General features: G+C 66.3%; 49 protein-coding genes, 1 tRNA gene and 1 pseudogene (1 of these 51 running past the window's edge). 22 read left to right on the forward strand and 29 right to left on the reverse strand.

The annotated features are described in order from the left end of the window. Positions 1 to 148 precede the first annotated feature (148 nt). From AC1DEZ_RS17750 to cpdR, 7 genes and pseudogenes are all read right to left on the reverse strand, one after another. Positions 149 to 634 (reverse strand): annotated as a pseudogene (locus AC1DEZ_RS17750) (transposase); the annotation flags it as partial. Between the two features lie 82 nt (positions 635 to 716). Beyond that, positions 717 to 1,103: an IS630 transposase-related protein gene (locus AC1DEZ_RS17755; RefSeq protein ID WP_476780215.1), complete on the reverse strand. Its 387-nt coding sequence runs from the start codon at positions 1,101 to 1,103 to the stop codon at positions 717 to 719. Positions 1,104 to 1,187: 84 nt separating this feature from the next. After that, a complete protein-coding gene (locus AC1DEZ_RS17760) occupies positions 1,188 to 1,976 on the reverse strand; it encodes an ABC transporter permease (RefSeq protein WP_476780216.1) in 789 nt (262 codons plus the stop codon). Positions 1,977 to 2,459: 483 nt separating this feature from the next. Next, positions 2,460 to 3,197: a hypothetical protein gene (locus AC1DEZ_RS17765; RefSeq protein WP_476780217.1), complete on the reverse strand. Its 738-nt coding sequence runs from the start codon at positions 3,195 to 3,197 to the stop codon at positions 2,460 to 2,462. Between the two features lie 10 nt (positions 3,198 to 3,207). After that, positions 3,208 to 4,212: a tyrosine-type recombinase/integrase gene (locus AC1DEZ_RS17770; RefSeq protein WP_476780218.1), complete on the reverse strand. Its 1,005-nt coding sequence runs from the start codon at positions 4,210 to 4,212 to the stop codon at positions 3,208 to 3,210. 747 nt (positions 4,213 to 4,959) lie between these two features. Then, a tRNA-Val gene (locus AC1DEZ_RS17775) sits at positions 4,960 to 5,034 on the reverse strand. 267 nt (positions 5,035 to 5,301) lie between these two features. After that, positions 5,302 to 5,661 carry a cell cycle two-component system response regulator CpdR gene (gene cpdR / locus AC1DEZ_RS17780; RefSeq protein WP_476780219.1) on the reverse strand — a complete coding sequence of 120 codons (360 nt, stop codon included), beginning with the start codon at positions 5,659 to 5,661 and terminating at the stop codon, positions 5,302 to 5,304. A 224-nt stretch (positions 5,662 to 5,885) separates the two neighbouring features. On the opposite strand from cpdR, the gene AC1DEZ_RS17785 reads away from it, so the two are divergent. Continuing rightward, on the forward strand, positions 5,886 to 6,806 hold the full coding sequence (locus AC1DEZ_RS17785; RefSeq protein WP_476780220.1) for an N-formylglutamate amidohydrolase: 921 nt from the start codon (positions 5,886 to 5,888) through the stop codon (positions 6,804 to 6,806). 313 nt (positions 6,807 to 7,119) lie between these two features. Beyond that, on the forward strand, positions 7,120 to 7,902 hold the full coding sequence (hisN, locus tag AC1DEZ_RS17790; protein WP_476780221.1) for a histidinol-phosphatase: 783 nt from the start codon (positions 7,120 to 7,122) through the stop codon (positions 7,900 to 7,902). On the opposite strand, the gene AC1DEZ_RS17795 is transcribed toward hisN, so the two are convergent. After that, complete coding sequence (locus tag AC1DEZ_RS17795) at positions 7,807 to 8,862, reverse strand: alpha/beta fold hydrolase (protein ID WP_476780222.1); 1,056 nt, start codon at positions 8,860 to 8,862, stop codon at positions 7,807 to 7,809. The genes hisN and AC1DEZ_RS17795 overlap by 96 nt on opposite strands. 210 nt (positions 8,863 to 9,072) lie before the next feature. Between AC1DEZ_RS17795 and AC1DEZ_RS17800 the strand changes: the two genes are divergently transcribed. Continuing rightward, positions 9,073 to 9,546 (forward strand): Hsp20 family protein, encoded by a 474-nt coding sequence (locus tag AC1DEZ_RS17800; RefSeq protein WP_476780223.1) that lies wholly within the window; start codon positions 9,073 to 9,075, stop codon positions 9,544 to 9,546. 94 nt (positions 9,547 to 9,640) lie between these two features. On the opposite strand, the gene AC1DEZ_RS17805 is transcribed toward AC1DEZ_RS17800, so the two are convergent. Then, complete coding sequence (locus AC1DEZ_RS17805) at positions 9,641 to 10,603, reverse strand: hypothetical protein (RefSeq protein ID WP_476780224.1); 963 nt, start codon at positions 10,601 to 10,603, stop codon at positions 9,641 to 9,643. 93 nt (positions 10,604 to 10,696) lie between these two features. Beyond that, a complete protein-coding gene (locus AC1DEZ_RS17810) occupies positions 10,697 to 11,752 on the reverse strand; it encodes a threonine aldolase family protein (RefSeq protein ID WP_476780225.1) in 1,056 nt (351 codons plus the stop codon). A gap of 611 nt (positions 11,753 to 12,363) precedes the next feature. On the opposite strand from AC1DEZ_RS17810, the gene gltB reads away from it, so the two are divergent. The 3 genes from gltB to AC1DEZ_RS17825 all read left to right on the forward strand — a co-directional run bounded on the left by gltB (position 12,364) and on the right by AC1DEZ_RS17825 (position 19,881). After that, the gene (gene gltB / locus AC1DEZ_RS17815) at positions 12,364 to 17,052 is read left to right on the forward strand and encodes a glutamate synthase large subunit (protein WP_476780226.1); all 4,689 of its coding nucleotides are present in this window, start codon (positions 12,364 to 12,366) and stop codon (positions 17,050 to 17,052) included. Positions 17,053 to 17,145: 93 nt separating this feature from the next. After that, complete coding sequence (locus AC1DEZ_RS17820; protein WP_476780227.1) at positions 17,146 to 18,570, forward strand: glutamate synthase subunit beta; 1,425 nt, start codon at positions 17,146 to 17,148, stop codon at positions 18,568 to 18,570. A 291-nt stretch (positions 18,571 to 18,861) separates the two neighbouring features. Beyond that, a complete protein-coding gene (locus tag AC1DEZ_RS17825) occupies positions 18,862 to 19,881 on the forward strand; it encodes a helix-turn-helix domain-containing protein (RefSeq protein ID WP_441510438.1) in 1,020 nt (339 codons plus the stop codon). A 33-nt stretch (positions 19,882 to 19,914) separates the two neighbouring features. Here the strand turns inward: AC1DEZ_RS17825 and AC1DEZ_RS17830 are convergent, their stop codons facing one another. Together AC1DEZ_RS17830 and AC1DEZ_RS17835 are read right to left on the reverse strand one after the other, a co-directional pair. Beyond that, the gene (locus AC1DEZ_RS17830; protein WP_441510437.1) at positions 19,915 to 20,124 is read right to left on the reverse strand and encodes a hypothetical protein; all 210 of its coding nucleotides are present in this window, start codon (positions 20,122 to 20,124) and stop codon (positions 19,915 to 19,917) included. 174 nt (positions 20,125 to 20,298) lie between these two features. Continuing rightward, the gene (locus tag AC1DEZ_RS17835) at positions 20,299 to 20,631 is read right to left on the reverse strand and encodes a YciI family protein (protein ID WP_476780228.1); all 333 of its coding nucleotides are present in this window, start codon (positions 20,629 to 20,631) and stop codon (positions 20,299 to 20,301) included. A 330-nt stretch (positions 20,632 to 20,961) separates the two neighbouring features. Here AC1DEZ_RS17835 and AC1DEZ_RS17840 point away from each other — a divergent pair, with 330 nt between their 5' ends. Next, positions 20,962 to 22,476 (forward strand): ATP-binding cassette domain-containing protein, encoded by a 1,515-nt coding sequence (locus AC1DEZ_RS17840; protein WP_476780229.1) that lies wholly within the window; start codon positions 20,962 to 20,964, stop codon positions 22,474 to 22,476. A 2-nt stretch (positions 22,477 to 22,478) separates the two neighbouring features. On the opposite strand, the gene AC1DEZ_RS17845 is transcribed toward AC1DEZ_RS17840, so the two are convergent. Together AC1DEZ_RS17845 and AC1DEZ_RS17850 are read right to left on the reverse strand one after the other, a co-directional pair. After that, the gene (locus tag AC1DEZ_RS17845; protein ID WP_476780230.1) at positions 22,479 to 23,675 is read right to left on the reverse strand and encodes an SGNH/GDSL hydrolase family protein; all 1,197 of its coding nucleotides are present in this window, start codon (positions 23,673 to 23,675) and stop codon (positions 22,479 to 22,481) included. 59 nt (positions 23,676 to 23,734) lie between these two features. After that, positions 23,735 to 24,967: a lytic murein transglycosylase gene (locus tag AC1DEZ_RS17850; protein ID WP_476780231.1), complete on the reverse strand. Its 1,233-nt coding sequence runs from the start codon at positions 24,965 to 24,967 to the stop codon at positions 23,735 to 23,737. Between the two features lie 339 nt (positions 24,968 to 25,306). Between AC1DEZ_RS17850 and rnk the strand changes: the two genes are divergently transcribed. Then, a complete protein-coding gene (rnk, locus tag AC1DEZ_RS17855; RefSeq protein ID WP_476780232.1) occupies positions 25,307 to 25,714 on the forward strand; it encodes a nucleoside diphosphate kinase regulator in 408 nt (135 codons plus the stop codon). 182 nt (positions 25,715 to 25,896) lie between these two features. On the opposite strand, the gene galE is transcribed toward rnk, so the two are convergent. After that, positions 25,897 to 26,889: a UDP-glucose 4-epimerase GalE gene (gene galE / locus AC1DEZ_RS17860; protein ID WP_476780233.1), complete on the reverse strand. Its 993-nt coding sequence runs from the start codon at positions 26,887 to 26,889 to the stop codon at positions 25,897 to 25,899. A 171-nt stretch (positions 26,890 to 27,060) separates the two neighbouring features. Between galE and galU the strand changes: the two genes are divergently transcribed. From galU to grxD, 6 genes are all read left to right on the forward strand, one after another. Further along, complete coding sequence (gene galU / locus AC1DEZ_RS17865) at positions 27,061 to 27,939, forward strand: UTP--glucose-1-phosphate uridylyltransferase GalU (protein ID WP_441510430.1); 879 nt, start codon at positions 27,061 to 27,063, stop codon at positions 27,937 to 27,939. A gap of 170 nt (positions 27,940 to 28,109) precedes the next feature. After that, positions 28,110 to 28,994 carry a methyltransferase domain-containing protein gene (locus AC1DEZ_RS17870; protein WP_476780234.1) on the forward strand — a complete coding sequence of 295 codons (885 nt, stop codon included), beginning with the start codon at positions 28,110 to 28,112 and terminating at the stop codon, positions 28,992 to 28,994. A gap of 133 nt (positions 28,995 to 29,127) precedes the next feature. Next, on the forward strand, positions 29,128 to 29,565 hold the full coding sequence (locus tag AC1DEZ_RS17875; protein ID WP_476780235.1) for an acyl-CoA thioesterase: 438 nt from the start codon (positions 29,128 to 29,130) through the stop codon (positions 29,563 to 29,565). 94 nt (positions 29,566 to 29,659) lie between these two features. Further along, a complete protein-coding gene (gene purL / locus AC1DEZ_RS17880; RefSeq protein WP_476780236.1) occupies positions 29,660 to 31,870 on the forward strand; it encodes a phosphoribosylformylglycinamidine synthase subunit PurL in 2,211 nt (736 codons plus the stop codon). A gap of 12 nt (positions 31,871 to 31,882) precedes the next feature. Continuing rightward, a complete protein-coding gene (locus AC1DEZ_RS17885) occupies positions 31,883 to 32,119 on the forward strand; it encodes a BolA/IbaG family iron-sulfur metabolism protein (RefSeq protein WP_476780237.1) in 237 nt (78 codons plus the stop codon). A gap of 46 nt (positions 32,120 to 32,165) precedes the next feature. Next, a complete protein-coding gene (gene grxD / locus AC1DEZ_RS17890) occupies positions 32,166 to 32,501 on the forward strand; it encodes a Grx4 family monothiol glutaredoxin (protein ID WP_441510425.1) in 336 nt (111 codons plus the stop codon). Between the two features lie 44 nt (positions 32,502 to 32,545). Here the strand turns inward: grxD and AC1DEZ_RS17895 are convergent, their stop codons facing one another. The 4 genes from AC1DEZ_RS17895 to tlpA form a co-directional block, all read right to left on the reverse strand. Continuing rightward, positions 32,546 to 32,794: a DUF1272 domain-containing protein gene (locus AC1DEZ_RS17895; RefSeq protein WP_476780238.1), complete on the reverse strand. Its 249-nt coding sequence runs from the start codon at positions 32,792 to 32,794 to the stop codon at positions 32,546 to 32,548. 239 nt (positions 32,795 to 33,033) lie between these two features. Beyond that, positions 33,034 to 34,764, reverse strand: a complete 1,731-nt coding sequence (locus AC1DEZ_RS17900) for a carbamoyltransferase family protein (RefSeq protein WP_476780368.1) — start codon at positions 34,762 to 34,764, stop codon at positions 33,034 to 33,036. A 78-nt stretch (positions 34,765 to 34,842) separates the two neighbouring features. After that, positions 34,843 to 35,829, reverse strand: coding sequence for a hypothetical protein (locus AC1DEZ_RS17905; protein WP_476780239.1), 987 nt, complete (start codon positions 35,827 to 35,829; stop codon positions 34,843 to 34,845). Between the two features lie 93 nt (positions 35,830 to 35,922). Then, complete coding sequence (tlpA, locus tag AC1DEZ_RS17910) at positions 35,923 to 36,552, reverse strand: thiol:disulfide interchange protein TlpA (protein ID WP_476780240.1); 630 nt, start codon at positions 36,550 to 36,552, stop codon at positions 35,923 to 35,925. Between the two features lie 27 nt (positions 36,553 to 36,579). On the opposite strand from tlpA, the gene argH reads away from it, so the two are divergent. The 4 genes from argH (at position 36,580) to AC1DEZ_RS17930 (ending at position 42,780) form a co-directional block, all read left to right on the forward strand. Then, on the forward strand, positions 36,580 to 37,962 hold the full coding sequence (argH, locus tag AC1DEZ_RS17915) for an argininosuccinate lyase (protein ID WP_476780241.1): 1,383 nt from the start codon (positions 36,580 to 36,582) through the stop codon (positions 37,960 to 37,962). Positions 37,963 to 38,113: 151 nt separating this feature from the next. After that, entirely contained in the window at positions 38,114 to 38,377 is a 264-nt protein-coding gene (gene lptM / locus AC1DEZ_RS17920; RefSeq protein WP_476780242.1) for an LPS translocon maturation chaperone LptM, read from the forward strand. Positions 38,378 to 38,522: 145 nt separating this feature from the next. Further along, entirely contained in the window at positions 38,523 to 39,806 is a 1,284-nt protein-coding gene (gene lysA, locus AC1DEZ_RS17925) for a diaminopimelate decarboxylase (protein WP_476780243.1), read from the forward strand. 223 nt (positions 39,807 to 40,029) lie between these two features. Beyond that, positions 40,030 to 42,780: a TIGR02302 family protein gene (locus AC1DEZ_RS17930; RefSeq protein ID WP_476780244.1), complete on the forward strand. Its 2,751-nt coding sequence runs from the start codon at positions 40,030 to 40,032 to the stop codon at positions 42,778 to 42,780. 124 nt (positions 42,781 to 42,904) lie between these two features. Here the strand turns inward: AC1DEZ_RS17930 and yddG are convergent, their stop codons facing one another. Beyond that, positions 42,905 to 43,762 (reverse strand): aromatic amino acid exporter YddG, encoded by an 858-nt coding sequence (gene yddG / locus AC1DEZ_RS17935; RefSeq protein ID WP_476780245.1) that lies wholly within the window; start codon positions 43,760 to 43,762, stop codon positions 42,905 to 42,907. A 380-nt stretch (positions 43,763 to 44,142) separates the two neighbouring features. On the opposite strand from yddG, the gene AC1DEZ_RS17940 reads away from it, so the two are divergent. Both AC1DEZ_RS17940 and AC1DEZ_RS17945 read left to right on the forward strand, forming a co-directional pair. After that, positions 44,143 to 45,345: an MFS transporter gene (locus AC1DEZ_RS17940; protein ID WP_476780246.1), complete on the forward strand. Its 1,203-nt coding sequence runs from the start codon at positions 44,143 to 44,145 to the stop codon at positions 45,343 to 45,345. Positions 45,346 to 45,480: 135 nt separating this feature from the next. Beyond that, positions 45,481 to 46,719, forward strand: coding sequence for an MFS transporter (locus AC1DEZ_RS17945; RefSeq protein ID WP_476780247.1), 1,239 nt, complete (start codon positions 45,481 to 45,483; stop codon positions 46,717 to 46,719). Between the two features lie 70 nt (positions 46,720 to 46,789). Here AC1DEZ_RS17945 and phbB read toward each other — a convergent pair whose 3' ends face one another. Genes phbB through AC1DEZ_RS17960 form a run of 3 tightly spaced genes read right to left on the reverse strand, consistent with a single transcriptional unit; the run spans position 46,790 to position 48,966 of the window. Next, positions 46,790 to 47,515, reverse strand: coding sequence for an acetoacetyl-CoA reductase (gene phbB / locus AC1DEZ_RS17950; RefSeq protein ID WP_441510711.1), 726 nt, complete (start codon positions 47,513 to 47,515; stop codon positions 46,790 to 46,792). Positions 47,516 to 47,558: 43 nt separating this feature from the next. Further along, positions 47,559 to 47,774 (reverse strand): DUF1737 domain-containing protein, encoded by a 216-nt coding sequence (locus AC1DEZ_RS17955; protein ID WP_476780248.1) that lies wholly within the window; start codon positions 47,772 to 47,774, stop codon positions 47,559 to 47,561. A 13-nt stretch (positions 47,775 to 47,787) separates the two neighbouring features. Then, positions 47,788 to 48,966 (reverse strand): acetyl-CoA C-acetyltransferase, encoded by a 1,179-nt coding sequence (locus AC1DEZ_RS17960; RefSeq protein WP_476780249.1) that lies wholly within the window; start codon positions 48,964 to 48,966, stop codon positions 47,788 to 47,790. A gap of 306 nt (positions 48,967 to 49,272) precedes the next feature. Here AC1DEZ_RS17960 and phaR point away from each other — a divergent pair, with 306 nt between their 5' ends. Next, positions 49,273 to 49,875, forward strand: a complete 603-nt coding sequence (gene phaR, locus AC1DEZ_RS17965) for a polyhydroxyalkanoate synthesis repressor PhaR (RefSeq protein ID WP_441510412.1) — start codon at positions 49,273 to 49,275, stop codon at positions 49,873 to 49,875. Between the two features lie 278 nt (positions 49,876 to 50,153). Here the strand turns inward: phaR and AC1DEZ_RS17970 are convergent, their stop codons facing one another. The 5 genes from AC1DEZ_RS17970 to mtgA all read right to left on the reverse strand — a co-directional run bounded on the left by AC1DEZ_RS17970 (position 50,154) and on the right by mtgA (position 54,367). Next, the gene (locus tag AC1DEZ_RS17970) at positions 50,154 to 50,597 is read right to left on the reverse strand and encodes a DUF2721 domain-containing protein (RefSeq protein ID WP_441510411.1); all 444 of its coding nucleotides are present in this window, start codon (positions 50,595 to 50,597) and stop codon (positions 50,154 to 50,156) included. A 49-nt stretch (positions 50,598 to 50,646) separates the two neighbouring features. Further along, entirely contained in the window at positions 50,647 to 50,976 is a 330-nt protein-coding gene (locus AC1DEZ_RS17975) for a hypothetical protein (protein ID WP_441510410.1), read from the reverse strand. A 223-nt stretch (positions 50,977 to 51,199) separates the two neighbouring features. Next, a complete protein-coding gene (locus tag AC1DEZ_RS17980) occupies positions 51,200 to 52,894 on the reverse strand; it encodes an EAL domain-containing protein (RefSeq protein WP_476780250.1) in 1,695 nt (564 codons plus the stop codon). Between the two features lie 468 nt (positions 52,895 to 53,362). Beyond that, positions 53,363 to 53,548 carry a 50S ribosomal protein L32 gene (gene rpmF / locus AC1DEZ_RS17985; RefSeq protein WP_054143317.1) on the reverse strand — a complete coding sequence of 62 codons (186 nt, stop codon included), beginning with the start codon at positions 53,546 to 53,548 and terminating at the stop codon, positions 53,363 to 53,365. A gap of 150 nt (positions 53,549 to 53,698) precedes the next feature. Continuing rightward, positions 53,699 to 54,367: a monofunctional biosynthetic peptidoglycan transglycosylase gene (gene mtgA, locus AC1DEZ_RS17990; protein ID WP_476780251.1), complete on the reverse strand. Its 669-nt coding sequence runs from the start codon at positions 54,365 to 54,367 to the stop codon at positions 53,699 to 53,701. 126 nt (positions 54,368 to 54,493) lie between these two features. Between mtgA and AC1DEZ_RS17995 the strand changes: the two genes are divergently transcribed. Continuing rightward, entirely contained in the window at positions 54,494 to 55,441 is a 948-nt protein-coding gene (locus tag AC1DEZ_RS17995; RefSeq protein ID WP_476780252.1) for a polyprenyl synthetase family protein, read from the forward strand. A 120-nt stretch (positions 55,442 to 55,561) separates the two neighbouring features. Here the strand turns inward: AC1DEZ_RS17995 and AC1DEZ_RS18000 are convergent, their stop codons facing one another. Beyond that, on the reverse strand, positions 55,562 to 56,570 hold the 3' portion of the coding sequence (locus tag AC1DEZ_RS18000) for a histidine kinase (protein ID WP_476780253.1). 227 nt of this gene lie beyond the right edge of the window; the window shows 1,009 of its 1,236 coding nt (coding positions 228-1,236); its start codon lies beyond the right edge, outside the window — the gene reads right to left on this strand; its stop codon occupies positions 55,562 to 55,564.

The raw sequence follows: 56,570 nt of genomic DNA on the forward strand, positions 1-56,570 counted from the left end.
CGCCCAGCGCGACGGATGCTCGGCCTCATGATCCAGCACCATCCGCACCGCGCGCCCACGCACCTCAGGCGAGAACTTGTTCGTCGTCTTGCTCGTCATCGCTCCACCTTCTCAGGAGTTGGAGCCTCCGACAAACCCGGCGCGGTTCAGGATAGACCGGCTCCAGCAGCCGCGCCTGCCAGGCGGCGATTTCCTCCAGCACCGCTTCGGTCACGGCGCTGATGAGATCGGGCGAGACTTCGATGCCGTAGAGCTCGCGCAGATGCCCGACGATCTCGAGTGCGCTCATGCCGCGGGCGTACATCGAGATGATCTTGTCGTCGACGCCGGGAAAGCGGCGCTGGTACTTGGCGATGAGTTGTGGATCGAAGCTCGCCTGTCGATCGCGCGGGATCTCCAGCTCGATCCGGCCGGTCTCGGTCGTCACCGCTTTGCGGCCGTAGCCATTACGGCTGTTGCCGGCCTCATCGCTCGCCAGATGATGATCCATCTCGGCGTTCAGAGCCCGCTCGGCCAAGGCCTTCTTCAAATCGTCGAGCAGCCCGTTGGCGTCGAATGCAGTCTTGGGATCGGCGCCAGCCAGCAGCTGGTCGAGAAGCGCGTCAGGAATGCGGGGAGCTTTGCGTCGTGCCATCGAGAACCTCCTTCGGGTTCATTATGGCCGCCCGCACACGGAAATCCTGACAGTCCCGCGCGTGATCCAGAGATGGCGCTGCTCAGCAATGTCCGCGCGTGCGCATTCCGATGCCATCAGCCCTTTTCTTATATGTGAAGCCCAGCCGGCACAGGAAGCGCGACAGAACCGCCGGCGCCGCGCCGACACCCGTCGCCGCGACCAGCCGGGCGGCCAGCTCGGGCATCGTGATGTCGAGCGTCGCCTCGACCTGCGCCACCAGGAAGGCGCCGTGCGTATCCAACCTGCTGCCGGCCGGGCGCCCCTGGCGTGCGGGACGCAGCGTCTTCAGCTTGCTCGCCCGCTGAAGCAGCTCGACCGCAAAACTCTCGCTCACACCGAAATGGCGCGCCGCCGCACGGCGCGAATGACCCGCCTCAACGAAGCCTGCAACCCGTTCACGAAGATCGTTCGAATAGTTGCGACCCATGATCCACCTCCGAAAACGGTGAATCACAAAGCAGCATTAAAGGGAATCCCAACGATTTCGATTTCAGGTCCGATGCTCTAGTCATCAGGCCTCGACGTGATTTTTGACGCGTTCGAAGACGAAGCATCCCAGGCCAGCCATTGCCAATGCGCAGGAGAAGCCAAAGAACGGATCAGAGTAGGTCCTTATCTCAGGGCCGAAGAAGCCAGCTCGAATCATCTCGTAGGAGTGAAGCATTGGAATAAATAATGCATACTCCCTCGTGGCGTCGGGCAGCCAGCCGGCCATGTAGAAGCATCCACAAAATGGAAGCAGGAAGTACTGGAGCGGCTGGTTGACCTTCTCGATCAGGTCTGTCGTCTCGGAGAGCGCTGCTGTTAGGATGCCCATCCCTGTCCCGAGCGACCCCATCATAAGCCAACCCAAAATGACTGCACCCCAGTCATGCGGCGCTTCGATTAGTCCGACAGCATATAAGATTGCCAAGACAACCAAACCGGCCCCGGAAACGGAAATGAATTCAAGAAACAGCTTGGACATCATCGCATCGAAAAGAGATAAGTGACGAAATATCGTCAAGAATTTGAAGTTTCTAAGACAATTGACGGCGTACCCGGTTTGATGGCGCCACAGCGTGAGGGGTACATAACCAGTCAGGACAAACGCGACTATGTTCACGCCATGGTCGCTCTGCCCCTTCGTGAATGACCAGATGGCCATAACACCGACACATAAGATCATCGGCTCCACGATGGTCCACATGAAGCCGATATTCTCTCTGCCGTAGCGACCAATCACGAAGCGGGTGATTAGCGCTTGATAGACGCGCTGCTTCGCTTCGATCGCATTGCGCGTAACGTCAAAAATGGGCAAGAATGATCCTGATAGTAGCTGCATGCTTACACGAGGGCTAGCACTTCAGCGGTTCTCCATCCACCCCCTAAGTTTGCTGCACATTCACCTCTGGCGACTCTGCTCCGATGCCGCAGCATATTGCCCGCTTGGCCACGCGCACGCTTTGCGGCCGGCGGCCGTGCGGTACAGTGTTTGGCGTCTCGACGAGGTTGTTGTTAGCATTGCCGTAAAGAACCGCTTCTTCTGGCACGCGGCCAGTGTGTTCGGGACGAAATGCTGCAAAAGAAGGCGCTATACCAAGCCGCCTGTTGGGCCGATCGGGTGGCGCTGGATTCCGCGAGACGTGAGCGTTCGGCAAAGCCGATGGAAAACGTATTCAACGCTGCGCGGGACTTGGGAGGTTATGTCGGAGTAGATCCAGAAGCATTTTGTTGAGCAATTGGTTGCTGGCGGGCTGAGAATCTTGGCGCACGACCTGCTTGGCAACCCTGGCCTCGGCATCTATCGGCGCTTCGTTCCGACACCAAAGCCGAAAGGCTCGTTCGCTTCTGCTTCGAGGTCCCGGGGTTTCATCTGTTCCTTGAACGCCCGGACCGAAAGATGCCGCCGTTTCGTCTGCAACACGGGCTCACCCCGCCGAAGGCGCTGATCGAGGGTGCATACGGCCCAGCCGTGCCAGGAACACTGAAGTGCAATATAGGACTTGGTCGTGCCATAGCTGGCCTGCAGGCCCTTCAATGCCTTGCGGTTGCTGACACAAAGGTGCCTTCGACCACTCTTGTGTGCTTCCTCAAAAAGAGGGGCGCAGAAGATGTCGACAACCGCGCCGCCGGCTTCGTCGAGGTCCAACCGGGCACCGAAAACCGAGTTCGCACTGGCCCAGGTCTCGACCCAGGCCAGCGCCTCGCGGAAGAGCGCGACGTTGCGGGGATTGTCCATGGCGTGAAGCGACCCTGTTTCCTCCACCCATGCTGGGGAAACGCCCACGAGCAGATGCAGCCCGAGGGCCGCACGCTTACGGATATGGGCGCCGTGCTCGTGTAGATGCAGGCGCAGGTTGGAGCGGTAGTCGCGCCCGTCCTCAAATTGCGGCGTGTTGGGTGGTTGCCACACGAGCGCCGTTCCGGCGATCGCATCGGAGCGAATCTCGCTTCGCCCATCGAGACGCCTGGCATGGCGGCTCATCGCGGTCAGGTAGTTGGCATTCTTGATCGGGGCGGCGCGAACGAAGGCAAACATGTCTGTCGCCTCAGCCTTCGCGGTCACGCTTTTCGATCGTGATGAGGCGCTGCAGGTAGGCTTTGACGGCTTCCGGCGGCGTCAGCAGCGGCGTCTTTGCCAGAGCCGCGATCTCCCCGACGAATTTCTCGACCCCCTTCCTTGCATCGATCATGTAGGTTGGCGCGAAAGGCGAATAGATCAGGGTGGTCTTGTTGTTCTGGGGCGGCCTGACATGGCCGAGCCAAACGCTGATCTGCCCGGGATCGATGCCCTCGCGTGTCATGAAGCGGCCAAGGCTGTGGCGGACCGAATAGCTGTTGATGTCATCAGGCAGGCCGGCGCGGGCGATGGCGCGCCTAACCCCAGTCTTGATGCTGGCAACCGGTTTCTCGCGCCAGGGGATAAGGCGTCCCTGTGGAAGCAAAGCCAACCATGGCTGCAACGCCGGCTGGATGGGCAGGATCGGTCGATACTTGTCTGTCTGGACACGGCCCTTTGGGCTGAGGTCGATCAACGAATGCTCGCGATCGATCTGGCCGTCTTCAAGTTCGAGAACCGACGATTGGCGCCCCGCGGTGGCGAACAGCAAAGCCCAGTACAGCTGGAGATGCGGCTCGTTGGTGGCATCGTACAGTTTGGCCAGGGCCGCGGTACCGCAGGGGTCGCCCTTGGGCTCGGCCGCGCGCACGTGGTTGGCGGTCCGAAACTCCGGAATCTTCGGAGTGTCTTTCTCGGAAAGCTGCTTATTGTCGCCTGCGCGCTTGATGGCGGATCTCAGCGTCGAAAGCCGTCGGCTGACCGTGCTGATCTTGGCGCCTTTTGCGACCCAGTCTTCGCGCAGTGCCTCAAAATCCCGGAGGGTCAGCGCAGCCACGCGCTTGCTGGCGATGGCGGATGCGCAGATCAGATCAATATGGATCGTCTCGGCCTCGACTGAGGCCAGGCCCTTCACATAATCCCGGTGTTCATCGAGGACATCGACCACGGTCCGGACGGGCTTTGTTGCCAGTGCAGCACTGGGGTCGCCCGCCATCCCCCAATTCGCTGATCTGCCTGACGCGGTCGGTCGCGTCGCTGTTCACCTTGGTTTTCAGGCTGCGGCGCCTGGTCTGCCGAACGTCCGAATCGTACCAGGCGATGTAGAAGATCCCGTTCTGATGTCGAACGAGCGCGTACGCGCCGAAGTTTTCGATAGTGGTGTAGATTGTGGGCATAGCGTCTCCACGCGGCCAGGGATGATGGTCGGAACGTCGGCTATCTGCTTGGGCGGGAGAGGGACTTGGCCGAGGCTCGGCTAGGCGGCAGGCAATTCGTCGCTTAGCTCGGACGGCTTCGGCGGGTTGCTAGGGCCATGCTTCATGAAGGGCGTGACTTCATCCTGGACGACAAGCAGGCCCCCGGGGATCGGCATCGTTTGAAGAGTGCCGTTGCGAGCCAGGCGCGTAACCGTTGCCTTAGAGACGCGCAGGGGGCCTGCGACCTTTCTGGCCGTCATGACACGGCAGGTCGGGGTAGCTGATACGATTCGTCATGGCTGATTCTTGTTACGTCACTAATAACAAGACGGGCGCGCCTTTTCGTGCCTGGAGGGGATGATGGAAATCGCCCGCATTGAGTGGGGGCCACCCGCGCTGCAGCATGCTCGCCTCAGCTCGTGTCTGCGCTGAAAAAACGTCTGCGTGCAAACCGCGTGCAAAGCGGCATTTTGACCGAAGATTCAGAGGCCAAATCAAAAACCCCGAAAACCGCTTTTCTAAAGCGATTTCCGGGGCTTGGAAAATGGTGGGCGCGACAGGGATCGAACCTGTGACCCCTACGATGTCAACGTAGTGCTCTCCCGCTGAGCTACGCGCCCGTTCGCCGCTGAAAGCGACTTTCGGTAGCGTGTCCGGGCCGTGTCGGCCGCGATCACGCTGCGAGGTGAGGGGGCTATAGCGGCTCGCTTCGCAGCTTGCAAGGCGTTTGCCGCATAAATTCTACGAGGCTGTTGGCATCTCCGACTGCGGGGGTCGACTGGCGGCGCATTCCGCGCTTCCGGGGCTCACATACAAGCGTATGCTGCGCTCCGGTTCTCGAAAAACACCGCCATTCGGCACGCCGCAGCACGGTGCCAAACAGCTTCTTAAGCCGCCAACAGCTTCTCGACTTCGTGGACGAGCTCGCGCAGATGGAAGGGCTTGGAGAGCACCTTCGCGTCCTTCGGCGTCTGCGAATCAGGGTTGAGCGCGACCGCGGCGAAGCCGGTGATGAACATCACCTTGATGTCGGGATCGAGCTCGGTGGCGCGGCGCGCCAGCTCGATGCCGTCCATCTCCGGCATGACGATGTCGGTGAGCAGCAGCTCGAACGGCTCCTCGCGGAGACGATTATAGGCCGACAGGCCATTGTCGAAGGAAGCGACGTCATAGCCTGCATTCTGCAGGGCCTTGACCAGGAAGCGACGCATATCGTTGTCGTCTTCCGCGAGCAGTATCTTCGTCATGGGCCTGTTCTGTCCGTCCTGAGGCCTGCGTTTCGATGCGTCTGGCGTACGGGACGTCCGCCGGGCCTTGGAAAGGGCCTGCGTACTCGCCTGTCCGCGCAGTGGGAACCATACAGGCCTATAAGGCGCCATCATGGTAAACAACGGGTGAATCCGAGCATGGATTTCCACCGCTTCACGACATCGCTTCAACCGGCCGGGTTTGTGTGCTTCTCTCGTGGGACATGAGCGCGTTCTCCGCCCCTTTCCCGCCAGACCCCGACGACGTCGTCGCCGAGATCGAACGGCCGTTCAGCCTGTATCAGCCGGCACTTCAGGTCGTGCCGGTGGTGGTCGACGTGCCGCATGCGGGACGGCGCTATCCGCGTGGCTTCGTCGATGCGGCCCGACTGCCGCTGCGCAGCCTCCGGCGCTCGGAGGACGCTTTTGTCGACCGCCTGTTCGGGCAGAGCGTCGCGCTGGGCGCGCCTTTGCTGGTGGCGGAGTTCCCCCGCGCCTATCTCGACGTCAACCGCGAGCCCTATGAGCTCGATCCGCGCATGTTCGAGGGCCGGGTACCGCCCTTCGCCAATACGCGCTCGATGCGGGTTGCCGGCGGGCTTGGCACCATTCCCCGCATCGTCGGCGACGCGCAGGAGATCTATTTCGGGCGCATCCCGATCGCGGAGGGGCTCGCGCGAATCGACGGGCTTTACCGGCCCTATCACGCTGGCTTGCGCGGGCTCGTTCAGCGCACCCAGGGGGCGTTCGGCACCTGCATCCTGGTCGACGCGCATTCGATGCCATCAGCCGGGCTCGACCGGGACGGGCTGTCGAAGTCCGATATCATCCTGGGCGATCGCTTCGGTACGAGCGCGGCGGGCTATATCATCGACATCGCCGAACAGGCCTTCACGCGGCTCGGCTTCAGCGTCTCCCGCAACCGTCCCTATGCCGGCGGCTTCATCACCGAGCATTACGGCGCGCCGGCTGCGGGGGTCCATGCCCTGCAGATCGAGGTCAACCGGGCGCTTTACATGAACGAAGCGACGCTGGAGCCGCATGTGGGCTTCACGGCAGTCGAGCAGGCGATCGCGAGCGCGATGGCCGATTGCTTCGCGCGCTGGAGCGGCTGGCTCGACGACTGGCGCGAGGCTGCCGAATAAGGCTGTCGACGATCGGAACCAGAGCCGGCAGACAAGAAAAAAGGGCCGCACACTTGCGTGGCGGCCCAAGTCTAGGGAGGAAACGCCCAAGGAGGGCAATGAAGGTTTGAGGTCATCTCCCCTTCGCAGTGCACAATATGAGAGTGCGCTGCAAAACACAAGCGAAATTGACCAAAATCGCAGGCGTCATGCGCGTGTCGCATGACGGCGTGCTAATTTTCGGGTTTTTCGTGGAATTTTGGCGATCGAGCCTGTTTCGGAACTCGTATTCTACGGCATTGATGCTGCAGAGCAGCAAATTGGAGACCGGTTCATGAGCGCAGTCGATTTCGGCTCTTTCGTCGCGGAGCTGGCGACGCAGTCGGGGCGGGCGATCCTGCCGTTCTTCCGCGCGCATCATGCGACCGAGGACAAGTCGCAGGGCGGCGTGTTCGACCCGGTAACGGAGGCCGACCGCGCCGGCGAATCGGTGATGCGCCATATGATCAAGCGGCAGTTTCCGGCTCATGGGGTGCTCGGCGAGGAATTCGGCAGTGAGAACACCGAAGCCGACTATGTCTGGGTGCTCGATCCGATCGACGGCACGCGGGCCTTCATTTCCGGCATCCCGGTCTGGGGCACGCTGATCGGCCTGACGCGCAAGGGCGTGCCGGTCTACGGCATGATGCATCAGCCCTTTTCCGGTGAACGCTATTCCGGCGACGGGCGCGAGGCGCGCTATGAGGGGCCGGGCGGGCCGCGGAAGCTGCGGACGCGGGCGACCGCCGATCTCGCTGCCGCAACGCTGATGACGACCTCGCCGGGGCTGTTCAAAGGCGAGGAGGCGAAGGCTTTCGGCCGTGTCGAGAAGCAGGTCCGGCTCTCGCGCTATGGCTGCGACTGCTACGCCTATTGCATGCTAGCGGCAGGCCATGTCGATCTCGTCATCGAGAGCGGCCTCAAGCCCTATGACATCGTCGCTCTGATCCCGATCATCGAAGGAGCCGGCGGCGTGGTCACCTCATGGGATGGCGGCAGCGCCGCCGGGGGCGGACGCGTCCTCGCCGCCGGCAGCAAGGCGCTGCATGAGGTCGCCCTCGCGCGGCTCGCCGGCTGAGGCGGCCGCAGTCTGGTCCTCGCCGGGAATGAAGGCGTCGAAGGCGGCCCAGAACTGGGCGCGGATCGCGTCGTTCTCCATGAGGATTTCGTGTCGCGCCGTCGGCAGGACCAGCGCGGAGCCGGTCTTGAGGCGCGCGGCGAAACGCTCGATTGCAGGTGTCGAGACCACCGGGTCCTGCCCGGCGGCGATGATCAGCGTCGGCACCTTCACCTCCAGCGCGGCCGAGGGGGCGTTGAGACGGGCCATCAGGCGAAAGGCCGTGCGGACCCAGGCGATGGTCGGGTCGCCGACGCTGAGATGGCGTGCCTCGGCCGAGAGCGCGCTGTTGCGGGCGTAGCGGACGGCATCGCTCGTCAGCCGGTTGCCCTCGAAGGGTTTCGTCGCGATGGCCGTATCGCCGCCGCCCGGCACGAAGGCGCGGCCCAAACCCAGCCAATAGAGAAGGCTCGCGAGGCGGCTGGCCCGGGCCGGGTGCGCGATCATGGTGAGGCCGAGCATGGGGGCGAGCGCCACCATGCGCGACACCGGCAGGGCGTCATGACGGGCGGCGTCGAGGCAGAGCGCTGCCCCCATCGAGTGCGCGAGGACGAAATAGGGCGGCGGGAACTTTGCCTGCATCTGCGCCATCACAAGAGCGAGATCGGCTTCGTAGTGCTTGAGACGGCCGACATGGCCCTTGCGTTCGCGCCGGACGAAACGCTGCGAGCCGCCCTGGCCGCGCCAGTCGAAGCTCAGCACATGGAAGCCTCTACGGCGTAGCTCCGAGATGGTTTCGCTGTAGCGCTCGATGAACTCGGCCCGGCCTTGCACGACGACGATCGTGCCGCGCGCTGGCTTGACCGTGGGGCGCCAGCTGGCGAAGCGCAAATTGGCGCCGTCATTGGTCTTGGCAAACCAGACCTTGCTGTGGCCCGGCACGGGATAGCCGATATGGGCAAAAAGAACGGCCTCGGCCATTGGCTCTCTCCGCATCGCGACCGCCCGCCCTCATCGGTCGCCGAACTGCTTCCGAGCTTTGCTTATGCCCGTCGGCGGGGGCTCTTGAAAAGCGGGAAAGCCAACCCAGATCATGGATGCGCAGGCCGGAACCGGCTGCGCAGACCTAAACCAGGCCCGCGCTCAGGCGAGGCGGGCTGACTAAATTGTCGCTTCTTCGGAGGACATATCATGCGTCAATTCGATCTCTCCCCTCTCTATCGCTCGACTGTCGGTTTCGACCGCCTGTTCAATCTCCTCGATCAGGCGACGAGCAGCGACGCCGCGCCGGGCTATCCGCCCTACAATATCGAGCGGACTGCCGAGAACGGCTATCGCATCACCATTGCGGTTGCGGGCTTCGGCGAGGCTGACCTCGCCATCGAGGCCAAGGAAAATGCCTTGACCGTCAAGGGCGAGAAGCAGGTTTCCAGCGGCGCCGAGAAGCGCGAAGTTCTGCATCAGGGCATCGCCGCCCGCGCCTTCGAGCGCCGCTTCCAGCTTGCCGACTACGTACAGGTGACCGGAGCCAGCCTTGAGAACGGCCTGCTCCATATCGACCTCGTGCGCGAGATTCCCGAGGCCAAGAAGCCGCGCCAGATTCCGATCGGTGCCAGTTCGGCCAAGGTTCTCGAAGCCAAGATCGAGACCGCCAAAGCCGCGTAATCCAATCGGTCCATTGGGCTGAAAGAGAAAGGCTCCCGGAAACGGGAGCCTTTTTTGCTAGATCGCCGCGCATCTTCCGATGCGATGGTGCCTGTCAGTTCAGCGGAACCACGGGAGCGATCGGCGTCTCCGGCCTGGGCGTGGATGGCGATGGATCGATCTGCTGCACGGGCGGGATCGACGGCACTTGGGTGGCCGGCGCTGCGGTCGTCAGCGGTGGTTTGCGTTCCGCCTCGTCGGTTCCGCGCACATCGCTGGGATTGACGAGCTTGGGCTTGTCGGCACCGGTCTCGGGGTTGGTCGCGCCCGGCGAAGGCTCCGCCGGTTTCGCTGGCTGCGGCGGAGAGGATGTCGCGGGCGCGCTGGCCTCTAAGGGTGGTTTCTCGGTAGGCTTCGCAGATTCCGGCACGGGTGGCGCAGCGGGCGAGGGCGGTGAGGCCGTGGCCGGAGCGTTCGCTTCGATCGGGGCCGTTTCAGCGGGCTTAACGGGCTCGGAGGCGGGTGGTGCGGCCGGCGATGGCGGAGCGGACGTCGCCGGTGCGCTGGCTTCTGCCGGCGGCTTCAGCTCGGCCGGTCGTTCGGGCGGCTGGGGCACGAGACGCGGGCGCGGTGCCGCCTGCTCCTGATGCGGGTCAATGCGGGCGACATTCGGCGCGGGCACGGCCTGGCCGCGCAGTGGGATGCGGCGGATCAGCTCGCCGGCATAGGCATCGAGAACCAGGCGCAGGCGCTGGCCGCCAGCCGTAACGCCATCGACAACATAGGTGTCGTCCCGGCGGATCGAGCGATCGATTCTGACAAGGCCGTAGTTGCGGGCGGCGATGCGGCTGACCGTATTGGGGGATACAGGTGCCGGCGCACGCGGAACCACCGCCGGCGGGCGGGGCGCGTAACCGTAGTCGTAGCGATAGCCGTAGCCATAGGCCGGATAGGGGTCGTACCCGTCGTCGTAATAGTAGTATTGGGCCCCGGCGGCTCCCATCGTGCCGGCCAGAGCGCCGGCCACGACCAAGCCCATCAGCGCGATGCGCCCCGGCGCCGTCGAACGATTTGCCATGCCACCCTTCCTTAACGACTGCTTTCGTGGCGGGCAGTCTTGTTAGGGATTGCGGCAGGCATGGGGTTGGAAACGGGGCTGAAATGCGCCGTTTCAGCCGGCGATGGCAGCGACCAGGCGCTCGACATGCTCCGGCTCGGTTGCAAAGGACAGGACGAAGCGGCCGACGATCTCACCGTCCTGAAGCGGCGCCTCTGGAGGCAGCGAGCGAGCCGACCAGTCATAATAGCCGACGCCGGCCGCCTTCAGCCGCTCCTGCACGGCCGGGGGCAGCACGATGAAGACCTCGTTCGCCTGGCAGGGCCAGGCCAGACGCGCCGCGCTGCCCTGCGCGACGGAATCCGCCAGGCGCCTGGCCTGGGCGTTGGCATGGCGGGCGAGGTCGAGCCAGTGACCGTCGGCGAGCAGCCCCTCGAACTGGGCGCCGAGGAAGCGGCCCTTTGACAGGGTCTGGCCGGCGCGCTTGCGGCGCCACTTCATCTCCTCGGCATGGCCGGGGTCGAAGAAGATGACGGCCTCGGCCGCGAGCGCGCCGTTCTTGGTGCCGCCGAAGGAGAGCACGTCGACGCCGGCCTTCCAGGTGACCTCCGCGGGCGTGCAGCCGAGCGTGACCAGTGCATTGGCGAAGCGCGCGCCGTCCATATGCAGCTTGAGACCGCGTGGCGTGACCGCGTCCTTGAGTGCCCGCACCTCGGCGGGCGTATAGATCGTGCCGCATTCGGTCGCCTGCGTAATCGTCAGCGCCTGCGCCTGCACCTGATGGAAATCGCCGTCGCGCAGATGCGAGAGCGCCTTCGTCACGGTTTCCGGTTTCAGTTTGGCGCCGGTGCCGGGCAAGTCGACGAGCTTGGCGCCGTCGCTGAAGAATTCGGGGGCGCCGCATTCGTCCTCGACGACATGGGCCTCCTCATGGGTGAGGACGGCGCCCCAGGGCCGCACGATGCTGGCCAGAGCGAGCGCATTCGCCGCCGTGCCGGTGAGAACGAGGAAGACCGAGACCTCGTGCTCGAAGATCTCCGCAAAACGCTCCTCGACGCGGCGCGTCCAGTCGTCCTTGCCATAGGGCGAGGCGTTGCCCTCGTTGGCGGCGGCGAGGGCGGCCATGACGCGGGGGCTGGCGGCGGCGGTGTTGTCGCTGAAGAAATGCATGGCCGAGGGTTAGGCGGATGGCGGTGTTCTGCCAAGCGAGCGTTGGGAAAGGGGGGCTTGCGCGCGGCGCCGGGCCGAAACCTCGCCCCATGCCCAAAAACAAGAAGCGTGCTGCCGGAGTTAGGCTTTCGTCTCGGAAATGTCTGGCGCGGATTCAATTTTGCAATAAAATTTCGCCGCGGTGCAAAATCGACGCTTGTGCGTAGATTGGAATTCTGGCAAGTTCATCTCGATAGGACAGTGTTGCTGTCCCATTTTTCACCGCGCCGACCGAAAGCCGATGCAAGCTGGAGGTCGCGCCGTCGCAATGGAGCGGAGCATGACGAGAGGCCGGGCTAACGACGCCAAAGCCGACCGTACATGCGCCGTCCGTAAAACGACGGCCTGAAGACAGGCGCGAGCGGGCGAGAGCCGCCCGAAGCGCCTGCGGAGGACGCGGGCGCGGTGGAAACAAAGCGCAAGCAAGCCTCTCACAAGACGACGGCCGAGCCGCCTTGGCCCCATCCTTGCTGCCGACAGGTCGGCGCCGGGGCCGGAGCGGAAGGGATTGTGGACTGACGGGTCTGCCCGCAGGCGGCGCGCCAGCGGGTTCTGAGAAGCGGGGTTTGACGATGAGCGTGACCAGCAAGTCGAGCGGCGCAGAGGGCTTCGAGCGTTTTCCGGCCGTGCGCGACCCGGCAATGCCGACGCATCAGGGCCTGTACGATCCCCGCAACGAAAAAGACTCCTGCGGCGTCGGCTTCATCGCCGACATGAAGAACCGCAAGAGCCACGCCATCGTCCAGCAGGGCCTGCAGATCCTGCACAATCTCGACCATCGCGGCGCCGTCGGCGCCGATCCGAAGCTCGGCGACGGCTGCGGCATCCTGGTGCAGATCCCGCATCGCTTCTTCAAGGAAGAGACGGCGAAGCTCGGCATCGATCTGCCGGAGCCCGGCTTCTACGCCATCGGCCAGTTCTTCATGCCGCGCGATCCGGCGATCCGCGCGCTCTGCGAGGAGATCATCTCCCAGACCGTCGAGGAGGAAGGCCTGAAGTTCCTCGGCTGGCGCGATGTGCCGGTCGATAACGCCGACCTCGGCAAGGCCGTGCTGGAGACCGAGCCGGTGCATCGCCAGCTCTTCGTCGGCCGTCCCGACGACATCGCGGACGAAGACGAGTTCGAGCGGCAGGTCTATGTCCTCAGGAAGTCGGTCTCGAACAAGGTCTACAAGCATCAGGAACGCCGGACGGCGGAATATTATCCCGTCTCGATGTCCTGCCGCACCATCGTCTACAAGGGCATGGTGCTGGTGAACCAGCTCGGCTCCTACTTCAAGGATCTGCAGGACGAGCGCTTCGACAGCGCCATCGCGCTGGTCCATCAGCGCTTCGCGACCAACACCTTCCCGTCCTGGCGCCTCGCCCATCCCTACCGGATGGTCGCCCATAACGGCGAGATCAACACGCTGCGCGGCAACGTCAACTGGATGGCGGCGCGGCAGGCGAGCGTCGATTCCGACCTGTTCGGTTCGGATATCTCGAAGCTCTGGCCGATCTCCTATGAAGGCCAGTCCGACACCGCCTGCTTCGACAACGCGCTCGAATTCCTGGTGCAGGGCGGCTATTCGCTCGCCCATGCCATGATGATGCTCGTGCCGGAGGCATGGAACGGCAACCCTCTGATGAACGAGGAGCGGCGCGCCTTCTACGAATACCACGCCGCGCTGATGGAGCCCTGGGACGGGCCGGCGGCGATCGCCTTCACCGATGGCCGCCAGATCGGCGCGACGCTGGACCGCAACGGCCTTCGCCCCGCTCGCTATCTCGTCACCGATGACGGGCTCGTCGTGCTTGCCTCGGAATTCGGCGTGCTGCCGATCCCGGAAGAAAAGATCGTCGAGAAGTGGCGCCTCCAGCCGGGCAAGATGCTGCTGATCGACCTGGAGCAGGGCCGCATCATCGGCGACGACGAGATCAAGACGTCCTTGTGCCTCGCCAACCCCTACAAGGACTGGCTGAAGCGCACGCAGATCGTGCTGGAGGATCTGCCGCCGGTCGAGGCGCGGGCCTCGCGCACCGACGTGCCGCTGCTCGATCGCCAGCAATCCTTCGGCTACACCACCGAGGATGTCCGCCTGCTGATGGCGCCGATGGCGGTGACCGGGCAGGAAGCCGTGGGTTCGATGGGCACGGACACGCCGATCTCGGCGCTCTCGCTCAAGTCGAAGCTGCTCTACACCTATTTCAAGCAGAACTTCGCGCAGGTGACGAACCCGCCGATCGACCCGATCCGCGAGGAGCTGGTGATGAGTCTGCTCTCCTTCATCGGGCCGCGGCCGAACATCCTCGACCTCGAAGGCACCTCGCGGCGCAAGCGGCTGGAAGTTCGTACCCCGATCCTGACCAATGACGATCTCGAGAAGATCCGCTGCATCGGCCATTACGAGGATCGTTTCGACACCAAGACGATCGACTTCACCTACCCGGCGCGCGAGGGCGCGGCCGGCATGGAAGGCGCGCTGGAGCGGCTCTGCGAGCGTGCCGAGGCTGCGGTGCATGGCGGTTACAACATCATCATCCTGTCCGATCGGCAGGTCGGGCCGGACCGTATCCCGATCCCGGCGCTGCTGGCGACGGCGGCGGTGCACCATCACCTGATCCGCAAGGGCCTGCGCACTTCGGTCGGCCTCGTCGTCGAGTCGGGCGAGCCGCGCGAGATCCATCACTTCTGCTGCCTCGCCGGCTACGGCGCCGAGGCGATCAATCCCTATCTCGCCTTCGACACCCTGCTCGATCAGCATGAGCAGGGCGCCTTCCCGGAGGAGGTCGACGCCGACGAGGTGGTGAAGCGCTATATCAAGTCGGTCGGCAAGGGCGTGCTGAAGGTGATGTCCAAGATGGGCATCTCGACCTACCAGTCCTATTGCGGCGCCCAGATCTTCGATGCGGTCGGCCTGAAGACCGCTTTCGTCGACAAGTTCTTCTTCGGGACGGGCACCGCGATCGAGGGTGTCGGCCTCGACGAGATTTCGGAAGAGAGCCTGCGCCGCCACCGCGACGCCTTCGGCGACTCGCCGCTCTACCGCAACAGCCTCGATATCGGCGGGGAGTACATGTACCGCGTCCGCGGCGAGGACCATGTCTGGAAGCCGGACGTCGTCGCCTCGCTGCAGCATGCGGTGCGCCTCAACGCGCAGGATCGCTACGAGGAGTTCGCCCGTCAGGTGAACGACGACGCGCAGCGGCTCAGCACCATCCGCGGCCTGTTCAAGGTCAAGATGGCCGAGGATGACGGGCGGGCGCCGGTGCCGCTGGAGAGCGTCGAATCCGCTGCCGATATCGTGAAGCGCTTCGCCACCGGCGCGATGTCCTTCGGCTCGATCTCGCGCGAGGCGCATGAGACCCTCGCCATCGCGATGAACCAGATCGGCGGCAAGTCGAACACCGGCGAGGGCGGCGAGGAATCGATCCGCTTCAAGCCGATGCCGGACGGCCGCTCGAAGCGCTCGGCGATCAAGCAGATCGCGTCCGGCCGCTTTGGCGTCACTACCGAATATCTCGTCAACTCCGACGTGATGCAGATCAAGGTGGCTCAAGGAGCCAAGCCCGGCGAGGGTGGCCAGCTGCCCGGCCACAAGGTCGATGCCAAGATCGCGCGGACCCGGCATTCGACGCCGGGCGTCGGCCTGATCTCGCCGCCGCCACATCACGACATCTACTCGATCGAGGATCTCGCCCAGCTGATCTTCGACTTGAAGAATGTGAATCCTGCGGCCGATGTCTCGGTGAAGCTGGTGTCGGAGATCGGCGTCGGCACGGTGGCCGCCGGTGTCGCCAAGTCGCGCGCCGACCATATCACCATCTCCGGCTTCGAGGGCGGCACGGGCGCGAGCCCGCTGACCTCGCTGAAGCATGCCGGCTCGCCCTGGGAGATCGGCCTCGCCGAGACGCAGCAGACGCTGGTGCTGAACCAGCTGCGCGGGCGCGTGGCGCTGCAAGTCGACGGCGGATTGCGGACGGGGCGGGACGTCATTATCGGCGCGCTGCTCGGCGCCGACGAGTTCGGCTTCTCGACCGCGCCGCTGATCGCGGCCGGCTGCATCATGATGCGCAAGTGCCATCTCAACACCTGTCCGGTCGGCGTCGCGACGCAGGACCCGGTGCTGCGCAAGCGCTTCAAGGGCCTGCCCGAGCATGTGGTGAACTACTTCTTCTTCGTGGCCGAGGATGTTCGCCGGATCATGGCGGAGATGGGCTTCACGAAGATCGAGGAACTCGTCGGCCGCTCCGATCTGCTCGACAAGCAGGACGCCATCGCGCACTGGAAGGCGAAGGGGCTCGACTTCAGCAAGCTCTTCCACAAGGTCGATCTGCCGGAGGTGGCGATCCGCCATGTCGAGCTGCAGAAGCACCCGATCGACACGGTGCTGGACCGCAGGCTGATCAAGGCGGCGGAAGGCGCGATCGAGACCGGCACGCCGGTCGTGATCGAGGAGAGCATCTGCAACGTCGACCGCTCGACCGGTGCGATGCTGTCCGGCGCGGTGGCGAAGAAGTACGGCCATGCCGGCCTGCCCGATGACACCATCACGGTGAAGCTGAAGGGCACCTCCGGCCAGAGCTTCGCCGCCTTCCTCGCGGCGGGCGTTACCGCCGAGCTGACCGGCCAGGCCAACGACTATGTCGGCAAGGGCCTCTCCGGCGGCAAGCTGATCGTCAGGCCCGACCCGGCGGCCAGGGCCGTGCCGGAGCGCTCGATCATCGTCGGCAACACCGTGCTCTACGGCGCGATCGCGGGCGAGGCCTATTTCCGCGGCGTCGCCGGCGAGCGCTTCGCAGTGCGCAACTCCGGCGCCATCGCAGTGGTGGAAGGCACCGGCGACCATGGCTGCGAATACATGACCGGCGGCGTCGTCGCGGTCATCGGCCAGACCGGCCGCAACTTCGCGGCCGGCATGTCCGGCGGTATCGCCTATGTGCTGGACGAGGACGGCACCTTCAAGTCGCGCTGCAACCTCTCGATGGTCGATCTCGAACCGGTCGAGGAGGAAGAGGAGCTGATGGAGCGGCTGCACCATCATGGCGGCGATCTCGAGCATAAGGGCCGCATCGACATGACCAACATGTCCGGCCATGACGAGGAGCGCCTGATGCAGATGCTGACGAACCACGCCAACTACACCGGTTCGCAGCGGGCCCGCACGATCCTCGACAATTGGGCGGATTACCGCACCAAATTCGTCAAGGTGATGCCGGTCGAATACCGCCGCGCGCTGCGCGAGATGGAGCAGGCCCGCACCTTGCAGGCTGCCGAATAAGGCACGGAACCTCCGGGGCCGTCAGGCCCCGGTCACGCGATCAGGTTAAGGCACGCGCGCGGGAAATCCCGGGCACACGGCGAGAGAAACGGCATGGGCAAGGTCACAGGCTTTCTCGAATTCGACCGGCAGGAGCAGAAGTATCAGCTCGCCGGCGACCGCATCCGGCATTTCCGCGAGTTCACGCTCCCGCTGGAGGAGCGCGATATCAAGAAGCAGGCGGCGCGCTGCATGGATTGCGGCATCCCGTTCTGCCATGGTCCGACTGGCTGCCCGGTCCATAACCAGATCCCGGACTGGAACGAGCTGGTCTATTCCGGCGGCTGGGAGGATGCGCTGCGTAACCTCCACTCCACCAATAATTTCCCGGAGTTCACCGGGCGCATCTGCCCCGCGCCTTGCGAGGAAGCCTGCACGCTCAACCTCGAGAACATGCCGGTGACGATCAAGACGATCGAGCAGGCGATCGCCGACAAGGGCTGGGAAGAGGGCTGGATCGCGCCGGAAATTCCGGCCAAGCGCACGGGCAAGCGCATCGCCATCGTCGGCTCCGGCCCGGCCGGCATGGCGGCGGCGCAGCAGCTCGCCCGCGTCGGCCACGACGTCCATCTCTACGAGCGCGAGGCCAAGGCCGGCGGCCTGCTGCGCTACGGCATCCCCGATTTCAAGATGGAGAAGGGGCATATCGACCGCCGGGTGAAGCAGATGGAGGCGGAGGGCGTCACCTTCCACTACAACGCCCATGTCGGCGTGACCCTGCCCTTCGCGACGCTCGTCGCCGAGCACGACGCGGTGCTGATGACGGGCGGTGCGGAAGCGCCGCGCGACCCCGGCCTGCCGGACACGAACCTTGCCGGCGTGCATTACGCGATGCCCTACCTCACCCAGCAGAACAAGCGCATCGGCGGCGAGGACATCTCGAACGAGGCACCGATCCTGGCGGCCGGGAAGCACGTCGTGGTTGTCGGCGGCGGCGACACGGCCTCCGACTGCGTCGGCACTGCCTTCCGGCAAGGCGCGCTCTCGGTGACGCAGCTCGACATCCGGCCGATGGCGCCGGAGATCGAGGACAAGCTCACCGTCTGGCCGTACTGGCCGACGAAGTTCCGCACGTCGTCCTCGCAGGCCGAGGGCGCCGAGCGCGAATTCCAGGCGGCGACGCTCGGGCTCGAAGGCCGCAACGGCCGGCTGACTGGTGTGAAATGCGCCCGCGTCGACGAGAAGCGCAAGCCCACCCCCGGCACCGAATTCGTGCTCCAGGCCGATCTTTGCTTCCTCGCCATCGGCTTCGCGGGATCGCTGATCGAAGGCATGATCGCCCAGTCAGGCGCGGCGGTGGACAAGCGCGCCAACGTCGTCGCCAATGACCGCGACTACAAGACCAGCACCGACAAGGTCTTCGTCGCAGGCGACATGCGCCGCGGCCAGTCGCTCGTGGTCTGGGCGATCCGCGAGGGCCGTCAGGCAGCGCATGCCATCGACAAGGAGCTGATGGGCGCGACGATCCTGCCGGTGTGAGGGCATCGCCCTCCGGCACGATCGCGAGCCAATCGCTGTCCGGCAGCCCGGTCGGCCGATATGCCGGCCCGTGCGCTGTGCTTTTTCCACCAGAGACAAGAAGGCAGTGGGGTGAGGTCCTTTAGCCGGATTTTCAGCCGGTCGACGCGTGGAATTGTTGTGAATTCATTGATACGGGCGATATTCGCCTAGAGAAGCGGCAGGGTCTGCCGTTGCACCGAATTAATACTTGACCTGAGAGCCGAGGTGGAGTGCAAGCGCGCTTGTGTCCTTTCGTTGTCGCTTGGTCAGATGACGCCGGTTATTTTCACAACGGTCGGCCTGCCCCAAGCGAAGCAGCTGGATGCTTGGCGCGGGTGGTTCGACGCCGTCTTCGATGTCGAGGTCGACGATCCTCAGGCGGGCTTTTCCGCGACCAGCGAAACCTGGAACTTCGGCGGTTTCGGCCTGAGCCGGGTCCGGGCGCCGAAACTGCGGGCGTTCCGCACGGCCGATCTCGTCCGGCGCAACCCCATCGACCACTGGAACATCACGATCGGCCACGCGCGGACGTTGGGCGAGGCGGGGCGCCTGCGCTCGATCGACGTGCCCGCCGATACGCCCTTCGTGGCGTCGCTGGGGCGCGAGCTCGTCAGCTTCCGCGAGGCGGACGACCGGCTGCAGCTCTATCTGCCGCGCGATACTTTTCCGGAGGTGACCGCCGTTCTGGAAGGGGTCGAGGGCAGGCCGATCAGCGACGCAATGGGCAAGCTGCTCGCGGAATTCATCACGCTGCTGGCGCGCAACGTGTCAAGCTTCTCCGATGCGGATCTGCCCGCCCTGCAGACCACCGTCCGCGGCATGCTGCTCGCCTGCATCGCGCCGTCGTCGGATCACAGTTTTCTTGGTGCCGTTCCTGTTGCGGTGGCCCGCAAGGAGATCGTCAGGCGCATCGTGGATCTCAATCTGCACTGCAGCACTCTCGGGCCGGATCTCCTGTGCCGGGAGGCTGGCATGTCCCGCTCCCAGCTCTATCGCCTGCTCGAAAGCGAGGGCGGCGTGAGGAACTATATCCAGCGGCGGCGCTTGAAGCAGTGCTACGCAGAGCTGTCGAGCGGCACCAATTTCCGCTCGATCGCCGCGATCGCGGAGGGGCTGGGCTTTCCCGATCCGTCGAGCTTCAGCCGCTCCTTCAAGAAGGAGTTCGGCCTGACGCCGAAGGATGTGATGTGTGCGACGCTGTCGGGCATTCCCGCAAGCGCCGTCCATGGGGGCAGATCCGAGGCCGAATTGAACCTGCGCGACCTTCTTGCGCAGATCGCGCGAGGCTAGACGCCTGGTCCAAGTCGGGCGGCGGCGGCGGCTTCAGCCGCGTCCTCGCTGCCGGTCGAGTGCTCCCTGCAGTTGCTCGACGCGAATGGCCAGCGCTTCCTTGGTCAGGTTGATTCCTTCGGGCGCCCCGTCGATCGACAAAAGGACGCCTCGCTCGGCCATGTCGAGCTGCTCTTGAGCGAGCTCCAGGTGCTTCTTCAAGACTTGTGTGACGCGGTCCTTGGCCGCCTGGTCCGTATCCATTGCGCCCTCGCTCGTTCGTTCGCGATGCGGCGACGATCGCATAGCCGAGGCGACGAGCCAAATCGTCCGGAACCTTGCCGCCAGCATGCAGCCGGCAGCCGCCTTCTCCCAATCGCCGGAGCAGGCCCTGGACGGTCGCCTCCCATGCCGGTGGGCGCGGAGGCTCCCGTAGCCCTAACCCGGTTGCTCCAGCGGCCAGATCTCGACGACCCCGTGTGCGACGGCACAGGGAACCCGAGAAACCAGATCGATGGCCTCGGCGAGATCGGCAGCCTCGATGATGGCGAAACCGGCCACGGGCAGCTGTGACGACATGAAGGCACCGGTCTGCGTCCGGACCCCGGAGGCATCGGGGTTGCGAACCTGTACCGCTTGCCCGGCAATGCCGATCACGGCACCGCGTTCGAGGAGCGCCGCATCCTGGGCGTGGGCTGCGTCACGGAGGGCCGGGGCCGTGCGGTCATAGCCTGCCCGGTCGCCATAGCCGATCGTCACGAATCTGGGCATCGTCTGGCCTCCTCTCACGGGCGATCAATCCATTGCAGACGCGGCGGTTCCGTCGGCGCCGCACCGGGCGCGTCGCGATGACCAGCGTCGCGATGGCGACCGTTATGCCGTGGACGCAGTGTTCATCCGGGCCGGCGCCGCTATGGTGGCAGCCATGGAATCGAAACAGACGGCGAAGCTGGCGCTGAGCCAGGGCTTCCATTTCCGCACCCGAGGACCTGTTTCCGCCCCGCGCTTCATCTCGCGGGGCTGACCGGGAACGCATCGCCGTCTCATCGTCAGCCCTTTTCGGCGCGTTTGTTCGCGCCTGCCTGACTTCATGAGATTCCGATGTCCCTGATCGCCATCAAAGATTTTTCGCTCGTCCGCAGCGCCCAGCTTTTCGCCGGGCTCAACCTCTCCGTCGCCAAGGGTGACCGCCTCGGTCTCGTCGCCGCCAATGGGCGCGGGAAATCCTCGCTGCTGCGTATCCTGGCCGGCCAGGAAGAGGCCACGGACGGGACGCTGACCCGTGCCCGCGGTCTCGTCACCGCCTTCGCGCCGCAAGACCCGCACGGGCGCCTCCTGCCGATGAGCTTCTACGAGGCGGTACGCGATGCGCTCGACGCCGAGGCCGCCGAAACCGAAAGCTGGCGGGTCGACGTGCTGCTGGACGACCTCATGGTTGACGAGGGGCTGCGCGGCCGTGCCGTCGCCAGCCTGTCGGGCGGCTGGCAGCGCACGATGCTGCTGGCGCGCGCCGCGGTGGTCGAACCAGATCTGCTGCTGCTGGACGAGCCGACCAACCATCTCGATCTCGAGCGCATCGGCGTGCTGCAACGCTTCCTCGCCGCCCTGCCGCGGGATTGCGCCGTCGTCGCCGCGAGCCATGATCGCGCCTTTCTCGACGATGTCAGCACCCGCACGCTCTTCCTGCGTCCGGCGGAGAGCGCCGATTTCGCCTTGCCCTATTCGCGCGCATTGCAGGCGCTGGAGGAGCGCGACGCGGCGCGGGGGCGGCAGTTCGATAACGACATGCGCAAGGTCAGGGCGCTCAGGCAGCAGGCGGCCAAGCTCAAGAACATCGGCATCAACTCCGGCTCGGACCTGCTGGTGGTCAAGACCAAGCAATTGTCGGAGCGTGCCGACAGGCTGGAGGAGAGTGCCAGGCCGGCGCATAAGGAGCGCTCGGCCGGGGCGATCCGGCTCGTCAACAGCGGCACGCATGCCAAGGCGCTGGTGGCGATCAAGGATACGGGGATCGCCACTCCCGAGGGCAGGCCGCTCTTCCGCACCGGGCAGCTCTGGATCGAGAACGGGGATCGCATCGCGCTGCTCGGCGCGAACGGCAGCGGCAAGACGCGCTTCGTCACGCGGCTGCGGGCGGCCCTCGACGGCTCGGATGCGGAGATCCGCGCTGCCGCGAGCCTGAAGCCTGGCTTCTCCGATCAGGCGCTCTCGCAACTCGATGTCTGGCCGACGCCCTGGGCGGCCGTCAAAGGCGCGAGCGATGTCGGCGACCAGCTGGCGCGGACGCTGCTCGCCGGGGCCGGCATCGCCAGCGAGGCCCAGGGCGCGCCGCTCGCCCGTCTGTCGGGAGGGCAGAGGGCGCGGCTCGCCATGCTGCTTTTGCGCCTCGCCCAGCCGAATTTCTACCTGCTGGACGAGCCGACTAACCATCTCGATATCGAAGGGCAGGACATGCTGGAGCGCGAACTCACCGAGCATGGCGCGGCCTGCCTGCTCGTCAGCCATGACCGCGCCTTCGTCCGCGCCGTGGCGACTCGGATCTGGGTGATCACCGGCAAGCGGCTCATCGAGGTCGATGATCCCGATCCGGTGTTCGACCGGCTGATGGCGGGCTGAGCTCAGCGCGGCCAGCGATAATCGTCGAGGCGGCCAGGGACCGGATCGGGCGCGATGCCCTGGCCGAATACGCGCTCGAGCTGCAGCTCGGCCTCGCCGCGCCCGCGCGCCTCGGTGACCGAGGCGAGCAGCGGCTGCCCGGATGTCGGGGCCTGCCCGGTCAGCGGCTGGATGGGCCCCGCCAGCGGGCGCGCCTGCAGGGCCGGGGGCAGGCCGATCGTCGGCACGCCGGCGACCATCTGATCGATCAGGCGCTCGACGCCGCCGGGCTGCAGCTCGGGGGTCGAGGGCGCGCCCGTCTCGGGCGAGACGGGCAGGGCGATCACGCTGTTCTGCGGCGCGGCCTCGATGATGCGGCGGATGACCAGGTCGACGAAATGCGCGGCCTTGCGGGCGCCGGCGGCAGTGAAATGGATGCCGTCACCGAGGCGCAGCCGCGTCAGCTGCCCGGAAACGTCGGGACCCGTCGCGGTGTAGCGGTTCTCGGCATCGACGAAGCCGCCCCACAGATCGACATATTGCCCGCCGGCCTTCTCGACGCGCTGGCGGTAAAGCTCGTTGAACGAGACGAAATCAGCCGAGAGCCGGCCGTTCTGCACGGGTGGCGCTCCGACCCAGATCAAGGGAATGCGGCGGGCCGCGAAGGCGTCGGCGATCAGGTCGATGCGGTCCCGATAGAGTTCGAGCCAGCGCGGGCTCAGGGGGTCATGGACGGTTTCGCCCTCGCGGATCGGCTGCCGGTCGTTGAGGCCGACCAGCATGACGCCCAGAGTGATCTTCTGGTCACTGGCCAGGATATCGGAAACCGCCTTCGGCCAGTCGTAGAAGTCGGTCCGGACGAGGCCCGAATCCGGCTTTGACTTGTGGAGAACCTCGGTATCCGGGCGGTCGTTCAGGGCCTCGTCAAGGCCGTTGGCCAGGAGGTTTGCGAGCGAATCTCCCATCACCACGATGTGGCTGTTGACATCGACCTTGGGAATGACCGGGTCGTCGCGGACGACGACGGGGGCCTCGCGACGGCGGATGACGGGCGCGACACGCTGGCGTGGCTGCGGCGCCGCGCGCTGCTGGGCGGCCGGCAACTGCCAAAAGAGCTGAAAGAGGTTGCGCTGTTGCTGCTGGGCAAGGGAAACCGGCCCGCCCGTGATCAGGAGCAGGCAGGCGGCAGTCAGAACCAGGGCGAGCGAACGCAGACGCATCTGCCTATCCGATCCAGCGGCCCCTATGCCCCGCACTATAGGGCGCAGCGGCCCGAAAGTCAGCGCTTGCCACGCATCCGGACCAGCAGGGCCGGGGTCGGATAGCCGTCCGGGATCTCGCCGGCGCTGATCTGGTACTGGCGCACGGCCTCGCGCGTGCCGGTGCCGATGCGCCCGTCGGCATCGTGGTTGTAGTAGCCGAGCGCCTTCAACCGGTGCTGCAAATCCTTGGTGCCGGCCATGTCGAGCCGGGCGGCCTTGACCGGCCAGTCGGCCTGGATCGCGGGGCGGCCCATGATCCTGTCGCCGAGATGCCCGACGGCGAGCGCATAGGCGTCGGAGGAATTGTACTTCTTGATGACGTCGAAATTGGCGGTGAGCAGCATCACCGGGCCGCTATGCCCGGCCGGGTAGAACAAGCGGCCTTCGCCCGAGGAGGGCAGCGCGCGTCCATCGGCCCGGCGCACCCCGGCGGAACGGAAGGAGGAGAAGCTGCCCTTGTCGAGGCGATGGTCGAAGCCATCAGGGAGCGTCACCTCCATGCCCCAGGGCAGGCCCGGCACCCAGCCATAGCTCTTGAGGTAGTTGGCGGTGGAGGCGATGGCGTCGCTGGACGAATTCCAGATGTCGGCGTGGCCGTTGCCGGTCCAGTCGACGGCGTATTTCATGTAGCTCGACGGCATGAACTGGGTGTGGCCCATCGCGCCGGCCCAGGAGCCGCGCAATTCGTCGCGCTCCGCATAGCCCTTCTCGATCAACTCGAGGGCGGTGAGCAACTCATCGCGGAAGAAGTCGCCGCGATAGCGGATCGAGGCGAGGGTAGCGAGCGAGCGGATGACGTCCTTGCCGCCCTTGAAGGAGCCGTAATTCGTCTCCATGCCCCAGACGCCGAGGACGACCTCCTTGGGTACGCCGTAGCGGGCTTCGACCTGCGCGAGGACGGTGGCGTTCTCCGCTGCTGCGTCGCGGCCGCGCTGGATGCGGGCGCCGCCGACGGCATTCTCCAGATAACTCCAGATCGGGGCGCTGAACTCGGCCTGCTTCTTGGTCAGGGCAATGATGGAGGCGTCCGGCGTCACGCCGCGGAAGGCGAGGTCGAAGGTCGCGCGCGAAATGCCGCGTCCTTGAGCCTGCGGCCAGAGTCGCTGCAGGAAGATGTCGAAGGAGGCGCTGGCCGGCGTCGCCTGCGCATTGCGGGCATGGGCGCCGGAAACATTGATCGAGCCGGTGGTCTGCGCCAGCGCAGGCGCCAGGCTGATCAAGGCCGAAGCTGCGACGACGGACAGGCGCATGGACACTCCCTGCGGATGCTGGATGGAAACACCATCACAGCGCCTGAACAAGATTAACCGCAGGTTAAGCCGACCGCGGCAGCGACGCCACCTCTCTGATTTGACAAGCCCGGGGGATTGGCGGATTCTGGCGGGATGTATAGCGCCTCACCCTTCCGCCGCGGTCTGCACCGCTCGGGCAACGTCATCGCGGGCTTCTAGCCCCGAGTCTGTCGCGCTTGGCGCCTCCGGCTCGGGGGCGCTCCCTCAATTCCGTTCACCTGCGAGTTCGCCCCTTTGATGCTGCGCGGTATTGGTCCGTCGGCAGGCGCTCGCCTTTTCGATGAAAGACCCGTCCTCATGACTGCCAAGCGTCCCGCCATCACCGTTACGGCCGCGGACCATGCCATGCTGAGCCGCATCGCGGCCGGCGCGGCCAACACCATGCCGGAGCTCGCCGCCGAGCTGAGCCATGAACTCGACCGTGCCCGCATCCTGCCGGAGGGGCGGGTTTCGGTCGATCACGCCCGGATCGGCAGCGTGATCGTCTATCGCGACGAGAGCACCAAGCGGGAAAGCACCATCACGCTGGTCTGGCCGCAGGACGCCGATATCGAGAAGAACCGCATCTCGGTGATGACGCCGATCGGCGTCGCGCTGATCGGCATGGCCGCCGAGCGCTCGATCGACTGGACGACGCGCTCGGGCGATGTGAAGCGCCTGACCGTGCTCGAAGTGCGCGAGCCGGCCGAGGAAGACCCCGCCTGAGGGCACCAGATCGAAGGCTGTCCGGAATCCGGCGGCCCTCATCCTGAGGAGCGCTTCGCAGAAGCGCGTCTCAAAGGACGTTCCCGAAGTCCCTGGAGCCTCCTGGAGCATCCTTCAAGACGCCATTCCCAAGGGAATGGCTCCTCGGGATGAAGGCTCGGGGTGTACTGGGGAGGGGTTGCTCAGCTCGAGGCGTTCCGCGTCCTGAGCTTCTCCTCCCAGGCCAACGCCTGGCCGACGATCTCCTCGAGGTCGTCATGCTCCGGCCGCCAGCCGAGCTCGACCTGGATACGGTCGGCACGAGCGACCAGCGAAGCTGGGTCGCCCGCGCGGCGATCGGCGAGGGTCACGGGGAAATCGATCCCTGAGACCTTCTTCACGACTTCGACGACCTCCTTCACCGAATAGCCCCGGCCATAGCCGCAGTTCAGCGTCAGGCTCTCCTTGCCGGCGCGCAGATGGTCGAGCGCGGCAAGATGGGCCCGGGCGAGATCGGTGACGTGGATGTAGTCGCGCACGCAGGTGCCGTCCGGCGTCGCATAGTCGGTGCCGAAGACGGTGAGGCCATCGCGCTGGCCGAGCGCGGCCTGACTCGCGACCTTGATGAGATGCGTGGCGTTCGGCGAGGACTGGCCGGAGCGGAGCTTCGGGTCGGCGCCGGCGACGTTGAAATAGCGCAGCGCGACGTAGGTGAAGCCGTGCGCCTTCGCCGCATCCTGCAGCATCCACTCGCTCATCAGCTTGGAGCGGCCATAGGGGTTGATCGGGTTGAGCGCGATCTCTTCCGGCACCGGCGAGACCGGGGGCTCGCCATAGACCGCAGCCGTGGAGGAGAAGATGACGTGCTTGACGCCGCCGCGGACGGCACTTTCGATCAATGCTCGGGTTTTCACAGTATTATTGAAATAATAACCAAGCGGATCGCTGACCGATTCCGGGACGACGATGCGTGCCGCGAAATGCGCCAGCGCCGTCACGCCATGCTCGGCGATCAGCTTCTCGACCAGCTCCTGATCGCCGATATCGCCTTGAACGAATGTCGCTTCCGGCGGAACGGCCCACCAGAAGCCGGTCGACAGGTTGTCGAGCACGACGACGCGCTCGCCCCGATCGAGGAGTTCGAGGACCATATGGCTGCCAATGTAGCCAGCCCCGCCGGAAACCAATATCGCCATTGCGTCTCTTGCCTCATCTTTGTCATGACGCCGCACTATCGAATGTCCGTTGACGGGTTCTCAAGGCCTGTCAACTATAAGCACAGATGGCTGGCAACAATGACAGTTGTGCGGCTGTTTCCGATCACTGCCCTGCCTTTGGCAAAGGCCGCCGTGCCCAATGGATTTTTCATGACGAAACGCATCCGCAAGGCCGTTCTCCCCGTCGCCGGCCTCGGCACCCGCTTTCTGCCCGCCACAAAGGCGATCCCCAAGGAGATGCTGACCATCGTCGATCGTCCGGTCGTGCAGCATGTCGTGGACGAGGCGCGCGCCGCCGGCATCGAGCACTTCATCTTCGTCACCGGCCGCAACAAGGCGGTGATCGAGGATCATTTCGACATGGCCTATGAGCTCGACGACACGCTGGCCAAGCGCAACAAGGTGAAGGAGCTGGAGGCTCTGAAGGCCGATCTGCCGGCCGCCGGCGCCACCAGCTTCACCCGCCAGCAGGCGCCGCTCGGTCTCGGTCACGCCGTCTGGTGCGCGCGCGAGCTCGTCGGCGAGGAGCCCTTCGCGCTGCTGCTACCGGACATGCTGCATTACAGCGCCGGCAAGGGCTGCCTCGCCGAGATGATCGAAGCCTATGACGAGCATGGCGGCAACCACATTGCCGTGGCGCCGGTGCCCGACGACCAGACCCATCAATACGGCATCGTCGGCGTCGAGGACGCCAAGGCCAAGGTCTCGAAGATCACCGGCATGGTGGAGAAACCGCCGAAGGGCACCGCGCCCTCGAACCTGCACATCTCCGGCCGCTACATCCTACAACCGACGATCTTCAACCTTCTGGCCAACCAGGAGAAGGGCGCCGGCGGCGAGATCCAGCTCACCGATTCCATGATCGCGCTCTCGCGGCAGGAGCCGTTCTATGCGGTGCGCTTCGATGGCGACATCTACGATGCCGGCTCGAAGATCGGCTTCCTCGCGGCGAATGTCGCCTATGCGCTCGATCGGGGCGATCTCGGCCCGCAGCTGCGCGCCGAGATCGAGAAGCTGCTCGATCGCTGAGCGGAGCACGACCCGTTCAACTCGGCCCTCGTCCTGAGGAGCCATTCCGAATAGGAATGGCGTCTCGAAGGACGGTCCAGAAAGCTCGGGAGAGGGCTGGAGCATCCTTCGAGACGCAGCCTTTGGCTGCTCCTCAGGATGAGGGCTTGTGTCTTGCTGACGGTGCAAAGTTGAGTGATCAAAGTCTCGTCTTCGACCGCGCGCTCGGCCGTTCGCGGCTCAGGCGCGCGCTCGCACAGGACTATCCGGATTTCCTGCTGCGACGCGCGGCTGATGATCTGGAGGAGCGGCTCGGGGCCGTTCTGCGCGAGTTTGCCGTGGCGGCCGATCTCGGCACGCCACTACCGCTCGTTGCGCCCGTCCTCGCCGGCAAGGCGGGGCGGCTGCTGCGGATGGCGGAGGCCGAGGGGACGGCGGCCGATCTGATCGGCGATCTCGAACGCCTGCCTTTCGCCGCCGGTTCTCTCGATCTTGCCGTCTCGCTGCTGGCGCTGCACGGCGTCAACGACCTGCCCGGCGCACTCATCCAGATCAAGCGGGCGCTGCGGCCAGACGGACTGTTCATGGCCTGCATGCTCGGCGGGCGCTCCCTGCAGGAATTGCGGCAGGCGCTGCTCGAAGCCGAAAGCGATACGACGGGCGGGGTCAGCCCACGCGTCGCGCCCTTCGCCGATCTGCGCGATCTCGGCGGGCTCCTCCAGCGTGCCGGCTTCGCCCTGCCCGTGATCGACAGCGAGATCGTCACGGTGCGCTATCGCGACGCCTTCGGACTGTTCCGCGATCTGCGGGCCATGGGCTGGGCCAATGCGCTCGTCGCGCGGCGCAGGGCGCCGCTGCGGCGCGAGACGCTGCTGCGCGCCGCCACGCTCTATGCCGAACGCTTCGCCGATGCCGACGGGCGGCTGCCGGCGACCTTCGAGTTCGTCTGGCTCTCCGGCTGGGCACCGCATGAGAGCCAGCAGAAGCCGCTGCGGCCGGGCTCGGCCAAGGCGAGATTGGCAGATGCGCTCGGCGTGCCCGAGATCAAGACCGGCGAGAAACCGGGGGAAGGCTAAGAATGGTTGTGCCCGCGCCGTCATGGTGGTCGGGCTTGTCCCGACCATCCGCGTCCTCCTTCCTCGAATGCGGTGTTCAAGACGTGGATGCTCGTCACAAGGGCGAGCATGACGGTGGGAGGATTTGCCGGATATGAGGGAGCGCCAGCCCCGCCTCACGCGCGCCGACTTTCGCGTCTTTCGCGCCATTCCGACGCGATGGCACGACAATGACGCCTACGGCCACGTCAACAATGTCGTCTATTACGGCTGGTTCGACACCGCGGTGAATGCCTGGCTGATCGAAGGCGGTTTCCTCGACCTCGCCGGCAGCGAGATCGTCGGGCTCGTGGCCGAGACCGGCTGCACCTATTTCGAGAGCGTCGCCTTTCCCGAGACGGTGGAGGCGGGGATCGCTGTCGAGCGCCTCGGCAACAGCTCCGTCACCTACCGCATTGGCATCTTCCGACAAGGTGGCGCAGAGGCCGCGGCGCAGGGGCGCTTCACCCATGTCTATGTCGAGCGGGCCGACCAGAAGCCGGTTCAGATTCCGGCGCCGCTCCGGGGCGCTCTGGCCGCCATCCAGTGCTGAAAGCGCCGTTCGCGCCGCGAATGTTGTCTCGCGGGCGCAGGCAGGCTATGCCCCTGCCAAATCCCCTCGCCGGACCGCCAGGAACCCTGAGCCCGTGATTCCGAACGATACCAAGATCACCCCGCAGCTCGTCGCCGAGCACGGCCTGAAGCCGGACGAGTACCAGCGCTTCCTGCATCTGATCGGCCGCGAGCCGACGATCACGGAGCTCGGCATCGTCTCGGCGATGTGGAACGAGCACTGCTCCTACAAGTCGTCGAAGATCCATCTGAAGACCTTGCCGACCAAGGCGCCCTGGGTGATCCAGGGTCCCGGCGAGAATGCCGGCGTCATCGATATCGGCGACGGCACGGCCATCGTCTTCAAGATGGAGAGCCACAACCACCCGTCCTTCATCGAACCCTATCAGGGCGCGACGACGGGCGTCGGCGGCATCCTGCGCGACGTCTTTACGATGGGCGCCCGGCCGATCGCCGTGCTCGACGCGCTGCGCTTCGGCGATCCCGACCATCCCAAGACCCACCATCTCGTCTCGGGCGTCGTCGCCGGCATTGGCGGCTACGGCAACTCCTTCGGCGTGCCGAATGTCGGCGGCGCCACCGGCTTCCACACGCGCTATGACGGCAACATCCTCGTCAACGCGATGGCTGTGGGCATCGCCCAGGCCGACGAGATCTTCTATGCCAAGGCGTCGGGCGTCGGTAAGGCGATCGTCTATCTCGGTTCCAAGACCGGGCGCGACGGCATCCATGGCGCGACCATGGCCTCGGCGGAATTCGACGACAAGTCGGAGGAAAAGCGCCCGACCGTGCAGGTCGGCGACCCCTTCGCCGAGAAACTCCTGCTCGAAGCCTGCCTCGAGATCATGGCCGCCGGCCATGTCGACGCGATCCAGGACATGGGCGCGGCCGGCCTGACCTGCTCGGCCGTCGAGATGGGCGCCAAGGGCGATCTCGGCGTCGAGCTCGACCTCGACAAGGTGCCCTGCCGCGAGGATGGCATGAGCGCCTATGAGATGATGCTCTCGGAAAGCCAGGAGCGCATGCTCATGGTGATCAAGCCGGGKCAYGAGGASSCSGCCGAGGCGATCTTCARGAAATGGGGGCTCGATTTCGCGGTCATCGGCCACACCACCGACACGCTGCGCTTCGTTATCAAGCACAAGGGCGAGGTCATGGCGGACCTGCCGATCAAGGAGCTCGGCGACGAGGCCCCCGAATACGACCGGCCCTGGATCGAGGCCCCGCCGCAGCAGCGCATCGCCGCGGAGAGCGTGACTCCGCCCTGCGGCAATGCCGAGGCGCTGAAGAAGCTGATCGGCTCGCCGGATCTCTCCTCCAAGCGCTGGATCTGGGAGCAGTACGACACGCTGATCCTCGGCAATTCGGTGGTGACGCCGGGCGGCGACGCCGGCCTGATCCGCATCGAGGACGGGCCGAAGGGCCTCGCCATGACCGCCGACGTGACCCCGCGCTACTGCGAGGCCGATCCCTTCGAGGGCGGCAAGCAGGCCGTGGCCGAAGCCTGGCGCAATCTCACCGCGACCGGCGCGACGCCGCTCGCGATCACCGACAATCTCAATTTCGGCAATCCCGAGAAGCCCGAGGTCATGGGCCAGCTCGTCGGTTGTATCCGCGGTATCGGCGAGGCCTGCAAGGCGCTCGATTTCCCCGTCGTCTCCGGCAACGTCTCGCTCTACAACGAGACCAACGGCATCTCGATCCTGCCGACTCCGACCATCGGCGGCGTCGGTGTGCTCGCGGATGTCACCAGGCACGCGACCATCGCCTTCAAGGCCGAAGGCGAGGCGATCATCCTGATCGGCGAAACGCAGGGCTGGCTTGGCCAGAGCGCCTATCTCGCGACCGTCTGCGGCCGCGAGGAGGGCGCGCCGCCGCCGGTCGACCTCGCGACCGAGCGCCGCAACGGCGACTTCGTGCGCGGGCTGATCACGAACGGCAAGGTCACTGCCTGCCATGATCTCTCGGATGGCGGCCTCGCCGTCGCGCTCGCCGAGATGGCGATGGCCAAGGGCATCGGCGCGGCGATCGAGACGCTGCCGGCCGGCCCGGCCCATGCCGCGCTCTTCGGCGAGGATCAGGCGCGCTATGTCGTGACGGTTCCCGCGGCTCAGGCCGATGTCGTGATTGCCGAGGCTAGGACGGCCGGCGTGCCGGCGCTCGCGATCGGCCGCACGGGCGGTGCGACGCTTGCGCTGCCGGGCGAGACGGCGCTGGCGCTCGCCGATCTCAGCAAGATCCATGAAGACTGGCTGCCGTCCTACATGGCCAGCAAGGTCGACTGAGGAGTTCGGACCATGGCGATGGACGCTCACGAGATCGAGCGCATGATCAAGGCGGCGCTGCCGGGTGCGGCGGTCGAGATCAAGGATCTGGCTGGCGATGGCGACCACTATGCCGCGACGGTCACCTCGGCCGCCTTCAAGGGCAAGACCCGGGTGCAGCAGCACCAGATGGTCTATGCCGCGCTCCAGGGGAATATGGGCGGCGTGCTGCATGCCCTTGCGCTGACGACGGCGGTTCCCCAAGATTAGAACGAAACCATCCGGCGGGCCTTGAACCCGCTTCAGGAGACAGACGATGTCCGACGTCAACGCCCGCATCGATGCGGAAGTGAAGAACAACGACGTGGTGCTCTTCATGAAGGGCACGCCGCAATTCCCGATGTGCGGCTTCTCCGGCCAGGTCGTGCAGATCCTCAGCTATGTCGGCGTGCCCTTCAAGGGCGTCAACGTGCTCGAGGATCAGGAGATCCGCGAGGGTATCAAGGCCTATTCGAACTGGCCGACGATCCCGCAGCTCTACGTCAAGGGCGAGTTCGTCGGTGGCTGCGACATCACCCGCGAGATGTTCCAGGCTGGCGAGTTGCAGCAGCTCTTCGAGGAGAAGGGCATCGCGGTGAAGCAGGCGAGCTGAGGCTCGCCGGTTTCCCGATCAGCTTTCTGATCTGACCGCTTTTCTCAAGCCGCTGCGCATTGCGGGTGCGGCTTGCGGATGCGTTCGGTCGAGGCCGGGTATTTATCCAGCATACGCTCGGGCCTGATCGGCCGGCGTACGAGGTCGCCGCCGCAATTCGGGCAGGTGCCGGCGAAGCGTGTTTCCGTGCAATCGGCGCAGAATGTGCATTCAAAGGTGCAGATCAGGGCCTCGCGCGATTGCGGCGGCAGGTCGCGGTCGCAGCATTCGCAGTTCGGGCGCAGTTGCAGCATGGCGTCATCTCCTTGCGATCGGCCGGGAGAATGACCGCAAACAGGGACGAAACCAGCGATTTCGCGTGATCCGACCGATCAATGGCGCGGATCGATGAGGCTGGCCGTCATTCTCGGGCGAAGCGAAGCGCAGACCCGAGAATCTCCTGCAGGATAAGGCGCCCCCTACGGCCAGAGATGCTCGGGTCAAGCCCGAGCATGACGGCACCCCATGTCCGTGGCGGGCGGCGGTCCGGCCCTCACTTCACCAGCAGCCAATCCTCGATCACCAGCGCGTCGAGCCCGCTGGTGTAGAACATCAGGATCGCATCCTCCGCCGTGTGCAGGATCGGCTTGCCCATGATGTTGAAGGAGGTGTTGAGGACCACCGGCACTCCGGTCAGCTGGTGGAAGGCCGAGATCAAGGCGTGGTAGCGCGGATTGCGCTCAGGCGTGACGCTCTGGAGACGACCGGTCGCATCCTCATGCACCACGGCCGGGACGCGCCGGCGCACCGCTTCCTTCCAGACGAGCGTGCGCTCCATATAGGGCGCGTCCTGATAGTTCTCGAACCAGTCGGCGGCGTGCTCGGCGAGGATCGAGGGCGCAAAGGGCCGGAAAGCCTCGCGGTACTTCACCTTGGCGTTGAGGATGTCCTTGGCGTCGGCCGGGCGGGGATCGGCGATGATCGAGCGGTTGCCGAGCGCACGCGGCCCGAATTCGGCACGGCCCTGCACCCAGCCGATCAGCTTGCCCTCGGTCAGCAGTTTCGCCGTGACCGGCGCGATTTCGTCGGGCTGGAGCTTGCGCAGCCGCTGCTCCCAGAGCTGCATGCGCTCGAAGGGTTCGGTCGAAACGTCTGAGCCCAGATAGGGGGTGAGCGGGCCCTTCGGCGCACGCCAGTCCGGATTCGTCTCGGCATGGGCGAGCCATGCGGCACCGATGGCATTGCCGTCATCGGCCGGGGCAGAGGGCACGAAGACGGTGCTGAAGCCGTGGCGGCCGGCGATCTTGCCGTTGAAGGAGGAGTTGAGCGCGCAGCCGCCGGCCAGGACGAGGTTCTCGCTCGGCACGAGCGCTGCAGCTTCCCCGAGCAACGCCTCCATCATCTCGGCGAAGACGTCCTGCCCGCAGCGGGCGAGATCGGCCCAGCCCTGATCGAGTGCGTCGGCCGGGCGCCTCGCCAGGATTTCGGCCGCAACCGCCTGCACGACATCGGCCTTGGCGAAGGAGAGCTTGTGGCCCTCGATCAGGTAGAGCTTGCGCAGCAGCGCCATCAGCGCCGGGTCGGTCTTGCCGTAGGGGGCTAGCCCCATGATTTTCCACTCCTCGCCCTTGGCCTGGTCGAAGCCGGCGAGGTCGGTGACGAGCCCGAAATAGAAGCCGATCGATTCCCGGCCGCGATGGCGCTTCACCTCGCGAAGCCGGCCGTTCTCCAGTGCGAAGATGGCGGAGGCCCCAGTCTCGCCCATGCCGTCGACGACGAGGCAGGCGGCATTGTCGAAGGGCGAGGACCAGCACGCATAGGCGGCGTGGCTGAGATGGTGGCCGTAGCGCTTCAGGCCGCTGACATTGGCCTTGCCATGGGCGCGGTCGAGCCCGAGCAGTACGCCCATGCCGGCGCGCTGCTGGGCGTGATGGAGCGAGGTGATCAGCGCGCGCTCGGTGCGCTCGGGCACGAGCGAGCGGTTGAGCTCCGGCGAGAGCTTGAGCAGCGCATCGAGGGTGAAGGAGCCGGCGCGTGCCATCTGGTCGAGGAAGCCGGTGAAGTCCTCGCTCCAGCTGGTGGCGATGGTGACTTCGGCGTCCTTCGGGATGTAGCGCTTCAGCAGCCCCTCCATGCGCAGCGCCGAGTCGGGCTCGCAATTGGGCGCGCGCTTGTATTGCAGGTAACGCTCGGTCGCCTCGGCGAAGAGCACTTCGCCGCCGGGGCCGATGATCGCGATGGCGGGATCGTGGAAGGTGGTGGCGAGGCCGATGGTATAGCGCATGGACATGCCTTTACCCGTGCCGGGGCACGGCGCCAATCGGGTCGGAGCCGCTGGGAGAGGCCCGGAGCTGGCGAATGGCTACTTTGCCGTAAAGGCGATGCTCGCCGCCGTCTGGTCAATGGCCGGCTGAAGCTTCGGCATCTCGCTTTCGTCGGCCATCACGATCAGGCGGACGAAGCGTCCGTCCGGCCCAATGGCGAGATATTGCGCGAAGGCCTTGTCGCCGCCGCCGGGATGTTTGAAGCGGCCCGTGAGCGCCATGCCGTCGGCGCCGGCAAAGGGCACGCGGTTGCGTTCCATGATGGTGGCGTTTTCGAGGTTATGGGTGCTCTTGAGCAGCGTCTCGGACAATTCCTGCTCCTGGCCGGGCTTCGCCGGCCCCGAAGCCTGATAGGCGACGACCATCAATGGCTGGGTCCCGGCAGGATCGGTGTTCTTGTCGCCGACAGTCATCATGACCCCGGAGCCGCCGATGGTGTCGATCACGCGGAACGGCGCGCCGGCCTTGATGGCGAAGGGCAGGGCGGCGAGCTTGTCGTCGAGCGAGGGCTCCTTGCCGAGCGAGACGGAGGCGAGCATGGCCTTCACCGCGGCAGGGGCGAGCTTGGCCTTCTGCGGAGCCTGCACCGTCAGCATCACGGTCTTTTCGCCCTTGTACAGGGCGATCCATTTGTCGAACCGGTCGCCGGTGGGAGCGATCTGCGTGCCGGTGAGCAACGGCACCTTCTCGCCCCCGACATCGATCCGGGTCGCGGACGTGATGGTGATGTTCTGCCGGGCAAAATTCGCCTTGGCCATGTCGGCATTGCCGAACAGGGGCGAAAGCTGCGGATAGGCCTCGGGCGGGAGCTCGACGATCAGAACGGTTGCCTGGGTCGCCTTGTTCATCAGCCCCGCGAAGCTGGTCGCGGGCTCAAAACCCTTCGGCACGGCAAGCGAGACGCTGGTGCCGGCGACGGGCCTGCGCTCCTGGGCGCCGGCCGGTCCCGCCGCCAGCAGCACGAAGGCGAGGGCGACAGCTCCCAATCCGCCGAAGCGTCCCGCGCGGAATCGGTCAGTCGACATGGTTCGTCCTTCTCGTGCTCGATCTCGTCCGCAACAGAACGCCGCAATGCGACGAGAGTTCGTCAACATGCTGCGATTGCGGCGACGTTGCGGTCAGGGCTTGCCGATCGCGGCCTTCATCAGCGCCTTCGAATCGGCGCTCGCCCAGTCGGCCGGGCCCTGGATGATGCCGAGTTCGCAGCCGGATTTGTCGACGATGATGCTGACGGGCATGCCCTCGACTTTGTGGGCGGCGCGCAGCGCCTGGAAGGTCGCTGCCTGCGGGTCGCTGTAGAAGGGCAGGTTGGTGACCTTGTTCTCCGCGAGCCAGCTCTTTGGCTTGTCGAGATTGCGCGTGTCGATGTTGATCGCGACGACGGCGAAATCCGGCCCGCCCATCTCCTTCTGCAGGGTGTCGAGCGCGGGCATTTCCTTCAGGCAGGGCGCGCACCAGGTCGCCCAGAGATTGACCAGCAGCGTCTTGCCCTTCAATGCCGCGAGCGTCATCGGCTGGCCGTCCGGTCCGGCGAAGGCGAGCTCCGGCGCCGGCTGCGGGCGGGTGCGCAGCTCGACCGCGGCGACCTCGCCCTTCACCAGCGGCTTCATGCGCTCGGCGGTGGTGCGTGCCACGCTGCATGATCCGTTGCCGGCATCGCCCGTGACGGAGTAGAAGGCGGCGCCGCCGCCGAGGGCGAGGAGGGCCAGAGCCCCGGTTGCGGCCAGAATTTTCGTTCGAGACCTCATCGCGCCCTAGAAGCAGGAAAGACCGTCGTGAGCAATCGCATGTGGGGTGGGCGTTTCGCCACAGGTCCAGGCGCCATCATGGAGGAAATCAACGCCTCCATCGATTTCGACAAGAAGCTCTGGCGCCAGGATATCCGTGGTTCGCTCGCCCATGCGGCCATGCTGGCCGAGACCGGCATCCTGACGAAGGACGATGTCGCGACCATCATCGCCGGCCTCAAGCAGGTCGAAGGCGAGATCGAGAGCGGCGCCTTCACGTTTTCGCGTGCGCTCGAAGACGTCCACATGAACGTCGAGTCCAACCTCAAGGACAAGATCGGCGCCGCAGCCGGCCGGCTGCACACCGCCCGCTCGCGCAACGATCAGGTCGCAACCGACATGCGGCTGTGGGTGCGCGACACGCTCGACGAGATCGACGGCCAGATGGCCGATTTGCAGCAGGCGCTCGCCGAGAAGGCCGACAGCTATGCCGGCGCGGTGATGCCGGGCTTCACCCATCTGCAATCGGCGCAGCCGGTTACCTTCGGCCATCATCTCCTGGCCTATGTCGAGATGCTCGGCCGCGACCGTGGCCGTGTCCGCGATGCCCGTGCGCGCCTCAACGAATGCCCGCTCGGTGCGGCGGCGCTCGCCGGCACCTCTTTCCCGATCGACCGCCACATGACGGCGAAGGCGCTCGGCTTCAACCGCCCGACGGCGAACTCGCTCGATTCGGTCTCGGATCGCGATTTCGTGCTGGAGACGCTTTCGACGGCCTCGATCTGTGCCATGCACCTCTCGCGGCTTGCCGAGGAGATCGTGCTCTGGGCGACGCCGCAATTCGGCTTCGTCAAGCTCTCGGACGCCTTCTCGACGGGGTCCTCGATCATGCCGCAGAAGCGCAACCCCGATGCGGCCGAGCTGGTGCGCGGCAAGGCAGGGCGCGTCTTCGGCGCGTTGCAGGCGCTGCTGACCATGATGAAGGGCTTGCCGCTCAGCTATTCCAAGGACATGCAGGAGGACAAGGAAGGCACTTTCGACGCCCTCCAGACGCTGTCGCTCTGCCTCGCCGCGATGGCCGGCATGATCCGCGACATGCAGCCCGACCTCAAGGCGATGAAGAAGGCGGCGGGTTTCGGCTACGCCACCGCGACGGACCTCGCCGACTGGCTGGTGCGCGTGCTCAAGATGCCGTTCCGCGACGCACATCATGTCACCGGCCGGCTCGTCGGAATCGCCTCGGAGAAGAAGGTTGGGCTGGAGAAGCTCTCGCTCGCCGAGATGCAGGCGGTGGAGCCGAAGATCACCGAGGCCGTCTTCGCCGTTCTCGGCGTCGATCAGTCGGTCAAGAGCCGCGTGAGCTATGGCGGCACGGCTCCGGCCAATGTCCGCAAGCAGGCGCGGCGCTGGCTGAAGCAGCTCGCGAAGTAGTGCGTCATGCTCGGGCTTGACCCGAGCATCCCTTGCAGGGGATTCTCGGGTCGGCACTGCGCTTGCCCGAGAATGACGCTTCCGGAAGCCTCGCGCTGCGCCGCATCCTCCGCTACTGTCCCGCCACGCTTCGTTCCGAGGGTTCGCTTTCGTGCTTGATTCCCGCCTGAAATTCGGCCGCGCCCTGCTGGTCGTCGGCCTGCTGGCCGTTGCACTCGCCGCCTGCGGGCGAAAGGGGCCGCTCGAGGCGCCGCCGAATGCGACGGGCGCACTCGATCTGCCCGACGATCAGGTCGGCGCCCAGGAGAACGATGTTTCCTCCTACGGTTCGGCCTCGGTGCTGGCGAAGCCGGTCAGGGCCAACAAGGCGATCGTCGTGCCGAACAAGCCGTTCATCCTCGATCCGCTGATGTAACGATCATTTTTGCTGCCGCGTCGGTTTCGCGCGTCATGCTCGGGCCAGGCCCGGGCATCTCCTGAGAGAGATTCTCGAGCCTGCGTCTCGCTGCGCCCGAGAATGACGGCGGGTGCACCGCGTCTATCATTGCGAGCTTAACCCCATGCATCATTTCGCCTATCGCGACGGCTCGCTCCATGCCGAGGGCGTCGATCTCAAGCGCATCGCCGACGAGGTCGGCACGCCGGTCTACGTCTATTCCACCGCGACGATCGAACGCCACTACAAGCTCTTCGCGGCGGCGATGAAGAAGGCCGCCGGCAAGACGCATGTCTTCTACGCCATGAAGGCCAACGGCAATCTCGGCGTGCTGAAGACCCTGGGCGCGCTCGGCGCCGGCATCGACACGGTCTCGGAAGGCGAGGTGCGCAAGGCGCTCGCTGCCGGCATCCCGCCGGAGAAGATCGTGTTCTCGGGCGTCGGCAAGAGCGAGCAGGAGCTGCGCTTCGCGGTCGAGGCCGGGCTCTACCAGATCAATATCGAGAGCGAGAGCGAGCTCGACCTGCTGTCCAAGGTCGCGGCTTCACTCGGCAAGCGGCAGGAGGCCGTGTTCCGGGTCAATCCCGATATCGGCGCCGGCGGCCATGCCAAGATCACGACCGGATCGTCGGAAAACAAGTTCGGCGTCTCCTTCGAGGAGGTCCACCGGCTCTATGCGCGGGCGGCCAACATGCCGGGCGTCCGGATCATGGGCCTTGCCGTTCATATCGGCAGCCAGATCCGCGAGATCGATGCCTTCGAGGCGGCCTATTCCAAGATGGTTGCGCTGGTCGGCTCGCTGAAGGGCGAGGGGCACCGCGTCGACCGGCTCGACCTCGGCGGCGGGCTCGGTATCCCCTACGACATCCCGAAGACCTTCGACTACGGGCCGGGGCTGATCGATGCCTATGCCGAGATGGTCGGCAGGGTGACGAAGGGCCTCGATGTCGAGCTCGGCTTCGAGCCGGGCCGCCTGATCGTCGGCAATGCCGGCGTGCTGCTGACCCGGGTGCTGCATCTCAATCCGCGCCCGACCAAGCAGTTCCTCGTCGTCGACGCCGCGATGAACGATCTCGTCCGGCCGGCGATGTACGAGGCCTACCACGAGATCTGGCCGGTGGCGGAGCCTGAGATCGGCGGCCCCGAGGTTGCCTATGACGTCGTCGGGCCGATCTGCGAATCCGGCGACACCTTCACGGCCGGCCGGGTCCTGCCGCAGCTCGGGCGGAACGATCTCATCGCCTTCATGACGGCCGGCGCCTACGGTGCCTCGATGTCCTCGACCTACAACCAGCGGCTGCTGATCGCCGAGGTCATGGTCAAGGGCGACGACTATGCCGTGACGCGGCCGCGCCAGAGCTATGAAGACCTGATCGGAACCGACCGGCTGCCCGGCTGGTTTGCGTAAATCCGTGCGTCATTCTCGGGCTTGACCCGAGAATCTCATGACCAGCGGGCTCTGGTTTCGGAGATGCTCGGGTCAAGCCCGAGCATGACGGCGTGTGCGTCCGTTCACGAAACGTCGAGCGTGGTGCAAAGACCGTCTTCGCACTGGCAATGCCACATTCCCGTGTTAGCCTGACCCGGTCAGGCAAGTTCAGACAGGAATGGGAGCCGCCCGGAGCGATGGCATGAGCGAGGCAGAGCGCCGCAAGGCGCCCGATACGATCGACGGCATCCGGCAGCGGCTTCGCCGTCTCGCGCTCGCCTCGCGGGTCTCGCTCGGCTGGGAGCGGCTCTGGCCGCGGCTGTGGCTGACGCTCGCCGTCCTCCTCGCCTTTCTCGCCGTATCCTGGTTCGGGCTGTGGACGCATTTGCCCTGGTATGGGCGGCTCATCGGCGTGCTCGCCTTCACTGCGGCGCTGATCGGCAGCCTCTGGCATGTCGCGCGGCTCGTCCTGCCGACACATCGCGATGCGCTCACGCGGCTCGATCGTTCCTTCGCCGGGGGCCACCGCCCGGCCTCGGCGCTGGAGGACAACCTCGCCGTCGGCTCGGCCGACCCGGTGTCGCAGGCCCTGTGGAAGCTGCATGTCGAGCGCCAGAGCCGTCAGGTCGCGTCGCTCAAGGTCGCGCCGCCGCAGCCGCGCATGGCCGGGCACGACAAGCTGGCGCTACGCGCCGTGCCGCTGCTCGCCGCCATAACCGCCTTCTTCGTCGCCGGCCCCGAAGCGACGCAGCGCATCTCCGCCGCCTTCGACTGGAAGGGCCCGCCGGGCAGTGCGCCCTCGACGCGCATCGATGCCTGGATCGACCCGCCGGCCTATACCCGCCTGCCGCCGATCCTGATCGATTTCAACAAGCTCGCCAGCCCCAATCTCAGCGCTCCCGAGAAGTCGGTCATCGTCGTGCGCATCGCCGGCAAGACCAATATGGACGTTGCCACGACCGGGCGGCTCGAGCTCCTCAAGCCGGAGGCGAAGGAGGGCGAGGGCGGGGATGCCCAGCCCAAGGTTCCGCAGGCGAAGGATGCGGCCGCGGCGAAGCCGGCCCCGTCCGGGGCGCCGCAGCAGGCGGTGCTGGAGAAGCGCTTCACGCTCGCCGGAAACGGCACGCTGAAGCTCACCGGTAGCGGCGCGCCCGGCGCGATGCTCCACATCACCTCCATCGCCGACCAGCCGCCGACCATCGCCTTCACCGACCCGCCGAAGCCTGTGACCGGCGCGCAGTCGGGCGGTCTCGCCATCACCTACAAGGCCAAGGACGACTATGGCATCGCCTCGATCGAGGCGACGGTCTCGCGCCCTGATCCGACTGCGGCCGGGCGTTCGCTGGTCGAGCCGCCGAAGCAGAACCTCGCCGTGCCGCCGCCCTCCGCCGCCGAAGAGGAGATGAAGAGCACGGTCGATTTCTCGGCCCACCCCTGGGCCGGCGCGAAGGTCCGCATGGTGCTGATCGCCAAGGACGAGGCCGGCCAGGAAGGGCGGACCGAGCCGATCGAGGTCTTGCTGCCGCAGCGCACCTTCACCAAGCCGCTGGCCAAGGCGCTGGTGGAGCAGCGGCGCAAGCTCGTCATGAACGTCGAGGACCGTTCCAAGGTGCAGCTCGCCATGGACGCGCTGATGATCGAGCCCGACCTCTTCATGAAGGAGACGGGCGTCTATCTCGGCATGCGCATGCTGGGCGAGCGGCTGCGCCGGTCCGGCAGCGACGATGAATTGCGGGAGGTTTCCGAGCTGATGTGGGCGATGGCGCTGCAGCTCGAGGACGGCGACATGTCCGATGCCGAGCGGGCGCTGCGGCAGGCGCAGGAGAACCTGCAGCAGGCGCTGGAGCGCGGCGCCTCCGAGGAGGAGATCAAGAAGCTGACCGACGAGATGCGCCGGGCCATGGACAATTTCATGCGCCAGCTCGCCGAACAGATGATGCGCCAGCAGCAACAGAACGGCGATCAGAACCAGGCGCAGCTGCCGGAGAATTTCCGCACGGTGACGCCGCGCGATCTGCAGAACATGCTCGACCGCATCGAGGAACTCTCCAAGCGCGGCGACATGGCCGAGGCGCAGCGCCTGATGGAGCAGCTCAACCAGATGCTCAACAATCTGCAGATGGCGCGTCCGGGCCAGCGCGATCCGCGCCAGAACCAGATGAACCAGGCGCTGGGCGATCTCGACAGGATGACGCGCGACCAGCAGAACCTGCGGGACGAGACCTATCAGAACGAGCAGCGCCGGCAGGGCCAGGGCCAGACCCAGCGCGGCCAGCGGCCGGGCCAGCAGCAGGCGCGGCCGGGCCAGCGTGGCCAGCAGGGGCAACAGGGCCAGCAAGGACAACGCGGCCAGCGTGGCCAGCAACCCGGCCAGCAGCCGGGCGAGCAGGGTGAGGATGGCGAAGGCGGCGAGGGCATGCAGGGCCAGAACGGCCAGGGTCAGGGCCTCTCCCAGCGCCAGCAGGCCCTGCGCGAGCGGCTGCAGGATCTGCAGCGGCGGATGCGCGGCATGGGCGCGCCGCAGAACGGAGAACTCGGCGAGGCCGAGGACGCCATGCGCGATGCCGAGCAGCAGCTCGGCCAGGGGCAGGGCGAGGGCGCGCTCGATGCGCAGGGCCGCGCGCTCGATGCGTTGCGCCGCGGCGGCCAGAATCTCGCCCAGCAGATGCAGGGACAGCCCGGTGAGGGCGAAGGCGAGGGACAGGCCTATGGCGAGCCGGACGGACGCCAGCAGGGCCGCCCTTCGGCGCAGCAGCGCGGCAGCGAGGATCCGCTCGGCCGGCCGCAGCGCCAGCGCGACTGGGCCGATGGCCGGGTCAAGGTGCCCGGCGCCGACGAGAGCGCGACCCAGCGGGCGCGGCGCATCCTCGAAGAGCTGCGCAAACGCCTGGGCGATCCGCTGCGGCCTGCCGAGGAACTGGATTATCTGGAGCGGCTGCTCCGGCGGAATTGACGCCTGCTAGGCGCCGCCGAGCCGTCATGCTCGGGCTTGACCCGAGCATGACGGAGACCTGTTTCCTCTGGTTACGAGCTTCTCGGGGCCGCGCTTCGCTTCGCCCGAGAATGACGCGTTCTCGCTAAGCTTTCTTGCGCCCGCTGCTCGCCACCAGCGCGCCCACCACGATGAGCGCGCAGGAGGCGCCGAGCAGCCAGCTCGCCGGGGCATAGCCGAAGAGCACGAGGGTCAGCGTCGACAGCACCGGCGCGGCATAGGAGGCAACCCCGAGCAGGGCGACGTCGCCCTGCTTCATGCCGATGTCCCAGACGACGAAGGCAAGCCCGATCGAGCCCAATCCAAGGCCGAGCACGCCGGCCCATTCCGTCGCCGTCAGCGACCAGAGCGTGGTCTCGAAGGCAAAATGCACGGCGAGCGCCGGCACGGCGCAGCCCAGCATGGTGACGCACAGACTCTCCGAAGGCACGCCCGCGAAGCGCCGCGAGGCCACCGAATAGCTCGCCCAGACGAAGGCGCCGAGCGCCGCGAGAACATGGCCGAGCGCGATCCCGCCGCCCGTTCCGAGTCCGCCGGAGACCAGAAGCGCGGTCGCGACGAGGCCGATGAGCGCGCCGACGAGGTGGCGAGGCTTCAGGCCACCGCCCGGCAGCAGCGCMSCRAARAGCACGATCAGCARCGGCCAGAGATAGTGGATCAGGTTSGCCTCGGCCGGAGGGGCGTTCTTCACCGCCGCGTAGTACAGGGCGGTATCGCCGAACGGGCCGTAAAGTCCCAGGGCGAAGGAGGCGGGCGTCGGCCGGATGCGGGAGAGCTCGCCGCGCAAGGCGGTGATCGCGAGGATCAGCAGCCCGCCGATGACGAAGGTCATCGCCACAAGCTGGAACGGCGGAACGCGCCCCGACATTGCCGTGAAGAGAGCGAGCGTCGACCAGAGCAGGATCGCGCAGAAGCCGATGAGGGTGGCGGTGCGGGAGGTCATGGGAGGAGCCGGGCTTCGAACAGGGCGGCGGTAGCAGATTTGTTGCACCTTGCCGATGGGTCGGCGCCAGGCGGTGTGCAGTGAGCGCGGGGGGACTCTCTCCCGGCGGTAGAAGTCACGGGAGGAGGCGGCCGTTGGACGATTGGTTCTGACCTTGCCGCCGCGCCGCCGAAATGGAGCGCTCTATCGGTCCGATGGCCAAAGCCTAAGCCCTACTCCTCTCCTGACAGAAAAGGGGTTCCCCGCGCCTACCTTGGGAAAGCGCATGCGAATGATGCGTTCTGCTGCGCCGCAGCATGGCTTCGGTGCCATGGGCGCCATGCTCCCGGCGCCGTGCCGGGGGCGTTGACCGCGTCGGCAAGGAGGATCATTCCTCGAAAATGACCTCGATCCCGCTGCAATCCGTCACTCGCCGTCCGTTGATGCCGGTTCTGGCCGCGCTGAGCGTCGCACATCTGCTGAACGATCTCGTCCAGTCGATGATCCCGGCGCTCTACCCGCTGATCAAGGACGCCTATCAGCTCGATTTCGTGCAGATCGGCCTGATCACGCTCGCCTTCCAGGTGACCTCTTCGCTGCTGCAGCCGCTGCTCGGTTATGTCACCGACCGCCGGCCCTGGCCCTATGCGATGGTCGCCGGCATGTGCGCGACGCTGTCGGGGCTGCTGTTGCTCTCCTTCGCTCACAGCTACGGGGTCGTGCTGATCGGCGCGGCGATGATCGGCCTGGGCTCGGCCGTGTTCCATCCCGAGGCCACGCGGATGGCGCGCCACGCTTCCGCCGGCCGGCAAGGGCTGGCGCAGGGCGTCTTCCAGGTCGGCGGCCATGTCGGTTACGCCATCGGCCCGCTGCTGGCGGCGATGATCGTGGTACCGCGCGGCCAGCAGAGCCTGTCCTGGTTCTCGGGCGTCGTGCTGGTGGCGATGCTGGTGATGGGCTGGCTCGGCTCACGCTATTCGGCGATGCGTCGCGAGCAGAAGGCATCCCCGGTGCATGCCGAGGAGATTGCGAGCCATGGCCTGCCGCATGGGCGCGTGCTGCTGGCGATGGCGGTGCTGGTCGTCCTGCTGATCTCGAAGAACGGCTACACCGCCGCCTTCACCTCCTACTACACCTTCTATCTGATCGAGCGCTTCGGCATCACGCTGCAGCTCTCGCAGATCATGCTGTTCCTCTATCTCGTCGTCGGTGCGGCGGGCGTCATCCTCGGCGGCATGATCGGCGACCGCATCGGCCGCGACCGGGTGATCTGGCTGTCGATCCTCGGCTCGCTGCCCTTCGCGCTGATCCTGCCCTATGCCGATCTGTTCTGGACGGGCGTGCTCAGCGTCATCATCAGCTTCGTCATGGCGAGCGCCTTCTCGGCGATCCTGATCTACGCGATCGACCTCGTGCCGCACCGCGTCGGCCTGGTCGGCGGGCTGTTCTACGGCCTGTCCTTCGGGCTGGGCGGCATCGCCGCGGCCGGCATCGGCGCGCTGGCCGACCAGATCGGCATCATCCAGGTGTTCAAGATCTGCGCCTGGCTGCCGGCAGTGGGCCTGCTGACCTTCCTGCTGCCGAAGGGCAAGCGCCAGGGCTGAGCTGCGCGGCTCGCTGTCGAACGTTTTGCAGGGCCGCCGGCATTCCCGGCGGCCCTGACGCATTGAGCCCACATTCGGCCGCTAGCCCTCTTTGCATCCGGCCGATTGCTGCGGCCGCTGCGGAGAGGTTGGCCGATGCTGGTGCAGATCGGAACACTGATCGCCGCGACGAGCCTGGTGCAGCTCGCGAACGGCTTCTTCAACACCTTCCTGTCCTTGCGCGTGACGCTCGAGGATTTCGGCCCGGCCGCGACCGGCATCGTGCTCAGCGCCTATTTCATCGGCTTCACCATCGGCGCCGTGACCAGCGGCGGAGTGATCCAGCGCGTCGGCCATATCCGCGCCTATACGGCCTTCGCCGGCCTCGTGGTCGTGGCGACCGCGCTGATGCCGCTCTGGACCTCGGCACTGGTCTGGGCGGGCTGCCGGGTGGTGATCGGGATCGGCTGCGTAGGGCTGTTCGTCACCACCGAGAGCTGGCTGAACGCCAAGGCGGTGCCGGACCAGCGCGGCCGCGTCTTCTCGACCTATATGGTCGGCACCTTCCTGGCGCTGGCGATCGGCCAGCTCGCCATCGCCGGCCTCACGATCCAATCTGCCGGTGCGTTCCAGGTCATCATCGCGCTCTTCGCGCTCGCGCTGGTCATGGTCAGCACGACGCGGGCGGAGGCGCCCGGCCTCGTGCCGGAGCCGACGCTGCGCTATGGCGAGCTGACGCGGCAGGCGCCGATTTCCGTGATCGGCTGCGTCGTCAGCGGCATCATCACCAGCTCTTTCTACGCGCTGGTGCCGGCCTGGATGCTCAGCAACGGCGTGCAGCAGCAGACCATCGCGCTGTTCATGCTGGTTGCCGTGCTCGGCGGGCTGGCGCTGCAGGTCCCGGTCGGGCGCCTGTCGGACCGCAACGACCGCCGCCTCGTGCTGGCGGGGCTGGCCGTCGGCTATGCGGCGGCCGTCGTGCTGCTGCTGGCGATGCCGCGTTCGCTCGCGACGGTGCTGCCGGTCGCAGCGCTGCTCGGCGGCTTCATGTCGACGCTCTATCCGGTCTGCGTCGCCCATGCGCTGGACCGGATGCCGGCGGACCGCGTGGTGGCGGTGAGCGGGCGGCTCATCCTGGTCAGCGGCTTCGGTTCGGCGCTCGGGCCCATGATCGGCGCCGGCATCATGGCGCGCTTCGACATCGACGGGCTGCTCTACTTCATGGCCGCGATCGCGCTGGCGCTCGCCGCCTTCGCTGGTTTGCGCATGCGGATGCGCGAGGCGCCGGACAAGGTCGAACGGCCGTTCGAGGTCATCGATCCGCTCAATCCACCGATCGCGCAGGAGCCGGAGGCGACCGAGATCGACGGCACACCGCGCCCCGTCATGGCCTGATCGATGAGCAAAACCGCCGCCCGTTGCCGGGCGGCGGTTCTAAACTATTGATAGAGCACGCGTGCTCCGGTCAGGCCATGAACTGGCCGCCATTGGCCGAGAGAGTGGAACCGGTGATGAAGCCGGCATCGTCGCTGGCCAGGAACACCACCGCCCGCGCGATCTCCTCGGGCTCGCCGAGGCGCCCGACCGGGATATGCGGCAGGATCGACTTCTCGATCACGGCCGGATCGATCGCCTTCACCATCTCGGTGGCGATATAGCCGGGGCAGATCGCGTTTACCGTGATGCCGGCCCGCGCGCCTTCCTGCGCCAGCGCCTTGACGAAGCCGATGTCGCCGGCCTTGGCGGCGGAGTAGTTGACCTGGCCCATCTGGCCCTTCTGGCCGTTGATCGACGAGATGCAGATGACGCGGCCGAACTTGCGCGCGCGCATGCCCTCCCAGACCGGGCGGGTCATGTTGAAGAGCGAGTTGAGATTGGTGTTGATGACGGCGTCCCACTGATCCTTGGTCATCTTGTGGAACATGCCGTCGCGCGTGATGCCGGCATTGTTGACGAGCACGTCGACAGGGCCGAGATCGGCCTCGACCTTGGCGATGCCGGCGACGCAGGAATCGTAATCCGAGACGTCCCATTTATAAGTCTTGATGCCGGTCTCGGCGGAGAACTTGGCCGCTGCCTCGTCATTGCCGGCATAGCTCGCCGCGACATTGTAGCCGGCCGCCTTCAGGCCTTTCGAGATCGCAGCGCCGATGCCGCGCGAGCCCCCCGTAACCAGCGCTACTTTCGTCATAGCCATTCTCCCTCTTTGTGAAGACCTGCGCGGCTTGCTGCCGTCATTGTTCGGACAGTTTCAGGGTGGGCGAGTAAGGCTCGTCCACGTCCTTGATAATGGCCTGGCCGCAGATGACGCGGCCTTGCGTTGGGTCAAAGGTGAGCGTCGGCTGGCCGAAGAGAGACCAGCCCTGGCTCAAGGCCTCGCTGACCCGATGACAGAACGAGGCGTCATCGGGGCCGGTGAGATAGCGATAGAGCGTCGTGCGCTTCGCCATCGGCAGGTGCTTCTCAGCGCTCGACCGCCATGGCGACGCCCATGCCGCCGCCGATGCAGAGCGTGGCGAGGCCCTTCTTGGCGTCGCGCTTGGCCATCTCGTGCAGCAGCGTCACCAGCACGCGCGCGCCGGAGGCGCCGATCGGATGGCCGATCGCGATGGCGCCGCCATTGACGTTGACGATGTCGGGGTTCCAGCCGAGGTCCTTGTTCACAGCCAGAGCCTGCGCGGCGAAGGCCTCGTTGGCCTCGACGAGATCGAGGTCGCCGACCTTCCAGCCGGCCTTCTCGAGCGCCTTGCGGGTCGAGGGGATCGGGCCGGTGCCCATGATCGCCGGGTCGACACCGGCGGTCGCCCAGGAGGCGATGCGGGCGAGCGGCGTCAGGCCGCGGCGGGCCGCTTCCTTGGCGGTCATGATGACGAGAGCGGCGGCGCCGTCGTTGATGCCGGAGGCGTTGCCGGCGGTCACCGTGCCGTCCTTGGAGAAGGCGGGCTTGAGCTTGGCCATGGCCTCCAGCGTGGCGCCATGGCGCGGGTACTCGTCGCTGTCGACGACGATGTCGCCCTTGCGCGTCGAGATGGTGAAGGGGACGATCTCGTCCTTGAAGCGGCCGGCCTTCTGGGCGGCCTCGGCCTTGTTCTGCGAGGCGACGGCGAAGCGGTCCTGCTCCTCGCGGCTGATCTGGTACTTGGTCGCGACGTTCTCGGCGGTCGTGCCCATATGGTAGCCGTGGAAAGCGTCCCAGAGCCCGTCCTTGATCATGGTGTCGACGAACTTGACGTCGCCCATCTTGGTGCCGTTGCGCAGATAGGAAGCATGCGGCGCCAGCGACATCGATTCCATGCCGCCCGCGACGATGATGTCGGCGTCGCCATTGGCGATCTGCTGGAGGCCGATGGCGACGGTGCGAAGGCCCGAGCCGCAGAGCTGGTTGAGGCCCCAGGCGGTCTTCTCCTGCGGGATGCCGGCGGCCATGGCGGCCTGGCGGGCCGGGTTCTGGCCCTGGCCGGCGGCGAGCACCTGGCCGAGGACGACCTCGTCGACCTCGCCGCCCTCGACCTTGGCGCGCTTCAGCGCTTCCTTGATCGCGGCGGCGCCGAGCTCATGGGCGGGGGTGTTGGCGAAGGCGCCATTGAAGGCGCCGACCGCCGTGCGCGCAGCGCTGACGATCACGATATCTGAATCTGCCATGAGAGTGTCCTCACTTGTTGTTGCTGCTGCACCGCTCCCGCCGATGCACCATTCCCCGCCACCTTCGAAGCCTGTTGCGACGCCGTCAAGACGGGTGAGCAGCGAATTCGAGACCGCGACGGCGCGTGCGTGGTTGTGGGGAGGCGACGAAAGTCGCAGACCGCGCCTCACTTCCGACAGATTTTTGCGGCCCGCGCTCAAAGAGCTTGCGGTGCAGCACCGACAGTCTATCGTCGGGGCAGGGAGACCGCTCCGCCGAGCATGCCGGAATCAACCGTGGCCGCGGAACAACGTCAAGTAGGACCGATGGCTAGCGAAAAAGAACCAACCGTCATCAAGAAATACGCCAACCGGCGTCTCTACCACACAGGTACCAGCTCCTACGTCACCTTGGAGGATCTCGCCGGTCTGGTGCGCGCGGGCGAGGATTTCGCCGTCTACGACGCCAAGTCCGGGGAGGACATCACGCGTTCGGTGCTGGCGCAGATCATCTTCGACGAGGAAGCCAAGGACGGGCAGAACCTGCTGCCGATCGCTTTCCTGCGGCAGCTCATCCGCTTCTATGGCGACAGCATGCAGGCGCTGGTGCCGCGCTACCTCGAATTCTCGATGGACAATTTTACCCAGGACCAGAACAAGTTCCGCGAGCAGATGGCCAAGGCCTTCGGCGGGACGGCGTTCGGCGGCAACGCGCTCGACGCCATCCAGGCGCAGACGCGTGCGAACATGCAGATGTTCACCGAAGCGTTCCGGCTGTTCAACCCGTTCACCGCGGCGGCCCAGGCCCGTCAGGAGGCCGAAGGCGCGAAGCCGGCCGCCGCCCAGTCCGGCGGGAACGAGATCACCGATCTCAAGCGCGAGCTCAACGAGATGCGCGAGCGTCTCGACAAGCTGTCCCGTACGCGCTGAGCCGCTTCGGACGAATTTGAGCCGCGCCCTCGCAGGAGAGGGCGCGGCTTTTCATTGCCCAATGAGGATCGATGCGGCGGGTGCCCCGGCAGGGCGGAATCTGACATCGGCGAAAGCTGGCCGTCGGGCCTGACGCGCGCGACGCTCTGACGTTGGGAGATTTCCGGCAAGCAGACCTTCGCGGCCGGGCTACGGGTCGGCCCTTGGCGGGCGTTCTCGGCTGCGGTTCTCCAGAGGCCCTTCCGCCGGGTTTGCGCGCCGATCCAAGGGGCCTTCATTCACGCGCGCAGGTCGTTGTCGTGAAGCGCAATGCGAGCCTCGCGCGCGAGATCGATGAGAGAGGCACAGAACATCAGCAAGGCTGCGATGAACAGGAGCGCGACGCCATATTCATGGGCGAAGTGCAGAAATGCACTGATGAAGGCGACGATGATGATGAGCGCCGTCAATATTGCCGACACGATGGCGCAAAACAACGCTCTATTCAAAAGCGCGGCCCGGTGTCTCAGGCGAGGCAGGTCGGCCCGGAGGAAGGATTTCGAGGAATCGCTTTCGGGGATGGAATGGATGAACTGCGAGCGGTCGATCACGCGGTTGATCCGGACCATCAGCAACGAGATGAAAGCGGCCACGGCGCCCAGCAGGAATGCCGGGGCCGCGACATTGGCGATGATGCGGCCGAGCTGATCGATCGAAGGCGTTACCGGCAGCAGTTCCGTCATGCTTTGCACGTTGCGACCACCGGTGGACCGATCGGTGAAGATGGGGCGCCTATTGCAGCGGCTCGATTTTCGCCGCCATGTCGGGGGCGAAGCTCACCCGATACGTCGCGTTGCCGCATTTGAGAATCCACACCGCATGGTCCGGCCTGGAGCGCTCCGCGTCTCGCGTCGCGTTAAGCGCCTTGTCGCACGCAAAACCCTGCGTGCGGATTTGTGCGGCGATCATTTCCGGCGGCAGGTCTTCGGCTGCCTGTGCCGCCGGAAACACCCAGCCCGATGCGCTTCCGGTCGAGCCCGGGCCCGCGGCCAACGCGAAACCGACGGCGCTGAGGCCGGCGATCCAGCAGGCCCAGACTGGCAATGTACCGCGATGCTCCATATTGCCTCCAGTTCTACGGGTGCCGATTGGCCGGAATGGTGATTGTGGCCGCCGGAGAACCCGGCGGCGCGTGATCGGCTGCGCCTGCTGCGCGGACGCCGCAACCGGCGCCGTCGATGTCGAAAACAAGGCGGGGATAATCGCACGGAGGCTCATCTGATGACCTCTCTGCAAAGGTGCGCAAGCGCGCGAATACTGCCATCGGGGGGTACATATCGCAACGTCAGCCGGCCGCGAGCTTCCGGCGCTGTGCCTGCTGCGCCGGCGCATGCAGCTCGGCACGGCCGACGAGGTGCCCTTGCAGATAGGTCACGCCCCAGTCACGCAGCATGGCGGCCTGCATCTCGTCGTCGACCCATTCCGCCACCGTCTCGACGCCGAGATGGCCGGCGAGATCGATGAGCGTGCGAACATAGAAGCGGTCGTCGGTCGAACGCCGCAGATTCTGCGTGAAGGCGCCGTCGATCTTCAGGATGTCGATCGGGAAAGCGCGCAGATGGCGCAGCGAGGTGTGACCGGCGCCGAAATCGTCGATGGCGATGCGCGCGCCCTGCGCCTTGATGCCTCCGAGCAGCTTCGCCACCCGCATAGGGTTCTCGATCGTCGCGGTCTCCGTGACCTCGACGATCAGGCGTGAGGCTTCGCTTCTGGCGGCAGCCGTGCAGGCCACGAAGGCGTCGAACCATTCCGGATAGGTCAGCGAGCGGGGAGAGACGTTGACCGACAGCACCAGGGCGGGGTCGTCGCACAGCATGTCCATGGCGAGCTCGAGCACGCGATGGTCGAACAGCCGTACGAGGCCGCGCCGTTCCAGCATGGGGATCAGCTCGGCCGAGGAGAAGTAGAGCCCGGTCTCGTCCTGGCCGACCCGCAGCAGCGCCTCGTGGAAGGCCGGTTCGCGCGAGCCGGCCTTGACCACAGGCTGCAGGGCGAGCTGCACACGCCTCTCATTCAGGGCCGCGATGGCCTGCACGTCGAAGCCAATCTGGTCGGACGCCGCTTCGCGGCGCGGGCGCGGCTTGGCGGTTACGGCGGTGTCGATGGCGCCGGCGCGGGCTGCGGCCAGGGCTCCCTCGGCCGCGGCCAGCAGCGAGCCGGCATGGGTTCCCAGCTCCGGCGCGCTGGCGGCGCCGACACGCAGGCGCACGAGCGCGATGCCGCGCGCGGTCTCGATCGCCGATTGGGCGACGATCTTGATGAAGCGCCGCGCGGCCGATTCGATCTGGTCCTGCGGGCAGCCGACCAGCAGGATCGCGAAACTGTTGCCGGCGTAGCGGACGAGATGGTCTCGCCGGCGCGTGACCGAGCGCAGCCGCTCATGCACGGTGCTGATGATCTCGTCGGTCGCCTCATGGCCGAAATCGTCGTTCAACCGCGCGAGCTCGTCGATCGCCGCCACCAGGATCACGACGGGGCGCTCGGCCGGCGGCTGCTCCTTGAGCGCCGCGTCGATACGCTCCAGCAGGGCTGGGCGGTCGCAGAGTTCGTTGCCGAGGCGCTCCAGCTCGTCGGCCCGTGCGGCACGCTCGAGCCGGAGGATGCCGCGCGCGCGCGCCGGACGGCCATCAGTGCCGGCGAACCAGCGGCCGGTATCCTCGGCCCACATCTTGCGGCCGGCGAGGTCGACGGCATAGCGGGTGCGATAGATCACGCCGTCGCCCTGGTCGCGCTCGCTGGAGCCGAAGATCGCATCATAGCGGCTCGGGCCGCTGCCGGGCTCGACGAGGCCGGCGAAGGCGAGGCCGCGCGCCAGCGTCGGTGCCGGGACCGGGCCCAGGACCTCGCCGACATTCGGGCCCCAGGTGAGCGCGTCGCTCTGGACGTCCCAGCCGTAAACCACTTCGCCGATCGAGGAGAGGATGCTGCGGGGGTCGACCGGGCCGCCGTTCTGGAAGCTGAAGATCGAAGGGGTGGGCATCGCTCGGCCTCAGAGGGATGGCCACGCAGCGCCGTCCTGGTGCTTCGTCGCCCGTCCGGATGGTAGGAAGTGCCTCGAAACGATGCGGCAATTTTGATTAACGCGCCGTTAAGGCTGGCCACCGGATTGCAGCTTGCACGCCGTCACATTGAGTTTGTGCCGGAGTGAGACATGGTGGAGGCCCGAGTTTGGCCGGGGCGCGATGCAGCCCATGTCGAGTCATCTGCGCTGCTGCTGCTGCAGGCCGCCGCAGCGCGAGCGGAGATCGGCCCTTTCGCGCGCAATGGGATCACGACGCCGCAATCGGCCGCCGGGTGCTACCGGGCGGCGGCGCAGCTGCTGCCGAGGGGCCGGTTGCCACGGTCGCGCACGTCTCCCCGGGGCTGACGGAAAGCGCGCAAAGAAAAACCGGCCTCGCGGCCGGTTCGCATTGATCGTCGCTGGAGCGGCATCGCTGCCGCATCCGGCTCAGGCCTCGGTCTTGACCTTGAGGACCTGACGGCCGCGATACATGCCGCTCTTCAGGTCGACATGGTGCGGACGACGCAGCTCGCCCGAGTTCTTGTCCTCGATATAGGTGGGCTGCTTCAGCGCGTCGGCCGAGCGGCGCATGCCACGCTTCGACGGCGACGTCTTTCTCTTCGGAACGGCCATTGTACTCTCCATCGTGCCACCGTTCGGACGCAGGCCATAAGGCCACGCCTCCGCCACGGCGACGGATCAATCTCATGAGGCGTTGCCCATACACCGGCGGGGCGGCGATGGCTAGTGCAGAATCCGGATTTCTTCGGAATGACGGCGGGATCAGTCGGGAAGCGCGCAATCTCCGAGCGATCCCAGCTGCCCGAGCCGGCGCTGCGCGCGCGCAGCGGCCGATTGCAGCCCCCGGTTCGGCCGCCCGGGGTCGCGCAGCAGGGGATTCGGCAGCGCGGCCGCCAGGCGCGCGGCTTCGGCTGGGCTGAGTCGCGCAGCGGATTTGCCGAAATAGCGCTGCGCGGCGGCCTCGGCCCCGAACAGGCCATGGCCCCATTCGGCGACGTTGAGATAGACCTCGATCACCCGCTGCTTGCCCCAGGCGAAGTCGATCGCCAGCGCCAGCGGAATCTCCAGCCCCTTGCGGATATAGGAGCGGCCGGGCCAGAGGAACACGTTCTTGGCGGTCTGCATGGTCAGCGTCGAGGCCCCGCGGCTGGGGCCGTCCTCATCCTCCAGAACGGCGTTGAGCTCGATCCAGTCGACGCCGCGATGGCTGCAGAAGCGCTGGTCCTCGGCGGCGATGACGGCGCGGATCAGATTGGGTGAGATCTGCGCCAGCGGCGCCCATTCGCGTTCGACGGGGCGCAGCGTCAGCCAGCGAGCCAGCATCAGTGTCGAGGGCACGGGCACGACCCGGTAGAGCAGGATTGCCACGGCGAGGAGAAGGAGCAGCCAGCAGGCGAGCCTGACGCAAAGGCCGATGAACCTGCCCAGCACGTTGCTTCGCCCTCCTCGCCGGTCGATCGGCCGATCCGTGATGTCCTGCGTCATGGCGGCGCAGCTTGACGATGCCGCCATCGTCCGGCAAGGCCCCCGTCCCGGCAGCGAACGCGAGATCCGCGCATGAGTTCCGTCACCACTCCGCCCAGCCATGGCGACCTCGACCGGCGGCTCGCGCAGAATGCGGAGGCCATCGAGGCTCTGCTCGAGGCGCTGCTCGCGTCCGAGCCGGCCGAGGGAGAGATCGCGCGCCCGCCACGCCTCGTTGCGGCGATGCGTCATGGCGCGCTCGGCGGCGGCAAGCGTCTGCGCCCCTTCCTGACGGTCGAGACGGCCCGGCTCCTCGGCGCCGCTCCCGAGCAGGGGCTGCGGGCAGGCGCGGCCGTCGAACTGCTGCATTGCTATTCGCTCGTTCATGACGACCTGCCGGCCATGGACGACGACGATCTGCGCCGCGGCCGGCCGACGGTGCACAAGGCCTTCGACGAAGCCACCGCGATCCTGGCCGGCGACGCGCTGCTGACGCTGGCCTTCGAGGTTCTCGCCGATGAGGCGACCCATCCTGACGGCGCCGTGCGGGCGGCGCTGGTGAGCGCGCTGGCGCGTGCCTCCGGGCTCGGCGGCATGGTCGGCGGCCAGATGCTGGACCTCGCCGCCGAGGGGCGGTTCGAGGCGCAGCGCGGCTCGCTCTCGGAGGCCACGATCCGCCAGCTTCAGGCGATGAAGACCGGGGCGCTGCTGGCCGCCAGCGTCGAGATCGGTGCGCGCCTCGGTGGTGCCGATGCGGCGGCGCTGGCGGCGCTCGGCCAGTACGGCCGCGCGCTCGGCGCGACCTTCCAGGTCGCCGACGACATCCTCGATGTCGAATCGGACGCCGCCCGGATGGGCAAGGCGACGGCGAAGGACGAGGACAAGGGCAAGGCGACCCTGATCGGCGCGCTCGGCCTCGACGGCGCCAAGCGCGAGCGCGACCGGCTGAGCGAGGCCGCTGTGGCGGCACTTGCAGGTTTTGGCCCGCAGGCGGATGTGCTCAGGGCAGCCGCGTGCTTCGCGGCGCAGCGGAAAAGCTGACGGTATTGCGCCGTCATGCTCGGGCTTGACCCGAGCATCTCTTGCGGAAGGAAACGGCTGCTTCGCTTGTCTGGCGATCCTCGGGTCAGCGCTTCGCTGCGCCCGAGGATGACGGCTCGCTTACCGCCAGCGGTTGAAGGCGTCAGTCAGCGTCTGGCTGCCCGAAACACCCTTCTCGAAGGTGATGATACCTCGCCGGCCCGAGGTGAACAGCACGGGGATATCGATCCAGCTGCGGTTGAGGATCAGATCGATGTTGCGCTCGACCTCGACCGGCACGTTGGACAAGGCGGCGACGAAGAGATTGTCACCCAGCGCCGAGTTGATGGCCGAGAGCGGTGCGCCGCGCTCGCCTTCCTCGGTCTTGAACTGCGGCACGCCGATTTCCTTGATCGCCTGCGACGCCGGGTCGCCGCTGTTGGTGAAGCGCAGCCCGATGATGTGCGAGGCGGGGAAGGCGGAATCGGTGTTGCGACGGACGGTGAAGTCGAGATTGAGCCCGGCATCGGGAATCTCGACGGTGGCGCGCACGATCGTCTCGACCGGACGGCCCTGGCCGGCGCTCTCACTGTCGAGGCGCCAGAAGACGCGGCCGGTGACGGCCCGGGGCTGCTGCGGGTTCTCGGGAGCCTCGGTGTAGAGGATGGCGCGCTGGGCGACGGCGATCTCGCCGCCCGGCTGCGGGACCGGAACGCCCGGGAAGGCGCTCGCCGTATTGCTGCCGGTCCGGCCCTGGGCAGGCTCGCCGACGCGGTCGGCGATCTTGCCGTTGCCTTCGGGCTGGGCCGGCTGTGCCTGCTGGGTGCTTGCCTCGCCGTTCGGGCGGGCTGCATCCTGCGGCTTCAGCTTGTGGACATAGATCGCGGTGGCCGCGATCGCCGCGACCGCGATCGCGACGACGCCGCCGACCACGGCGGAACGGATATGGCCGGGCTTTACCCGGGATTCGCGCGGCGGCTGCACGCGCGGGCGGGCGGCCTGTGGCGCGGCCGGCTCAGGCAGCGGCTCGCCCTCATCCTCGCCGGCGGGGGCGGGCAGCGGGGCGAATGCCGGCTGCTTCTTGGGCTCGGGCGGGCGCGGCGGCTGCGGGGGAGCCTCGACAGGGCGAATCACCGGGCCTTCGATGATC

The organism is Allobosea sp. 10L422 (assembly GCF_056395345.1).

Coding starts and splice junctions, on each gene's coding strand:
- AC1DEZ_RS17875 (WP_476780235.1), top strand. CDS start 29,128: ATGAGGGAGCGCCAGCCCCGCCTCACGCGCGCCGACTTTCGCGTCTTT.
- AC1DEZ_RS17755 (WP_476780215.1), bottom strand. CDS start 1,103: ATGGGTCGCAACTATTCGAACGATCTTCGTGAACGGGTTGCAGGCTTC.
- grxD (WP_441510425.1), top strand. CDS start 32,166: ATGTCCGACGTCAACGCCCGCATCGATGCGGAAGTGAAGAACAACGAC.
- AC1DEZ_RS17930 (WP_476780244.1), top strand. CDS start 40,030: ATGAGCGAGGCAGAGCGCCGCAAGGCGCCCGATACGATCGACGGCATC.
- AC1DEZ_RS17970 (WP_441510411.1), bottom strand. CDS start 50,597: ATGACGGAACTGCTGCCGGTAACGCCTTCGATCGATCAGCTCGGCCGC.
- rnk (WP_476780232.1), top strand. CDS start 25,307: ATGACTGCCAAGCGTCCCGCCATCACCGTTACGGCCGCGGACCATGCC.
- hisN (WP_476780221.1), top strand. CDS start 7,120: ATGAGCGCAGTCGATTTCGGCTCTTTCGTCGCGGAGCTGGCGACGCAG.
- AC1DEZ_RS17805 (WP_476780224.1), bottom strand. CDS start 10,603: ATGGCAAATCGTTCGACGGCGCCGGGGCGCATCGCGCTGATGGGCTTG.
- AC1DEZ_RS17830 (WP_441510437.1), bottom strand. CDS start 20,124: ATGGATACGGACCAGGCGGCCAAGGACCGCGTCACACAAGTCTTGAAG.
- rpmF (WP_054143317.1), bottom strand. CDS start 53,548: ATGGCCGTTCCGAAGAGAAAGACGTCGCCGTCGAAGCGTGGCATGCGC.
- AC1DEZ_RS17955 (WP_476780248.1), bottom strand. CDS start 47,774: ATGGCGAAGCGCACGACGCTCTATCGCTATCTCACCGGCCCCGATGAC.
- AC1DEZ_RS17765 (WP_476780217.1), bottom strand. CDS start 3,197: ATGTTTGCCTTCGTTCGCGCCGCCCCGATCAAGAATGCCAACTACCTG.
- AC1DEZ_RS17905 (WP_476780239.1), bottom strand. CDS start 35,829: ATGTCGACTGACCGATTCCGCGCGGGACGCTTCGGCGGATTGGGAGCT.
- gltB (WP_476780226.1), top strand. CDS start 12,364: ATGAGCGTGACCAGCAAGTCGAGCGGCGCAGAGGGCTTCGAGCGTTTT.
- AC1DEZ_RS17850 (WP_476780231.1), bottom strand. CDS start 24,967: ATGCGCCTGTCCGTCGTCGCAGCTTCGGCCTTGATCAGCCTGGCGCCT.
- AC1DEZ_RS17845 (WP_476780230.1), bottom strand. CDS start 23,675: ATGCGTCTGCGTTCGCTCGCCCTGGTTCTGACTGCCGCCTGCCTGCTC.
- AC1DEZ_RS17800 (WP_476780223.1), top strand. CDS start 9,073: ATGCGTCAATTCGATCTCTCCCCTCTCTATCGCTCGACTGTCGGTTTC.
- AC1DEZ_RS17840 (WP_476780229.1), top strand. CDS start 20,962: ATGTCCCTGATCGCCATCAAAGATTTTTCGCTCGTCCGCAGCGCCCAG.
- AC1DEZ_RS17785 (WP_476780220.1), top strand. CDS start 5,886: ATGAGCGCGTTCTCCGCCCCTTTCCCGCCAGACCCCGACGACGTCGTC.
- AC1DEZ_RS17885 (WP_476780237.1), top strand. CDS start 31,883: ATGGCGATGGACGCTCACGAGATCGAGCGCATGATCAAGGCGGCGCTG.
- cpdR (WP_476780219.1), bottom strand. CDS start 5,661: ATGACGAAGATACTGCTCGCGGAAGACGACAACGATATGCGTCGCTTC.
- AC1DEZ_RS17810 (WP_476780225.1), bottom strand. CDS start 11,752: ATGCATTTCTTCAGCGACAACACCGCCGCCGCCAGCCCCCGCGTCATG.
- AC1DEZ_RS17995 (WP_476780252.1), top strand. CDS start 54,494: ATGAGTTCCGTCACCACTCCGCCCAGCCATGGCGACCTCGACCGGCGG.
- phaR (WP_441510412.1), top strand. CDS start 49,273: ATGGCTAGCGAAAAAGAACCAACCGTCATCAAGAAATACGCCAACCGG.
- AC1DEZ_RS17835 (WP_476780228.1), bottom strand. CDS start 20,631: ATGCCCAGATTCGTGACGATCGGCTATGGCGACCGGGCAGGCTATGAC.
- AC1DEZ_RS17960 (WP_476780249.1), bottom strand. CDS start 48,966: ATGGCAGATTCAGATATCGTGATCGTCAGCGCTGCGCGCACGGCGGTC.
- AC1DEZ_RS17980 (WP_476780250.1), bottom strand. CDS start 52,894: ATGCCCACCCCTTCGATCTTCAGCTTCCAGAACGGCGGCCCGGTCGAC.
- tlpA (WP_476780240.1), bottom strand. CDS start 36,552: ATGAGGTCTCGAACGAAAATTCTGGCCGCAACCGGGGCTCTGGCCCTC.
- AC1DEZ_RS17895 (WP_476780238.1), bottom strand. CDS start 32,794: ATGCTGCAACTGCGCCCGAACTGCGAATGCTGCGACCGCGACCTGCCG.
- AC1DEZ_RS17820 (WP_476780227.1), top strand. CDS start 17,146: ATGGGCAAGGTCACAGGCTTTCTCGAATTCGACCGGCAGGAGCAGAAG.
- AC1DEZ_RS17975 (WP_441510410.1), bottom strand. CDS start 50,976: ATGGAGCATCGCGGTACATTGCCAGTCTGGGCCTGCTGGATCGCCGGC.
- AC1DEZ_RS17945 (WP_476780247.1), top strand. CDS start 45,481: ATGCTGGTGCAGATCGGAACACTGATCGCCGCGACGAGCCTGGTGCAG.
- galU (WP_441510430.1), top strand. CDS start 27,061: ATGACGAAACGCATCCGCAAGGCCGTTCTCCCCGTCGCCGGCCTCGGC.
- AC1DEZ_RS17940 (WP_476780246.1), top strand. CDS start 44,143: ATGACCTCGATCCCGCTGCAATCCGTCACTCGCCGTCCGTTGATGCCG.
- galE (WP_476780233.1), bottom strand. CDS start 26,889: ATGGCGATATTGGTTTCCGGCGGGGCTGGCTACATTGGCAGCCATATG.
- AC1DEZ_RS17770 (WP_476780218.1), bottom strand. CDS start 4,212: ATGGCGGGCGACCCCAGTGCTGCACTGGCAACAAAGCCCGTCCGGACC.
- lysA (WP_476780243.1), top strand. CDS start 38,523: ATGCATCATTTCGCCTATCGCGACGGCTCGCTCCATGCCGAGGGCGTC.
- phbB (WP_441510711.1), bottom strand. CDS start 47,515: ATGACGAAAGTAGCGCTGGTTACGGGGGGCTCGCGCGGCATCGGCGCT.
- AC1DEZ_RS17825 (WP_441510438.1), top strand. CDS start 18,862: ATGACGCCGGTTATTTTCACAACGGTCGGCCTGCCCCAAGCGAAGCAG.
- AC1DEZ_RS17900 (WP_476780368.1), bottom strand. CDS start 34,764: ATGCGCTATACCATCGGCCTCGCCACCACCTTCCACGATCCCGCCATC.
- AC1DEZ_RS17795 (WP_476780222.1), bottom strand. CDS start 8,862: ATGGCCGAGGCCGTTCTTTTTGCCCATATCGGCTATCCCGTGCCGGGC.